This window comes from Pradoshia sp. Z6_59 (assembly GCF_058267515.1).
Genome location: NZ_JBZCPP010000018.1, coordinates 1 through 57,671 on the forward strand (window position 1 = coordinate 1; position 57,671 = coordinate 57,671).

60 protein-coding genes, 5 tRNA genes and 1 pseudogene (1 of these 66 running past the window's edge) are annotated in these 57,671 nt (G+C 38.0%); 17 read left to right on the forward strand and 49 right to left on the reverse strand.

The window, feature by feature from the left end:
• Window position 1 precedes the first annotated feature (1 nt).
• The 6 genes from AC4D4B_RS15605 to AC4D4B_RS15630 form a co-directional block, all read right to left on the reverse strand.
• A tRNA-Lys gene (locus tag AC4D4B_RS15605) sits at window positions 2-77 on the reverse strand.
• 4 nt (window positions 78-81) lie between these two features.
• Window positions 82-156 (reverse strand) — tRNA-Gln (locus AC4D4B_RS15610).
• A 68-nt stretch (window positions 157-224) separates the two neighbouring features.
• Window positions 225-301 (reverse strand) — tRNA-Asp (locus tag AC4D4B_RS15615).
• A 5-nt stretch (window positions 302-306) separates the two neighbouring features.
• Window positions 307-380: transfer RNA gene (locus tag AC4D4B_RS15620), tRNA-Met, on the reverse strand.
• Window positions 381-417: 37 nt separating this feature from the next.
• Window positions 418-492 (reverse strand) — tRNA-Glu (locus tag AC4D4B_RS15625).
• Between the two features lie 197 nt (window positions 493-689).
• Entirely contained in the window at window positions 690-1,154 is a 465-nt protein-coding gene (locus AC4D4B_RS15630; RefSeq protein WP_490996980.1) for a SprT family protein, read from the reverse strand.
• Window positions 1,155-1,268: 114 nt separating this feature from the next.
• On the opposite strand from AC4D4B_RS15630, the gene cmpA reads away from it, so the two are divergent.
• The gene (gene cmpA, locus AC4D4B_RS15635; protein WP_491000479.1) at window positions 1,269-1,388 is read left to right on the forward strand and encodes a cortex morphogenetic protein CmpA; all 120 of its coding nucleotides are present in this window, start codon (window positions 1,269-1,271) and stop codon (window positions 1,386-1,388) included.
• Window positions 1,389-1,408: 20 nt separating this feature from the next.
• Here the strand turns inward: cmpA and AC4D4B_RS15640 are convergent, their stop codons facing one another.
• The 14 genes from AC4D4B_RS15640 to acpS all read right to left on the reverse strand — a co-directional run bounded on the left by AC4D4B_RS15640 (window position 1,409) and on the right by acpS (window position 12,620).
• On the reverse strand, window positions 1,409-3,574 hold the full coding sequence (locus AC4D4B_RS15640; RefSeq protein WP_490996981.1) for a Tex family protein: 2,166 nt from the start codon (window positions 3,572-3,574) through the stop codon (window positions 1,409-1,411).
• A 104-nt stretch (window positions 3,575-3,678) separates the two neighbouring features.
• Entirely contained in the window at window positions 3,679-4,281 is a 603-nt protein-coding gene (locus tag AC4D4B_RS15645; RefSeq protein ID WP_490996982.1) for a PP2C family serine/threonine-protein phosphatase, read from the reverse strand.
• Window positions 4,278-5,078 (reverse strand): RNA polymerase sigma factor SigB, encoded by an 801-nt coding sequence (gene sigB, locus AC4D4B_RS15650; RefSeq protein ID WP_490996983.1) that lies wholly within the window; start codon window positions 5,076-5,078, stop codon window positions 4,278-4,280. Before sigB ends, AC4D4B_RS15645 begins: the two co-directional genes overlap by 4 nt.
• A complete protein-coding gene (rsbW, locus tag AC4D4B_RS15655) occupies window positions 5,056-5,529 on the reverse strand; it encodes an anti-sigma B factor RsbW (protein ID WP_066102448.1) in 474 nt (157 codons plus the stop codon). The genes sigB and rsbW overlap by 23 nt, the downstream gene beginning before the upstream one ends.
• Complete coding sequence (locus AC4D4B_RS15660; RefSeq protein WP_066102453.1) at window positions 5,526-5,858, reverse strand: anti-sigma factor antagonist; 333 nt, start codon at window positions 5,856-5,858, stop codon at window positions 5,526-5,528. Before AC4D4B_RS15660 ends, rsbW begins: the two co-directional genes overlap by 4 nt.
• Window positions 5,859-5,919: 61 nt before the next feature.
• Window positions 5,920-6,930: a PP2C family protein-serine/threonine phosphatase gene (locus AC4D4B_RS15665; protein WP_491000480.1), complete on the reverse strand. Its 1,011-nt coding sequence runs from the start codon at window positions 6,928-6,930 to the stop codon at window positions 5,920-5,922.
• Window positions 6,931-6,941: 11 nt separating this feature from the next.
• On the reverse strand, window positions 6,942-7,343 hold the full coding sequence (locus AC4D4B_RS15670) for an anti-sigma regulatory factor (protein WP_066102671.1): 402 nt from the start codon (window positions 7,341-7,343) through the stop codon (window positions 6,942-6,944).
• 4 nt (window positions 7,344-7,347) lie between these two features.
• A complete protein-coding gene (locus AC4D4B_RS15675) occupies window positions 7,348-7,704 on the reverse strand; it encodes an STAS domain-containing protein (protein WP_066102458.1) in 357 nt (118 codons plus the stop codon).
• The gene (locus AC4D4B_RS15680) at window positions 7,701-8,537 is read right to left on the reverse strand and encodes an RsbT co-antagonist protein RsbRA (RefSeq protein ID WP_491000481.1); all 837 of its coding nucleotides are present in this window, start codon (window positions 8,535-8,537) and stop codon (window positions 7,701-7,703) included. The genes AC4D4B_RS15675 and AC4D4B_RS15680 overlap by 4 nt, the downstream gene beginning before the upstream one ends.
• A gap of 337 nt (window positions 8,538-8,874) precedes the next feature.
• Complete coding sequence (locus AC4D4B_RS15685) at window positions 8,875-9,237, reverse strand: type II toxin-antitoxin system PemK/MazF family toxin (RefSeq protein WP_066102464.1); 363 nt, start codon at window positions 9,235-9,237, stop codon at window positions 8,875-8,877.
• A complete protein-coding gene (locus tag AC4D4B_RS15690) occupies window positions 9,230-9,511 on the reverse strand; it encodes a CopG family ribbon-helix-helix protein (RefSeq protein ID WP_049672447.1) in 282 nt (93 codons plus the stop codon). The genes AC4D4B_RS15685 and AC4D4B_RS15690 overlap by 8 nt, the downstream gene beginning before the upstream one ends.
• A gap of 160 nt (window positions 9,512-9,671) precedes the next feature.
• The gene (alr, locus tag AC4D4B_RS15695) at window positions 9,672-10,844 is read right to left on the reverse strand and encodes an alanine racemase (RefSeq protein WP_491000482.1); all 1,173 of its coding nucleotides are present in this window, start codon (window positions 10,842-10,844) and stop codon (window positions 9,672-9,674) included.
• Between the two features lie 123 nt (window positions 10,845-10,967).
• Window positions 10,968-11,963 (reverse strand): LolA family protein, encoded by a 996-nt coding sequence (locus AC4D4B_RS15700; RefSeq protein ID WP_491000483.1) that lies wholly within the window; start codon window positions 11,961-11,963, stop codon window positions 10,968-10,970.
• Window positions 11,964-12,266: 303 nt separating this feature from the next.
• Window positions 12,267-12,620 (reverse strand): holo-ACP synthase, encoded by a 354-nt coding sequence (gene acpS / locus AC4D4B_RS15705; RefSeq protein ID WP_490996988.1) that lies wholly within the window; start codon window positions 12,618-12,620, stop codon window positions 12,267-12,269.
• Between the two features lie 96 nt (window positions 12,621-12,716).
• Between acpS and AC4D4B_RS15710 the strand changes: the two genes are divergently transcribed.
• Together AC4D4B_RS15710 and AC4D4B_RS15715 are read left to right on the forward strand one after the other, a co-directional pair.
• Window positions 12,717-13,304 carry a rhomboid family intramembrane serine protease gene (locus AC4D4B_RS15710; RefSeq protein ID WP_491000484.1) on the forward strand — a complete coding sequence of 196 codons (588 nt, stop codon included), beginning with the start codon at window positions 12,717-12,719 and terminating at the stop codon, window positions 13,302-13,304.
• An 82-nt stretch (window positions 13,305-13,386) separates the two neighbouring features.
• Complete coding sequence (locus AC4D4B_RS15715) at window positions 13,387-14,526, forward strand: AimR family lysis-lysogeny pheromone receptor (protein WP_491000485.1); 1,140 nt, start codon at window positions 13,387-13,389, stop codon at window positions 14,524-14,526.
• On the opposite strand, the gene uvsE is transcribed toward AC4D4B_RS15715, so the two are convergent.
• From uvsE to AC4D4B_RS15760, 9 genes are all read right to left on the reverse strand, one after another.
• Window positions 14,486-15,472 (reverse strand): UV DNA damage repair endonuclease UvsE, encoded by a 987-nt coding sequence (gene uvsE / locus AC4D4B_RS15720; protein ID WP_491000486.1) that lies wholly within the window; start codon window positions 15,470-15,472, stop codon window positions 14,486-14,488. The genes AC4D4B_RS15715 and uvsE overlap by 41 nt on opposite strands.
• A 97-nt stretch (window positions 15,473-15,569) precedes the next feature.
• Entirely contained in the window at window positions 15,570-17,063 is a 1,494-nt protein-coding gene (gene cshA / locus AC4D4B_RS15725) for a degradosome RNA helicase CshA (RefSeq protein ID WP_066102485.1), read from the reverse strand.
• A gap of 765 nt (window positions 17,064-17,828) precedes the next feature.
• Entirely contained in the window at window positions 17,829-19,196 is a 1,368-nt protein-coding gene (locus tag AC4D4B_RS15730) for a UDP-N-acetylmuramoyl-tripeptide--D-alanyl-D-alanine ligase (protein ID WP_490996992.1), read from the reverse strand.
• Window positions 19,197-19,397: 201 nt separating this feature from the next.
• A complete protein-coding gene (locus AC4D4B_RS15735; RefSeq protein ID WP_490996993.1) occupies window positions 19,398-20,471 on the reverse strand; it encodes a D-alanine--D-alanine ligase in 1,074 nt (357 codons plus the stop codon).
• A gap of 193 nt (window positions 20,472-20,664) precedes the next feature.
• Window positions 20,665-21,432, reverse strand: a complete 768-nt coding sequence (locus AC4D4B_RS15740; RefSeq protein WP_490996994.1) for a hypothetical protein — start codon at window positions 21,430-21,432, stop codon at window positions 20,665-20,667.
• A 404-nt stretch (window positions 21,433-21,836) separates the two neighbouring features.
• Window positions 21,837-24,203: a penicillin acylase family protein gene (locus tag AC4D4B_RS15745; RefSeq protein WP_491000487.1), complete on the reverse strand. Its 2,367-nt coding sequence runs from the start codon at window positions 24,201-24,203 to the stop codon at window positions 21,837-21,839.
• A gap of 141 nt (window positions 24,204-24,344) precedes the next feature.
• The gene (locus tag AC4D4B_RS15750; protein ID WP_491000488.1) at window positions 24,345-26,756 is read right to left on the reverse strand and encodes a heavy metal translocating P-type ATPase; all 2,412 of its coding nucleotides are present in this window, start codon (window positions 26,754-26,756) and stop codon (window positions 24,345-24,347) included.
• Between the two features lie 75 nt (window positions 26,757-26,831).
• Complete coding sequence (gene copZ / locus AC4D4B_RS15755; RefSeq protein WP_491000489.1) at window positions 26,832-27,038, reverse strand: copper chaperone CopZ; 207 nt, start codon at window positions 27,036-27,038, stop codon at window positions 26,832-26,834.
• A 12-nt stretch (window positions 27,039-27,050) separates the two neighbouring features.
• Complete coding sequence (locus AC4D4B_RS15760; protein ID WP_490996998.1) at window positions 27,051-27,386, reverse strand: metal-sensitive transcriptional regulator; 336 nt, start codon at window positions 27,384-27,386, stop codon at window positions 27,051-27,053.
• A 180-nt stretch (window positions 27,387-27,566) separates the two neighbouring features.
• On the opposite strand from AC4D4B_RS15760, the gene AC4D4B_RS15765 reads away from it, so the two are divergent.
• Window positions 27,567-28,175 (forward strand): histidine phosphatase family protein, encoded by a 609-nt coding sequence (locus AC4D4B_RS15765; RefSeq protein WP_490996999.1) that lies wholly within the window; start codon window positions 27,567-27,569, stop codon window positions 28,173-28,175.
• 169 nt (window positions 28,176-28,344) lie between these two features.
• Here AC4D4B_RS15765 and AC4D4B_RS15770 read toward each other — a convergent pair whose 3' ends face one another.
• Window positions 28,345-29,154: an AAC(3) family N-acetyltransferase gene (locus AC4D4B_RS15770; RefSeq protein ID WP_490997000.1), complete on the reverse strand. Its 810-nt coding sequence runs from the start codon at window positions 29,152-29,154 to the stop codon at window positions 28,345-28,347.
• 68 nt (window positions 29,155-29,222) lie between these two features.
• Window positions 29,223-30,122 carry a diacylglycerol/lipid kinase family protein gene (locus tag AC4D4B_RS15775; protein WP_490997001.1) on the reverse strand — a complete coding sequence of 300 codons (900 nt, stop codon included), beginning with the start codon at window positions 30,120-30,122 and terminating at the stop codon, window positions 29,223-29,225.
• A gap of 148 nt (window positions 30,123-30,270) precedes the next feature.
• Here AC4D4B_RS15775 and rraA point away from each other — a divergent pair, with 148 nt between their 5' ends.
• Both rraA and AC4D4B_RS15785 read left to right on the forward strand, forming a co-directional pair.
• The gene (gene rraA, locus AC4D4B_RS15780) at window positions 30,271-30,756 is read left to right on the forward strand and encodes a ribonuclease E activity regulator RraA (protein WP_490997002.1); all 486 of its coding nucleotides are present in this window, start codon (window positions 30,271-30,273) and stop codon (window positions 30,754-30,756) included.
• A gap of 528 nt (window positions 30,757-31,284) precedes the next feature.
• The gene (locus AC4D4B_RS15785) at window positions 31,285-32,583 is read left to right on the forward strand and encodes a hemolysin family protein (protein ID WP_490997003.1); all 1,299 of its coding nucleotides are present in this window, start codon (window positions 31,285-31,287) and stop codon (window positions 32,581-32,583) included.
• Window positions 32,584-32,866: 283 nt separating this feature from the next.
• On the opposite strand, the gene AC4D4B_RS15790 is transcribed toward AC4D4B_RS15785, so the two are convergent.
• Together AC4D4B_RS15790 and AC4D4B_RS15795 are read right to left on the reverse strand one after the other, a co-directional pair.
• On the reverse strand, window positions 32,867-33,163 hold the full coding sequence (locus AC4D4B_RS15790) for a rhodanese-like domain-containing protein (RefSeq protein WP_491000490.1): 297 nt from the start codon (window positions 33,161-33,163) through the stop codon (window positions 32,867-32,869).
• An 87-nt stretch (window positions 33,164-33,250) separates the two neighbouring features.
• Entirely contained in the window at window positions 33,251-33,505 is a 255-nt protein-coding gene (locus AC4D4B_RS15795) for a metal-sensitive transcriptional regulator (RefSeq protein WP_490997005.1), read from the reverse strand.
• Window positions 33,506-33,768: 263 nt separating this feature from the next.
• On the opposite strand from AC4D4B_RS15795, the gene AC4D4B_RS15800 reads away from it, so the two are divergent.
• The 3 genes from AC4D4B_RS15800 to AC4D4B_RS15810 are packed head-to-tail and all read left to right on the forward strand — an operon-like array spanning window position 33,769 to window position 35,995.
• Complete coding sequence (locus AC4D4B_RS15800) at window positions 33,769-34,557, forward strand: transporter substrate-binding domain-containing protein (protein WP_491000491.1); 789 nt, start codon at window positions 33,769-33,771, stop codon at window positions 34,555-34,557.
• Window positions 34,558-34,573: 16 nt separating this feature from the next.
• Entirely contained in the window at window positions 34,574-35,236 is a 663-nt protein-coding gene (locus tag AC4D4B_RS15805) for an amino acid ABC transporter permease (protein WP_490997007.1), read from the forward strand.
• Between the two features lie 18 nt (window positions 35,237-35,254).
• Entirely contained in the window at window positions 35,255-35,995 is a 741-nt protein-coding gene (locus AC4D4B_RS15810) for an amino acid ABC transporter ATP-binding protein (protein WP_491000492.1), read from the forward strand.
• Window positions 35,996-36,630: 635 nt separating this feature from the next.
• Here AC4D4B_RS15810 and AC4D4B_RS15815 read toward each other — a convergent pair.
• The 9 genes from AC4D4B_RS15815 to AC4D4B_RS15855 all read right to left on the reverse strand — a co-directional run bounded on the left by AC4D4B_RS15815 (window position 36,631) and on the right by AC4D4B_RS15855 (window position 45,495).
• The gene (locus AC4D4B_RS15815) at window positions 36,631-37,155 is read right to left on the reverse strand and encodes an REP-associated tyrosine transposase (protein ID WP_491000493.1); all 525 of its coding nucleotides are present in this window, start codon (window positions 37,153-37,155) and stop codon (window positions 36,631-36,633) included.
• Window positions 37,156-37,425: 270 nt separating this feature from the next.
• Window positions 37,426-38,682: a CDP-glycerol glycerophosphotransferase family protein gene (locus tag AC4D4B_RS15820; RefSeq protein WP_491000494.1), complete on the reverse strand. Its 1,257-nt coding sequence runs from the start codon at window positions 38,680-38,682 to the stop codon at window positions 37,426-37,428.
• A gap of 160 nt (window positions 38,683-38,842) precedes the next feature.
• Window positions 38,843-39,982, reverse strand: a complete 1,140-nt coding sequence (locus AC4D4B_RS15825) for a CDP-glycerol glycerophosphotransferase family protein (protein ID WP_491000495.1) — start codon at window positions 39,980-39,982, stop codon at window positions 38,843-38,845.
• Between the two features lie 209 nt (window positions 39,983-40,191).
• Complete coding sequence (locus tag AC4D4B_RS15830) at window positions 40,192-41,265, reverse strand: ABC transporter substrate-binding protein (protein ID WP_490997012.1); 1,074 nt, start codon at window positions 41,263-41,265, stop codon at window positions 40,192-40,194.
• A complete protein-coding gene (locus tag AC4D4B_RS15835; protein ID WP_066102542.1) occupies window positions 41,262-42,062 on the reverse strand; it encodes an ABC transporter permease in 801 nt (266 codons plus the stop codon). Before AC4D4B_RS15835 ends, AC4D4B_RS15830 begins: the two co-directional genes overlap by 4 nt.
• Before the next feature lie 10 nt (window positions 42,063-42,072).
• Window positions 42,073-42,864, reverse strand: coding sequence for an ABC transporter permease (locus AC4D4B_RS15840; protein WP_490997013.1), 792 nt, complete (start codon window positions 42,862-42,864; stop codon window positions 42,073-42,075).
• A complete protein-coding gene (locus AC4D4B_RS15845; protein WP_490997014.1) occupies window positions 42,854-43,960 on the reverse strand; it encodes an ABC transporter ATP-binding protein in 1,107 nt (368 codons plus the stop codon). The genes AC4D4B_RS15840 and AC4D4B_RS15845 overlap by 11 nt, the downstream gene beginning before the upstream one ends.
• Window positions 43,961-43,988: 28 nt before the next feature.
• Window positions 43,989-44,531, reverse strand: coding sequence for a helix-turn-helix domain-containing protein (locus tag AC4D4B_RS15850; RefSeq protein WP_490997039.1), 543 nt, complete (start codon window positions 44,529-44,531; stop codon window positions 43,989-43,991).
• 211 nt (window positions 44,532-44,742) lie between these two features.
• Window positions 44,743-45,495, reverse strand: a complete 753-nt coding sequence (locus tag AC4D4B_RS15855; protein ID WP_491000496.1) for a MerR family transcriptional regulator — start codon at window positions 45,493-45,495, stop codon at window positions 44,743-44,745.
• 178 nt (window positions 45,496-45,673) lie between these two features.
• Here AC4D4B_RS15855 and AC4D4B_RS15860 point away from each other — a divergent pair, with 178 nt between their 5' ends.
• A complete protein-coding gene (locus AC4D4B_RS15860; protein ID WP_490997016.1) occupies window positions 45,674-46,003 on the forward strand; it encodes a four-helix bundle copper-binding protein in 330 nt (109 codons plus the stop codon).
• A 79-nt stretch (window positions 46,004-46,082) separates the two neighbouring features.
• Here the strand turns inward: AC4D4B_RS15860 and gshAB are convergent, their stop codons facing one another.
• Genes gshAB through AC4D4B_RS15875 form a run of 3 tightly spaced genes read right to left on the reverse strand, consistent with a single transcriptional unit; the run spans window position 46,083 to window position 50,061 of the window.
• Window positions 46,083-48,317, reverse strand: a complete 2,235-nt coding sequence (gshAB, locus tag AC4D4B_RS15865) for a bifunctional glutamate--cysteine ligase GshA/glutathione synthetase GshB (protein WP_491000497.1) — start codon at window positions 48,315-48,317, stop codon at window positions 46,083-46,085.
• Window positions 48,318-48,343: 26 nt separating this feature from the next.
• The gene (locus tag AC4D4B_RS15870) at window positions 48,344-49,693 is read right to left on the reverse strand and encodes an MATE family efflux transporter (protein WP_491000498.1); all 1,350 of its coding nucleotides are present in this window, start codon (window positions 49,691-49,693) and stop codon (window positions 48,344-48,346) included.
• A 20-nt stretch (window positions 49,694-49,713) separates the two neighbouring features.
• Window positions 49,714-50,061 carry an ArsR/SmtB family transcription factor gene (locus AC4D4B_RS15875; RefSeq protein WP_491000499.1) on the reverse strand — a complete coding sequence of 116 codons (348 nt, stop codon included), beginning with the start codon at window positions 50,059-50,061 and terminating at the stop codon, window positions 49,714-49,716.
• Window positions 50,062-50,186: 125 nt separating this feature from the next.
• On the opposite strand from AC4D4B_RS15875, the gene AC4D4B_RS15880 reads away from it, so the two are divergent.
• From AC4D4B_RS15880 to AC4D4B_RS15905, 6 genes are all read left to right on the forward strand, one after another.
• Window positions 50,187-50,492, forward strand: coding sequence for an iron-sulfur cluster assembly accessory protein (locus AC4D4B_RS15880; RefSeq protein ID WP_066102565.1), 306 nt, complete (start codon window positions 50,187-50,189; stop codon window positions 50,490-50,492).
• A 117-nt stretch (window positions 50,493-50,609) separates the two neighbouring features.
• On the forward strand, window positions 50,610-51,119 hold the full coding sequence (locus tag AC4D4B_RS15885) for a DUF3231 family protein (RefSeq protein WP_490997020.1): 510 nt from the start codon (window positions 50,610-50,612) through the stop codon (window positions 51,117-51,119).
• Between the two features lie 30 nt (window positions 51,120-51,149).
• Window positions 51,150-52,007: a manganese catalase family protein gene (locus AC4D4B_RS15890; RefSeq protein WP_490558952.1), complete on the forward strand. Its 858-nt coding sequence runs from the start codon at window positions 51,150-51,152 to the stop codon at window positions 52,005-52,007.
• A gap of 149 nt (window positions 52,008-52,156) precedes the next feature.
• Window positions 52,157-52,693, forward strand: a complete 537-nt coding sequence (locus AC4D4B_RS15895; RefSeq protein ID WP_490558953.1) for a hypothetical protein — start codon at window positions 52,157-52,159, stop codon at window positions 52,691-52,693.
• Between the two features lie 12 nt (window positions 52,694-52,705).
• Complete coding sequence (locus tag AC4D4B_RS15900) at window positions 52,706-53,608, forward strand: ABC transporter permease subunit (protein WP_490997021.1); 903 nt, start codon at window positions 52,706-52,708, stop codon at window positions 53,606-53,608.
• Window positions 53,605-54,588, forward strand: a complete 984-nt coding sequence (locus AC4D4B_RS15905) for an ABC transporter permease (RefSeq protein ID WP_490997022.1) — start codon at window positions 53,605-53,607, stop codon at window positions 54,586-54,588. The genes AC4D4B_RS15900 and AC4D4B_RS15905 overlap by 4 nt, the downstream gene beginning before the upstream one ends.
• 56 nt (window positions 54,589-54,644) lie before the next feature.
• On the opposite strand, the gene AC4D4B_RS15910 is transcribed toward AC4D4B_RS15905, so the two are convergent.
• The 3 genes and pseudogenes from AC4D4B_RS15910 to AC4D4B_RS15920 all read right to left on the reverse strand — a co-directional run bounded on the left by AC4D4B_RS15910 (window position 54,645) and on the right by AC4D4B_RS15920 (window position 56,196).
• Entirely contained in the window at window positions 54,645-55,550 is a 906-nt protein-coding gene (locus AC4D4B_RS15910) for an AEC family transporter (RefSeq protein WP_490997023.1), read from the reverse strand.
• A 237-nt stretch (window positions 55,551-55,787) separates the two neighbouring features.
• Window positions 55,788-56,012, reverse strand: a pseudogene (locus AC4D4B_RS15915) (GNAT family N-acetyltransferase); the annotation flags it as partial.
• 10 nt (window positions 56,013-56,022) lie between these two features.
• Window positions 56,023-56,196, reverse strand: coding sequence for a hypothetical protein (locus AC4D4B_RS15920; RefSeq protein ID WP_490997024.1), 174 nt, complete (start codon window positions 56,194-56,196; stop codon window positions 56,023-56,025).
• A 284-nt stretch (window positions 56,197-56,480) separates the two neighbouring features.
• On the opposite strand from AC4D4B_RS15920, the gene AC4D4B_RS15925 reads away from it, so the two are divergent.
• Window positions 56,481-57,161 carry an N-acetylmannosamine-6-phosphate 2-epimerase gene (locus AC4D4B_RS15925; RefSeq protein ID WP_490997025.1) on the forward strand — a complete coding sequence of 227 codons (681 nt, stop codon included), beginning with the start codon at window positions 56,481-56,483 and terminating at the stop codon, window positions 57,159-57,161.
• 25 nt (window positions 57,162-57,186) lie between these two features.
• Here AC4D4B_RS15925 and manA read toward each other — a convergent pair whose 3' ends face one another.
• Window positions 57,187-57,671, reverse strand: the 3' portion of a protein-coding gene (gene manA, locus AC4D4B_RS15930; protein ID WP_491000500.1) for a mannose-6-phosphate isomerase, class I. Its footprint extends 463 nt past the window's final position; 485 of the gene's 948 nt are visible here — the last part of the coding sequence; the start codon falls outside the window, past its right edge; the stop codon is at window positions 57,187-57,189.

Sequence of the window (57,671 nt, forward strand, 5' to 3'; positions counted from 1 at the left end):
ATGGTGAGCCATGAAGGACTCGAACCTTCGACCCTCTGATTAAAAGTCAGATGCTCTACCGACTGAGCTAATGGCTCTAAATGGCTGGGCTAGCAGGATTCGAACCTACGAATGACGGAGTCAAAGTCCGTTGCCTTACCGCTTGGCTATAGCCCAAAGGTGTTTTATAACACACTTTTTATTATAATCACTTTTCTCTTGTAAGATAAGTGTTATTTTATAAATGGCGGTCCGGACGGGACTCGAACCCGCGACCTCCTGCGTGACAGGCAGGCATTCTAACCAACTGAACTACCGGACCATTTATTGCGGGGACAGGATTTGAACCTGCGACCTTCGGGTTATGAGCCCGACGAGCTACCAGACTGCTCCACCCCGCGACGATATTAATCCCGCTCAAACAATCTGAGGTTTGATTGGTGACCCCTACGGGATTCGAACCCGTGTTACCGCCGTGAAAGGGCGGTGTCTTAACCGCTTGACCAAGGGGCCGTTCATTACTTTCAGTCTCTCAAGCACTTTCTCATCTCTCTAAAACTTCAAGTGCCCTTGTCGACTTTATCTATTATAATGAATCTCTTTTAACATGTCAACACTTTTTTTAAAAAGTTTTTTTGTTAAAGTTTCGATGTCATTTTTGTTTTCGGCTTTAATAAGGCCGCTCAAATAAGTTACCATGTTAGCAAGGTCTATGTCAACGATTTTTTTAAAATAATTTTTCCGCGACATTTTCCACATACATATTTCTTCGTATCAAGCTGTCTTTTTCGTCTATATTCCAGGCCGCAAGACCGGCATTCATAAATCCATTTCACAGGTCGTACAGCTCGGATATTACTTTCCAAAGTCGAGCAAAAACGAGGTGAGTTGGTCTTTGCCATCAATTGTTTAAAGTCCCGATCACCATGCCTGTATCCCTTCCCTTGGAGATGTAGGTGATAATGGCATAATTCATGTTTAATAATTCCCTTTATCTCTTCCATTCCTAGTTCATCTAAGTATCTTCGATTAATCTCAATATTATGGCTGACTAATAAATACCGTCCCCCTGTTGTTCTTAACCTGTTATTAAAAATCGCCTTATGAGTGAATGGCATTCCAAAATCCTCTATGGATATTTTTTCAACTAATTTCTGTAATTCCCGGTCCGTCATAAGTTAAACCTCCACACTTTTAAAGTAACAAACCCGACGGCTATTACATACAATAAACTAACCATGGGCTTATCACCTATTCATAGTACAACATTTATGAAAGGAGGTCTAAACATGCCTGCTTGGTTACAAAACCAAATTCAAAGAGCCTTTCTTGAAAAAAACAGCAAGCAAGTACAGCTATTGAATCAATGTTGGTTTTTTTATAAAAAAAGCATTACCCAATATGATTAAGGCAATGCTTCACGTTTATATTAGCCAGTCGGATTTATCATTGTAAGGGCAATTCGTTCTTTAGGTATATCTACTTGATCAACCCAGACAGTAACCACATCCCCAACTGATACAACATCCATTGGGTGCTTTACATATCGATTGCTCAATTTTGAGATATGGACTAAACCAGCCTGCTTTACGCCAATATCAATAAATGCACCAAAATCAACGACATTACGAACAACACCTTGAAGCTCCATCCCTTGCTTAAGATCTTCCATCTTGAGCACATCGGATTTTAATAGAGGTGCAGCCAATTCGTCACGCGGATCTCGTTCTGGTCTCATCAAGGCATCCAGAATATCTCCTAGTGTGATTTCGCCAATATTCAATTTCTCCGCTATCTCACTTTTCTTCACCGTGGTTAGCGCTTCTCTTAATCGTTCACTTCCTAAATCATCCGTTGTGAAACCGAGCATTTTCAACAAAGAACGAACGGACTGATAGTTTTCAGGATGTATTGATGTTCGATCAAGCGGCTCTTCCCCACCAATTACTCTTAAAAACCCAATGGCTTGTTCATAAGTTTTCGCACCAAGCCTTGGAATCTTTTTTAAAGAAGCCCGATTTCGGAATGCTCCTTCTTCCTCTCTCTTTTTTACGATATTTTGAGCTACAGACTTGGAAAGACCCGCCACATATTGCAATAGGGAAGGAGAAGCTGTGTTCACATTAACCCCCACTCGGTTTACTGCCGTTTCAACCACAAAACCAAGTGACTCATTCAGTTTTTTTTCTGAAACATCATGTTGATATTGGCCAACACCTACAGATTTAGGATCTATCTTCACCAATTCAGCCAGGGGATCCTGTAGTCTTCTTGCAATCGAGACCGCACTTCGCTGCTCGACCTGTAAATCTGGAAACTCTTCTCTTGCGATATCCGACGCCGAATAAACACTTGCCCCGGCCTCATTTACAATTACGTAATAGATTTTTTCACTTTGCTTCTTCAACGTATCTGCAATGAATTGTTCTGTCTCTCGAGATGCTGTTCCATTCCCGATTGTGATGATTTCTATATTATATCTTTTGAGTATAGTCAGAATAGTCTCCATTGATTCTTTCTTTTTAGCTACTGGAGGATGCGGATAAATCACTCCTACCTCAAGCATTTTTCCTGTAGGATCGACTACTGCATATTTACAGCCTGTACGATAAGCAGGATCTACACCCAATACCATTTTTCCCTTTAAAGGCGGCTGAAGCAGTAAATTTTTGAGATTCTCAGAAAAAATATAGATAGCTTGATCTTCAGCCTTTTCCGTCAATTCATTGCGAATTTCTCTTTCAATAGAGGGCTGAATCAATCGCTTATAGCTATCTTCTATTGCTTCCTTTATAATCCCTGCACTCGGGTTGGTTGGATTCAAATTCATTTTTCTGGCGAGATATTCCATTATTTTTTGTGTATCGTTTTTGATGGAAACTCGGAGCACTCCCTCTTTTTCACCACGATTAAGCGCCAAAATTCGATGAGGAACTATTTTTCCAATTGCTTCCTCATAGTCATAGTACATCTCAAATACCTTTTTCTCATCTTTTTCTTCATCTTTACTTACAGATTTAATCGAACCAAACTTAAATGTCTCATCCCGAATCCATTTTCTAAAAGAGGCATTATCAGATATATTCTCTGCTATAATATCTTTCGCACCATCTATAGCTTCTTCTGGCGTTGCCACTCCCAATTCCAGATCAACAAATTGAGCAGCTTTTTCAAGCGGATTTGCAGTTTGAGGAGCTTCCATAATCCATTTCGCCAACGGTTCTAATCCTTTTTCTTTTGCAACCGTTGCTTTTGTACGACGCTTTTGTTTAAAAGGACGATACAAATCTTCAACAGTTTGCAGTTTTACTGCCTTGATGATTTGACGCGATAACTCGTCTGTGAGTTTCCCTTGCTCCTCAATAATACGCAGGACTTCTTCCTTTCTTTTTTCCAAATTATCGAGATAGCTCCACCTTTCAGAAATCGTTCTAATTTCAACCTCATCCAATGAGCCAGTCATTTCTTTTCGATACCGAGCGATAAAAGGAATAGTATTACCATCCTCTAGAAGCGCCAATACATTAGATACTTGACTCCCCTTAACCGAAAGCTCTGCCGCTATATATTGAACCAATTCATTCTTTGACTTCATTAACAAACCTTCCCTCTGCAAATAATTACCTTTATAGTATCATAACCTTTTCTGCTTCAAATACTGGACTATCCCAAATAACACAAAAAAGAAGTCTCTTATAATTATAAAAGACTCCCAAAAATAAATGTAATATCGTCGTTCAAAGCACTATTTTGACTTTCTAATTTTTTCGCAGTTTCTTCAAGAGAACTAGCATTTCGCAAGAAATTTTTCGTTCCCTTCATTTCAAATCCATCGGAGTGAATGAAAAATTTAGTGGCCGGAGTATATGTAAACTGTTGAGTATGGAATTTCTGTTTTCTTCCAGATAAATATCCGGTTACAGGTAGGGGATAAATCATTTTATCATTTGGAGGATATAGATAGAAACGAATATTACCAACACAGCTATACTGGAATTCTTTCTTTTTGAAATCTACTTTTAAAATAGCGACAGCGGCGCCTCGCTTTCCTAACAAAGCCTGATTACATCGTTCCATAATAGCTCCAACATCCTCACTCTGATATTCCCGGACTACATTAGTAACCGCCCGAGAAGATTCATGAGCAAACTCCCCTGAACCCAATCCATCTGCGATGACACATACAAAGTAATCATCCGTCACTTCATAAAAATAGTCATCTCCACATAACAGCTTTCCTTGTTTAGGTGACTGAGACACAATTAATTGTACTCTACTATCCCTTAGCACTTCGTGATTCACCGTATATACTCCGAATTCTCAGCATTAATAGCTTCCTGCAATTTTTTTATCGCACGGCGTTGAAGACGGGATACGTGCATTTGAGATATACCTAATCGATCTCCAGCTTCCTTTTGACTTAGATTCTCTAAATAGGTGTATTGTATGATTTTCTTTTCGCGATCTGATAATACATGGAGAACTTTCTCCAAGACCAATCGCTGATTCACCTTTTCATACCCCTCGTCGACATTTCCGAAAATATCTAATAACGTGACTGTTCCACCGTCTGAATCTGCCTCGATTGAGTGATCCACTGATAGAGCTTGATAACTTTTACTCATTTCCATCGCTTCTAAAATCTCTTCCTCAGAAACTTCTAAGTACTGAGCAATTTCTTCAATCTTAGGGGAGCGATGTAACTCTGAGGTAAGTTCTTCAACAGTCGACTTGATTTTCGGGCCAAGTTCTTTAATTCTGCGAGGAACGTGGACACTCCATGTTTTATCCCGTAAAAAGCGTTTAATCTCCCCAATTATCGTCGGGACAGCAAAAGCTTCGAAGCTTTTTCCGAAGGAATCATCATACCTGCGAATCGCACCCAGCAATCCGATCATACCAACCTGAGCAATATCCTCATGATACGATTTTCCCTTTGAATACTTTCTCGCAATCGTTTCAACTAGCCCCGTATAGTGCTGAACAAGTTGAGCCTGTGCTTCTTCATCTCCATGGATTTGATAGGCTTTAATCCATTCCGTGACTTGGTCTCTCATTTGTGCCTTTTTCTCATCACTAGTTTGAGATTGTTTCTGCATCACTCTCCACCTGCTCTCCCTCAAGAAACTTCGTCATGAACACTGTAACACCTTCATTATGGTGTATTTTCACTTCATCCATGAGCGTTTCAATCAGATATAGACCTAATCCTCCTTCTCTTAAGAATTCCACTGATTGGTCTCTCTCATAAGGCCCCAAGCCTTGTCGCACCTCTTCAAAATCACAACTTTCTCCATTATCGACCACCATTACTTCAAGTCGGTCTTCATATAATCCAAAGCCAATGATAACTTCCCCATCACGCTCGCCCTTGTACGCATGCTGAACTGCATTTGTACAAGCCTCACTCGTAGCAATTTTCAAATCTTCTATACTATCATATGAAAAACCCATACGGCTGGCTATTCCCGATAAAGTTAGTCTCATTACCCCGATAAATTCAGGTTTTGCAGGTATCTTCATTTCAATATATTCGTATGTTTCACTCATTGCGTTCCACCCTCTGCATGGCTTTTTATATGGATTATATCCGCTAAACCAGTGATTTCAAAAAGACGATGTAATCTCTCTGATAGTCCGATGATTCTAAAATCTCCATTGTGCGCTCGAACATTTTTAAATAATCCTACAAATACTCCAAGACCCGTGCTGTCCATATAAGAAACATCGGTTAAATCAATAATCATGACTACTTTATCTTGATCCGACAAAGGAAATAATGTCTCCCTTAACTTCGGTGCCGTGTATGCATCTATCTCGCCTTTAACATTTACATGTATTTCAGAATTCACATTTTGTACATCAATAGAAATATTCATGAATTGTACCTCTCCTCAAAAAGTCATGTTCCGCTATCCTTCTTTACCCGAAATTATCCATTTAAAACTTCCGTCTCATAATTATCAAGGTAAAATCATCCCTCAATTGAAAATGTTGCATCTTTTCCAACTTTTTATAGAGATTGTTTACGATGGTTTGGGCATCTAAATGAATAGATTCCCGAATAAATTGAACCAACGTATCTCTTTCTATAAATCCCTCATTTGTCCTGCACTCTGTTACCCCATCAGATAGAAGGATAATCATATCGCCTATTTCAATCTTTCTTTCATATTGCCTGTATACTGTTTTTTTATCTACACCAAGCAACAGACCCTTAGCCGTTAACTCGGTAAATTCATTTTTTTCGTAGTTATAGAAAAATCCCGGTTCATGGCCTGCTGAAGCATATGTAAAAATATGATTCGAGGGATCATATAGACCATAGAACATCGTTATGAACATACTCGGTCCAACATTTTGCTCCACAACACGGTTAATGCTTTCCAGAACACTCGCTGGGGATGTGCGATGCTCTGGTAAGGAATCCATCGCGTACTTAATCATGGACATACATAATGCCGCCGGTATCCCTTTGCCAATAATATCAGCAATTGCTACAGCCACTCGATTATGCTCATCCTGAACAAAATGAAAATAATCTCCGCTCATGTGCTTAGCCGGAACACTTATGGCTCCAATTTCAAGATTTTTTAGTACAGGAACTCGCGTTTCCAATAAAGTCTGCTGAACATTAGCCGCTATCTCCATCTCACTCTTCAGTTCTCTTTGTTGATGGCGGAGGCTCTGCAATTCACGAAATGCCACACCATACTCCATCATAATTTCCAATAAAAAATCAAAAGAGTGGCTGACTTCCTCCGAAATATCAGGATGTATTTCTTTTAGCGTATTTTTATGCAAACTTATTATCTCTTCAGGTGATACCATCTGTTCTATAGCTTCTTTGCTGATTTTATGCCCGAGATATAACGCTTTTTCCGTATGCTCTTTCAAGTAATTCGAGAGAGCTTCACGGTATCTATCCTCCATGCACTCTCTATTTTCCACATATCTTCCCCCTATCGGAGCCATTTAGTAGACATTATTCGCGTACCCTTTCCAACATCAGAGTCAATATCAAAGTCATCCATCAATCTTTTGACTCCCGGCAAACCAGCTCCCAGACCTCCTGATGTTGTATATCCATCTTCCATTACTCTTCTTATATCACTTATTCCAGGACCATTATCCTCTGCTATGACTCTAAGACCTGTTCTCCCATTGTCATAGACCTTTTCAATGCATATTTGGCCCTGCCCTGCATAGAGATAGATATTCCTTGCTAATTCGCTTATGGTTGTGGTTATTCTTGCCTGATCCACGGTGCCAAACCCCAGCTCTTTGGCCACATTTCTGCCCACTTGTCGGGCTGCAACAATATCCCACTCATTAAGAATTTTTACGTAGGATTGGGTGCTCATCATGCTAGTCCCCCAGTTCCTTTTGTAATTTCTCCAAACCCTTTTCAAGATCCAACGCTGTCATAACATCGGATAATGTAATGCCTAATTCAATTAATGTGATGGCAACTGCAGGCTGTATTCCCGTAATCACTACTTTTGCTCCCATTAATTTTGACATGTCAATGACATCGCCAAGGACTTTTGCTATAAAAGAATCGATGATATCTACTGATGTTAGATCGATCACCACTCCATTTGCATTTGTTTCATGTATCTTATGCAGTAAATCCTCCTGAAATTGCAGCGCTGTTGCGTCATCCAATTCCCATTGAATAGAAATCAGGAGACAATCATGCAATTTTAATATTGGAATCCTCATACTAATTCCTCCGGTGTTACGATAATTTTTCTATTTGTAATTTCCAGGGCAGCCTCTACACCCTTTTTCAATGTATTTTTAGTGATGATTTCATCTAAATTAATGCCGAGGTTGACAATTGTTTGAGCAATCTCCGGACGTATTCCTACCAACATACAACGGGCACCAACCAAACGAACAGCTTCTGCTGCCTGAATAATATGATGAGCCACCATGGTGTCAACGACAGGCACTCCAGTAATATCAATCAAGACTACCTCTGAACGATGCTTCACTACACCATCTAAAAGGTTCTCCATAATTTGTCGCGCACGCTCTGTGTCTATAGTGCCTATAAGAGGCATTACAGTAATCCCTTCAAATACTGGAATAAGTGGTGCTGATAATTCCTGAAGTGCAATTTTTTGCAAAGAAACTGTTCGTTCCCACGTAGATGTATAAACATTCAGAATTTCATTATTTAAAGGGGTAATCCACTCGTCAAAATCCAGCACAATCTCAAGCTGGTTATCCCTTGTCATTACCCCTTCATTTACCATACCGTCTGTAACAACCACATTAAATGCTTTCAATCCTTCATTCACAAATGTTAACGGCCATCCTAAACGAATAATTTTAGCTGCAAAATCGCTAAGTTTCACTTTAAATTCTTCATCAGAATCTTTAATATTAGAAATCAACACTTCAATAAATTCATTGCTTGTGTGAATAAACATTTGATCTGAAACAATCTTAATGACTCGATCATCCGCTTTATCCTTTACACGATCAATCCATTGCTGCAAAATGACATCTTTATGACTCTGGATATAGTTTTGCACAAGTTTATTCATTAGTTCCTCCTCCATCAAGTTTTCTGTTTGATCATTTTATATGGATACATGTACTTTAATTTATTAAATAATTTCAAAAAAATCATATTCACAAACTATTATAAACACTTAAAAAGGAAATAGGAAATCTTAAATCCCTTCGTAATATTGCCTTAATAGCGCTACCACCTATTTGTAATTTCTATAACCTATACTTCATTCCCTTTTTGTTATTAACTTAAACTAAAAATAAGTCTTTCTAAGTTAAAAAGCACAAAAAAACTGCCAAGAATTCATGATTCTTGGCAGTCTAACCTTCAACACAGAAGTATATTTATTATTAATAATCTTTTTACTATTACAATTCCACGAGTCCCAGACTGATTTGGAGCGCATTATCAACCTTACGCATCATTTCATCATCCAGCTGTGTTATTTTATCTGTCAATCTCTGCTTATCAATTGTTCGAATTTGTTCAAGTAAAATAACAGAATCGCGCTCGAATCCATATTTTTGGGCGTCAATTTCTACATGGGTAGGCAGTTTCGCTTTTTGTATTTGAGCCGTAATTGCCGCAATAATTACGGTAGGGCTAAATCGATTACCGATATCATTCTGAATAACAAGTACAGGTCTTACCCCTCCTTGCTCAGATCCAACCACTGGAGACAAATCAGCGAAATACACATCACCACGTTTAACATTTAAACCCTTATTCACCGCTAACTAAACGCTCCACAGCATGTTCAGCTTCATATTCTGCCTGGAAAGCTTCTGCAGCCATAGTTAAATTAATATTGGCCATCTCCATATATCCACGGCGCATGGATTCGCGAAACTCTTTCTTTTTACGTTCTTGCAAGTACATTTTAGTTGCTTGATAAATAAATTCGCTTCGATTCACATTTTCTTCTCTCACGTATCCATCCAACTCACTTAGCAAATTTTGGGGCAAGCGTATTAGAATTTCCGTAGTTGCACTGGACTCAGACACAGGCAAACACCTCCACCATCACTACAAACCACATAGTTCTTTACTATTATATCTTACCATTATTACTTCTGCATGCAAAGGTGTCTAGTACATTTCTTTCTTATTATGAGACTAAATAGTTGCCCTTTATTCATTATTCATGCACATATGTGCTAAATAATTAATAATGAAATAACTGATTTACAGTTTCAACAATTAAACCATCCTGCTTATACACTCGAGGGACTCTGCTTGATAGTTGACAAATAACCTCGTAATTAATCGTTTCTAATTTCTCAGCTATCTCATCAACCGTAATTGTCTCATCACTATCGCTTCCGATGAGAGTAACCACTGTATCCTCAGGAACACCCTGATCTAATTTAACCATGCATTGATCCATACAGATGCGTCCAACAATAGGCGCCCTATGTCCATTAACCAGTACAGATTGCCCAGATAATTTTCTGATCCATCCATCCGCATATCCAATAGGCAAAGTGGCAATCCACTCAGGCTCACCCGCTGTATACGTCGCACCGTACCCTACTGTATCCCCCATTGCAATCTTCTTGATTTGCTTTATCTTTGTATAAAGAGATAAAGCAGGCTTCAACGTTACAGGGAGATCGTTTGTTATTTCCGGTGATGGGCTTAAGCCATACATAGAAATACCGAGTCTTACTGTATTGAAATAGGCATCAGGATATCTCATAGCTGCCGCACTATTACTAGTATGAATGTAAGGCGGCAAGTATTCCATATTATCAAGAATCTCCTTGAATTTCAACAATTGGTTTTGGGTTTTGTCCAAGTCCAACTCATCTGCACTGGAAAAATGAGTGAATATACCTTCAAGATGAATATAATCTTGATTCTTAAGCATATATTCAATTTCTTTCATTTCTTGTATATTTCTTATCCCAAGCCTGCCCATGCCTGTATCAATTTTCACGTGTATGTTTAGCGGTTTCTTTATATTTTCTTCCTGTAAATATGCTATAGCTTTCCCTATCCAATCAATGTCATGTACATTTAATGAAATATTGTACTGCACGGCTACCTTCGAGTCTTTCGCTCTAGTGGAACCAAGTACTAAAATCGGTACTTTTATACCTGCCTGACGCAGCCTGATCGCTTCATCCAAGAAAGCTACGGCCAAACTGGTTGCTCCGGCACTTAATGCCATTTCAGCTACTTGCCGATCTCCATGCCCATATGCATTTGCCTTTACAACCGCCATGATGTCAGTAGTTGGAGGCAAAAGATGTCTAAACTGTTCAACATTATGCTTTATATGATCTAAATTGATTTCTGCCCATGTATCTCTATACGATAATTGACTATTTTTCATAAGAGGTTTACCTACCTTTAGATGATTATAATTTGATTATTCCCCTTAATGAAAGGATAGTCAATTCATTCCTCAGAAACTAAAAAGAAATAGACCTGCCTTTATTAACAGGTCCATTCACTCCTATTTTTCTGCTGTTTCCTGCACTGATTTCGCAACCATGACCATCTCGTCTGCTGTGAGATTTTTTGCTGCCAGCATGAAATCGATCCCTTCATAAGACCAGGATATGGAGTTTTCGGTCATATTGCCAATCGTGAAACCTAAATCAACAGGCTCACCTTCTGCTATGGTGACCGCAGCTTCTTTGACAATCTTTGATTTAGTTTCTATTAACGTGTACTGTTTTTCATCACCCGCAAATGTCAGAACAGCTCGTTTCCCATCCTCTGTTTCAATCAGTTTCTCGCCTGCAGGCTCCACACCCTGTATCTCGGCTGTTGGATATTGAGTTACAAAATCAATCTCTTCCTCAGAAGACATGACCGGCACTTCCAATTGTGCTCCTGTCATATTCTTTTTCACATCAAAATCGCTATTGCTGTAATTCGGATTGAACTTCGTTTTTTCAAATTCAACTTGAACTAATGTATTACGATCAGAATCCATTACCTCTACACTTACCGGCTCCAGTGTTTTACGGTCAAATTTCACAACCTGCAGCGGGAGCATCTTATTGTTCTGATATCTTGTTTTTGTCTCAAACACATAATTATCCTCTGTTGCCTTAAAGGTTGCATCCTCATCAACAGTTACATCCGTAATTAAAGACTCATACAGATAAGCCTGAGAGCTATTTTTTGGCCACTCACTTTGAAACTTAAAACTTTTATTAAGCGCTGGTGTTAATACAAATACCCCTTCTTTATTCCGCAAGATGATTTGACTTTGATCTTTTTGAGCATTTTTCAAGTTTACCCGGTAATTGGATGGAGATTGATACCACACTTCAACATCATACACTTGTGGCTCCGTGCCCATTTTTAAGGTCATTTTCGCATCTGCTTTGTATCCCTTTAATTCATTCATCTTTTCCGTTAATGCGTCTACAACTTCAGTTTGCGATTTTTCCCCGCAGCCTGCTAAGACCAACATAAATCCCAATGTCAGCGTCAGCATCATTAACCTCCTCAAGATCTCATCCCCTTTTAACAGTAGTAAGTAAAAGGGAGAGGAAAGCCCGATCCGGTTCGTTCATTTACATTCCAGTACATTTTAAGATACATCTTTTCAAAACATTCTTTATTTCTGCTATTCTTATGTTAATTCATTATCGCTGTTGAATGCCCACAAAGAGTGTTATATCTTAAATACGCATGGGTAATAAATGTCCAAAACAAGGCCTTGTCTCTCCAATTCGTTAATTGAATATATGAGACAAACCTTCTGATTATGTGCTTGCAGGGGACAAACATTTTATTTTTATCTTTTTTCGAGTAGAACCTGAGCAGCCGCATATTGTTTAGTATGGGTAATACTTAAGTGTGCCTTTACCTCTAAAGGATGTTTGATCATTGGTTTACCATTCTTATCAGGAATAATACTAATATCATGGAACGATAATTTACCGCCGATACCTGTACCATTTGCTTTCGAAAATGCCTCTTTAGCAGAAAATCGTCCGGCAAACCACTCAATTTTCCGATTTTCGCCAAGTGACAGATAGTATTCCTTTTCATCTTCAGTTAGTATACGATCAACAAATTTAGGCTGCCGTTTAAGAATATCTCTCACTCTCTCAAGTTCAATAATATCGATACCAATTCCAACAATCATTGGTTCACACCCTCACAATTAATATAGCTATTTACGTTTAAACACTACCTCATTATAAATGATTTACCAAATCTTATTATGTAAGGATGATGTCTTTTGTTCACTCGTACCGAAAGTTTCGGGCAATTTATTCGTTTTTATCCAGGAGTCAGTCTTTTAACAGCTGTTTGTGTAGTCCTTTTTATTATCACTTCTTTGCCAATCTCTCTTGGAAGAGATCTTTACACCTTATTTAGTGGAGTTAACCTTTTCATTGCAGAGGGTGAATATTGGAGATTGGTCACACCAATCTTTCTTCACATTGGCTTTTCCCATCTATTATTCAATAGTTTCTCCTTAATTATCATTGGTCCTGGATTGGAAAATATATTAGGTACATTTCGATTCAGTCTACTTTTTATACTGTCTGGCACCCTTGCAAATGTTCTTACATTCTTTGCAGAACCTTTAATGTATGCTCATGTGGGGGCCAGTGGTTCCATTTATGGATTATTTGGATGTTTTGTTTATATTATCTTTTTTAGAAAAGATTTAATTTCACCACAAAATTCACAGGTGATACTAGCTTTAATTATAATCGGTGTAGTCATGTCTTTTTTTCAATCATCTATTAATATTACTGGGCATCTCGGCGGTCTTATAATGGGCTTCGCACTCTCCCGTCTTTTTTTAGTTAACCGATAATTGGATGAATCTATTTCCTCTCTAGGAAAAATTAACTATAATAGAAATAGTATCTTTAAATTAGAGAGAGAAGGTAGAAGCTATGGATTTATCATTCAGTAAATTTTTGATTCCTCAACCCATAAAAGGAAATGGCCAAGAATGCCTTACATTTTCTATCCCTGAATGGATAAATTTATCTGACACCTTCTCTATTCATACATATGAACAGTATCATCCAATCTATGTCATGCAGGCTATGGCTTCTTTATCACTGACAAATGAAAAGGAAGCCTTCAAAATTGTAAAATTATATTACTGCAAATGTACATCTGGAGTAGTTCAGAGACTCTTTGTCCTGGAATATTTATTCCGTTTAGGATGCATGGATTGGATTAAAACATTAATACTCGAAGATTCCTCCAACCCAGAAAATAATGAATTAAGAAAGGTATTTGCTATTTATATTGCTCAGGCAGAAGGTCAGATCGATAACTCAGAGCTTATTGATCAAGTATTTAATCTGTCATCGAGCTGTTTAGAAATTAATATTGCTTCTATCATTTCACATATGTATGGTATTAGTCAGTTAAGATTGCAAGAGCCACTCAATAAATTAATAAAAGCCGTCGAACCCATGCTTTTACTGTGTAAGGAGAAGGATTTACTGTCTATTTTTAAAATACAGCTTGGAGAAATGTATTTAGTCTCTATGTTATGCAGCAGCACAAATCCAGAGAACGTTCGAAACGCCTGCCAACAATACTTTAACAATAAAGATTTATTGCAACAATTCCCTACTCTGGAAATCAGCCTGTCTCACATCATAGCTCATTCTTATATGTTCGATAGTTTCCTTATAGCAAAAGAATGGGTTATGAAGGGATTGAATCTGTTGAAAAATGTCCATACGCAACGCAGACCTTATTTAGAGGCTTCACTTAATTGTTCTTTGGATATATTCAGGAGCTTATGGCGCAGAGAATTGGATATACAACCGACATCACCATCTGAAAAAGCCTATCGTTATATGGTAACTGGCCAAACGAATCAGGGAAGCAAGTTATTAGAGACATTGCAAACAGAAAAAGGATCTCTCACCCTTTTTGAACACTTTTATTTAGCTATTGGTAAAGGTCCTCAAGAATTACGAGAGGCACAGCACCTTTTCATACATAGCCGTAATTACTATTATGCCAAGCTTATTGACTTTCATTTGTCACAGGCTCATACGAAAATATAGCACCACCCATTATTTTAAAGCCATCCAGCAATTTTAATTGCTCGATTAACTTGAAAACAGCGAAATCTTTATGCTTTGCCTCCAGCATACAATCAATTTGGCTTGTCAAATGATTATTGCCCCGCACTAATTCAATCATTTCTTCTTTTTGCACATGATCAGCATGTGCTTTTTTATTTTTTTCATTCTTCGGAGATGAAAGATGTACTTTAACAGGCAAGCTTGAATTACCCCAGGTTTGTACAATCCTTGGCCAATGCTCTTTCCAATCTCCCTGACTATTTAGTTTATGATGGTGCAAATCAAATACCATGGGAATAGATAGTTTTTCACACAGGTAAAGGGTATCCTGTATGCCAAATAGCGTATCATCATTTTCCAATATAATCATTTCCTGAATATCCGCAGGCACATATCCCCAATTATGAATAAATTGTTCAAGAGCTTGTTCCTTATCTTGATATAAACCACCAATATGTAATACACAACGATGTTTTGGCGATAATCCAAAAGCTTTTAGTAATCGAAAATGCATCCTTAATGTCTTAATTGATGTTTTCAAGATATTCTTATCTTCACTATTTAAAACAACGAAGTGATCCGGATGAAAATCAATTCTCATATGAGAATGCTTTTTTAGATATTCTTTAATCGCACTTGTTTCCTCTTTTATACCGGCCATATAGTTCCAATCTTCTAAATCCGGATGGTTGGCAAGTGGTATTAATTTTGAGGAAAATCGAAAGAATTGGATACCATTTACTTCATTATGAATTAATAAACGAAGGCAGTTTTTAAGATTGGTTTTTGCAATTTTCTCCAGTCTTTTTATAGCGGCTTCTCTATTTGCCAGCTTGCTGAATTGCGCATATGTCATTGTTTTTGAGGGGGATGCATTTTTCAATTCCATACTCATAGCTACATAACCTAAGCGAATAATAGTCATAAGATTTACTCACCTCCTATGCTTATTATGAACAATAGAAGGTAATTCATTACAAAAAGGCCAATCCTAATGTGTAGGATTGGCCTTTATTTAAATCTTATTTACTTGTGTTTTTTGGTTTAGAGTTTGAGTAAGACTTTCTGCGTCCACCTTGATTGGTGCTGCTGCTGCGTCTTCTGTCTCCGCCACCACGGCTATCTCTGTCTCCGCCTCTGTTATATGGACGTTTGCTTCCGCCACCTTTTCCGCCTTTATAGCCATCTTTGCGGAATGGAAGTGGTCTCTCTTCTGAGATGGTTACAGGCTTTTCATCCGGCTCTCTAATGAACAATTTCAATGCTGCAGCAACTAATTCCTCTGCAGTATGATCTTCTATCATTTCTTTAGCCAACGGAAGATATGCCGTTAAGTCCTCAGAAGAAACAACATTGTACAATTTTTCTTTTACAGTTCTTTGCTGTCCTTCAAGCGCATCTGTAACAGTTGGAGCTTTTATACGCTCCATTTTCTTTTTAGTGGTGCGTTCAACCACTTCAAGATAAGACATTTCACGTGGAGTTACGAATGTAACTGCCATACCTTCTTTACCCGCTCTTCCTGTACGTCCAATACGGTGAACATAACTTTCAGGATCCTGAGGAATATCAAAGTTATAAACATGAGTAACACCGGAAATATCAAGACCACGTGCAGCCACATCCGTAGCTACCAATATATCGACTGCTCCCTCTTTAAACTTGCGTAAGACTGACATACGACGTGCTTGTGTCAAATCACCATGGATTCCTTCAGCTGTATAACCACGTACTGTTAATGCTTCTGCTAATTCATCAACACGACGTTTAGTACGGCCAAATATAATAGCTAATTCCGGCGTATGGATATCAATTAGACGAGTTAATGCATCGAATTTTTCTCTTTCCGGAACACGTACATAATATTGGCTGATTGCCGGTACAGTCATTTCTCTCGCTTTTACACGAACTGTTTTTGGTTCATGCATGAATCTTTCGGCTATACGACGAATTGGATCAGGCATAGTTGCAGAGAACAATAGAGTTTGGTGATTATCTGGAACAGAAGATAGAATAGATTCAATATCTTCAATGAATCCCATGTTCAACATTTCATCTGCTTCATCAAGAACTACAGTATGAACATTGTTCAAACGAATTGTTTTTCTGTTAATATGATCCAATAGTCTTCCTGGTGTACCCACGATGATATGCGGACGTTTTTTTAACGCACGGATTTGACGAGTTATATCCTGACCGCCATATACTGCCAGAACGCGGGAACGGTTGCCTGCTCCGATTTTGTAAAGCTCTTCAGAAACCTGAATAGCAAGTTCACGTGTCGGTGCAATGATTAATCCCTGAATTTCGTCTCTTTTTACATCGATTTTTTCAATCATCGGAATTCCAAACGCAGCAGTTTTACCAGTACCTGTTTGAGCTTGTCCGATTAAATCCCCACCCTGCAATGCAAGTGGAATCGTTTCAGATTGGATTGGAGTTGCTTCTTCAAACCCCATGCCTTCTACTGCTCTTAATGTGTCGCTGCTAATTCCTAATTCACTAAATAATGTCATTAATTTTTCTACCCCCAAGATAGGTGTTATTTTAACAATTGCTTCAATATATTTTTCATTCCTGTAAAACAGGATTACGGTCAATTTAATCATGCCTGTTGCACAGGGTTCGATCTCACAAAAAAAAGCGGCCGTCAGTATCCCGGCAGCATGAGTTCATAAGTCCAATTCATTTGGAAAATTTTCATGAAACGCATGTATTTAACTTATGTTAACAAAAACAGACCGGGATTGCAAATAATCGCACTTGCAATATTCTATTATGCTATTTTTCCTGCTTCAAATCTTCAAGCTATTAACAGATACCTTTGTGGTTCTAAATTAGCTAATTTAAGAACTGTATTCTCCCTTTTTAAAGCCGTTGATGGGTGAAGAATAGGCGCTGCACACTAATCTTGTACACGATAAGCCGTTATAGTCACGATTTGTTTTAAATAAAATAGAGGTTTATAAACATATTTACAGAATTTTGTTTGTAGTACACATAGATGATTTATGCCAGGACTCGATTTATACAAAGCAATCGGATCTTGGTATCAAAATTAAATAAAATATTACATTTACCTACTAATCAATCGATTGATTAACTAACCTAGTTTAGTGTGCAGCATAAAAACGCCAATTAACTAATAAATAACCTCTATTTACATACAGTTATATATTACCCAGATTTCATTCAAATCATGCAGATATGTATAAAATTTTTAAAAATGTCATTCATCCTTAAAGAATGAATGACATCGTGGGATAGTATATCTTTAAGGTTTAGTCTTGAAGGCTACGAACGACTTCTTCAAGTCTCATCCCTCTCGAAGCTTTGACCAACACAATAGAATGTTCATCAATGACTTCTTTTAACTTCAATGATAATTGATCCTTATCACTGAAATGATAAATGCGTTCTTTATTCAAATTTTCTGCAGCACCTTCGGCAATCTTTTCAGCCAATTTACCATACGTAAAGACATAATCAATCTCCTCTGTGATTAATTCACCCATTTTGGAGTGATACATCTCTTCCTCTGGTCCCAATTCAAGCATATCGCCTAGTACAAGAATCTTCTTGCCCGTACCTGTCATCCCTTTCACTAATTCAATAGCTGCTTTAACTGAAGTCGGGCTGGCATTATAAGCATCGTTTATGATTTTTTCGCCTCTCGCTCCAAAGGATACTTCCATCCGCATATTAGATAGTTTTACTTCAGCAAGACCTGTAGTGATTTGTTCCCAGGAGACTCCCATCGTTCTGCCGGCAGCTATCGCCGCCAATGCATTCAACACATTATGATTGCCTAAGAGCGGCAATACAAAAGAATGATTACCATCTACATCAATTGTAAATTCCATTTCATTCTCTCCTGCTTTGCTTTGAACAGGATAATAGTCATTTGTCATACTGCTGCCAAATGTAATCTGCTTATAAGCATGCTTGGATACCCTACTTAACAGAAGAGGTTCATCTCCATTAAAGATGAGTGTTCCATCCTTCTTTAAACCCTCGACAATTTCCATTTTGGCGTCTGCAATTCCCTCGCGAGAACCTAAGTCTAGTAAATGTGCCTCACCAATATTAGTAATAATCGCTACGTCAGGTTGTCCAATCTGTGAAAGGAGTGAAATCTCCCCACTGCTGCTCATTCCCATTTCTAGTATCAGGATTTCTGTATCTTCCGGAGCAGACAAAATCGTAAGTGGCAATCCAATGTGATTGTTGTAATTTCCACTTGTTTTATGTACCCGATATTTTGTTTTCATGATCGAGGCAGTCATATCTTTAGTAGTCGTTTTCCCATTACTTCCTGTAATCCCGATTACTTTCGTATCCAACTCATGTAAATATGCTCTGGATAACTGTTGTAATGCCTTTAAACTATCCTTAACAAAAATCAATGCTCTGCTTTCAGGAGGATTCGGTGCATCTGATTCCCAGAATGAAGCAGCTGCTCCCTGAGCGAAAGCTGCCTCTACATGATTATGCCCATTGCTATTTTCACCCTGCAAAGGAACAAATAGATTGCCTTCCTCGATTTTTCTTGTATCATTTGTTACTCCTGAAACAAGTATATCTTCGAAACCTTCATTTATACTCCCGTCTACCATAGCTGCAATTTCAGCCAATGTACGTTTGATCATATTAATCCTCCATTACCCTTTATCATCCCTGAAACAGATACAGCCAATTAAAGAAAAATCGGCTGTACAGCATTCCTCTGCCGTTTAATTGAGTATGCATAGTCCTATCATTAGTATTAAGCCGGATATGATGAAATCAACCCATCCAGCTTAATACGCTGACTCTTACATTTCTCATTTGTACAGCCAGGCTACAGTGTATTAAATAGTATATTTAATTTTTTGCTTTTCAGCATGTCTTTCAATAGCTAAATTAATCAGTTTTTCAATTAATTGCGGATACTCCACTCCAGTGTGGCTCCAAAGTAATGGGAACATACTAAATGGTGTAAATCCCGGCATTGTATTTACTTCATTAATATAAGCTTTTCCTTCATGTGTAAGGAAGAAATCTGCTCTCACAAGCCCGGAACAATCCAATGCTTTGTATGCCTTAATTGCCATGTCATGCAGCATTTGATATTCTTCCTGAGAAATCTCTGCAGGTATTACCAATGCTGTATCGCCATCTTCGTATTTAGCTTTATAGTCATAAAACGCTTTTTTCGGAATAATTTCCCCTGCAACAGAACACTCAGGATAATCATTTCCAATAACGCCAATCTCAACCTCTCTTGCAGTAACACCTTCTTCAATGATTACTTTTCGGTCGAATTGGAATGCCTCTTCAAATGCTTTATGCAGCTCTTCTGCATTTTCACATTTACTAATCCCAACACTGGAACCTAAGTTTGCCGGTTTAACAAAACATGGATATCCCAATGCTTTTTCTACCTCTTGGCATACCTTTTCTTCATTTCCGCTCCATTCTGAACGTAAATAAGAAACATAACCAACCTGCCCTAACCCAGCCTGGGCAAATATATTCTTCATGATTACTTTATCCATACCTGCTGAAGAAGCAAGAACACCATTTCCTACATATGGAATATTAAGCAACTCGAGCAACCCCTGTACTGTACCATCTTCACCATTAGGGCCATGTAATAATGGGAAAATAACATCGAATGCATCATCAGATCCGTGAGCGATAATACTGTTAAAACCAGTTGTTTGAACAGCCTGACTTCTGTGGTCAAATTCCAGCTCTTTAACAGATTCAACCGGCCCTTGTAATTGCGGTCCTTTAATCCATTCTCCCTCTTCATTTATGTAAATCGGATGTATCTCATATTTAGATGAATCCAATGCTTTGATGACTGCCATAGCAGTTTGCATGGACACTTTATGTTCAGCAGATTTTCCACCATATAATAATCCTAGTTTAATTTTCATTGAATTTACCCTCCGTTAATTGATACATAATATATTGTATCATTTCCTTTTCAGAACATTAAATTAATATGTGACAGGTTCCTCTTATAGGCAAAACTTATATTCTTCTTATTATATGCATATTCGAACATAATTTGTGAACCTGAATATCTGTATAATAAATTAGGAAAACCTCCTTAATTTTACAGGAGGTTTATTTTCCATCTATGACCCACTCTTTCATTTTCTTCTGATAAACGAGATTAACAGTTTGCTGCTTTTGATAAATCGTCCTTAACTCATCTCTCAGCTCATCTTCATGCCGATAATCTCCAACAACCCACACTGGAATCTCGATAGTTTGTCTTGTTTGAATTGACTTATGAAAGCTAATGATTACACCCTCATTAAACAAAGGGGACAACTGTTTCAGAATCTCTATAGGGATTATTGTATTCTCTGTTCTTTTTCTACCGCCAAGCCATAATCGATCCGGCTTATTTGTCTCCACATGCTCAGGAATTAGCTTGGAAATTAACTGGTAAAAATCATTCCAATACCGGTAATAAACTTTATTATAAAAACCATCCTCTAATGTTAAATAGACAAACCGATTATTTAATTTTGGATAAAAGGGAGATCTTAGATGGTTAAATGTATGTCTGATATACAATATTTCAGCAATTTCCCATGGAGCTAATTCTTCCAGCCCCTCAATATCCTCAAAATCAATCCAGCTTATATGCCCATACTCCTTCCCGCTCTCCTTATAATATTTTTTATATGAGGGAAAGGAAACATAATTAAACTGTGTATGCATATCATATTCAACATCCATAAAAGGATGATCCAATAATAAAACATTTGGCGGCGGCTCTTTCAATGATTGCATAAAACTAAAAAAGTCTATGCCAAATGAAGCTACAAAATGCTCAGCTTCTTGTTTATGAAGGTATATAAAATCTCTTTTACCATGTTTCAATACAAACCCCTCCGGCATGTCTTCATCAATACGATGTTAGGTGGCTATTAGACTATTTTGATTAGTCAAGCCTATATCTAATTACCTATTTCCCGCTTATCCTATCGGTATAGATTGTTTCTCCTTTATTCTAGACGATATTAAACCAAAAAAGATTCAAAAAACCGTAAAAAAATTATATTGTAAAGTTGTTGTAACATTGGTAATCCTTTAATCCAACCCTTAGCAAAAAGTGAGTAGGCACCAGCCTTATTTTATAAATACAGATTAAAATTATATAATCCCACTGTTTTAAAAAATTCAAACGTTCACGTAAACTTCTCGTATAAAATTATAAGACTTTTTTCCCAACATTACTAAACTTACGCATCTATTTTTTAATTATTTTACTTATTCGGAAAAAACTACCTTTTTCTTTTTGGTGTTAACAGCAGCTTGACTCCATTCTTTTCATTTAGTTTCGTTAAATGATATGTCCCTGTAACCCAATCTTCCATTTGGTTTTGGTACCATTCGCTTCCTAATTGCCCGGACTGTCCAGGTCCGACTATATGTGAGGCCCTGGATAAATCAGAGAGATCCGCAATAAACCTCCATGATCCTCCATGATTAATTGTTCCTTTCGTATCGTAACCAGCTGCCTGAACCGTAACCGCACTTCCCCCACTCTCTAGTCCCCCCTTATAATTAAACACATGTTGAAGAGGACTGACTGAGGATAGCGGATGCTTAAATTGAATTTGGTGATAATCCCCCCACCTCCAATTAGAAAGATCCCCTCCCTGCATCTCTTTCCCTTTTGCAATAGCTTTCTTCAAGCTGGTTTCCAGCACCGTCTTTAAACCACCCTTTTCTTCAATCCAAATACTCTTTTCACCATTTAACGATTTTCTAAGAAGCTGATCAACAGCTTGCTTTCTGCCTCTGAAAAGGGTGAGCATTTCTTCAGATATATCATCTGCGAATAAGGTGTCCGATATTTCTGCCATCCACAATTGGAAGAGTAACGGAGCTGCCTTTTCTTTGTCATCCATGTAATTCCAGTCCTCTAAAACACCAATGGCCTCTGTTTCTTTAGTCTCTGATATTTCTTCTATAAACTTCGGCAGGAATTCCTCAGCCTGCAGATTTTGCTGATCCATTTGTAATTTCTTCATCTCTTTAATCGTTAATTTATCATTACCTGAAAGAACTTTATCAATCCTCATCTGGCGATAGGGCTGGGCCCAATCATGGCTTATATGATACGGATAGTGTTGATCTGTTACTTTATTGTTAGCCGTTGATATGTAGCCTTTTTCAGCATTAATTGTACGCGGTAACTCGTTATAGGGAATATACCCAATCCACTCATTATCTCCTGTCCAGCCTTCTACCGGTAAAAGAGCATCCTGCTTATCTTTTCGAATAGGAATCTTCCCATTAGCCTTATAAGCAATTGTCCCTTCCTTTGAGGCAAAGACAAAATTTTGTGCCGGCGATTCAAAATCCCCCAGCGCCTTTTCAAATTCGGTCCAATCTTTTGATTTACCCATATTTAGCACGGCCTCCAACTCATTTGAAGGCTGCAAAGCAGTCCACTTTAAAGCTAAAACATGCTCCTTGCCAACACTTCCTAAAAATTCAGAGATGACAGGCCCATGACGTGTAATGGTTATTTTAAAATCCTCCGATTTCTGTCCTTTTATCTTTATCTTCTCATGAATAACTTGAGCTTTTTCCCATTCTTTCTTATAAAGAAATTCATCTTCCTGTTCAGGATTTCTCTTCTCAATATATAAATCCTGTACATCAGGTCCCACATTCGTAACTCCCCATGCAATAGTTTGATTATGACCTAAAATGATTCCTGGAATGCCCGCAAAAATGACACCACTAACATTATAGCCAGGCCCTTCCAAATGATTTTGATACCAGACAGAGGGGGTGGCCAATGATAAATGTGGATCATTTGCCAATAAAGGTTCTCCTGATTGGGTCTTCTCACCTGAGACTACCCAATTATTGCTTCCGTTATATTCATTCGGGACAACAGAAGAAGATAAACTGCCTTCTATGTCGAGTTCATCTTTCGTTATATTCACTGGTGCTCCTGCAGGGTAACTTGGAAATAATTCATATGCTTTTTCCTTCGGGAAACTTTGCAGCAAATAATGGCGAAAAGCCTGACTGTTCCAGTTTCCTCCTAAATCAAAGGCCATATACTTACCAATCGTCAGTGAATCAATCGGAGTCCACTCCTCTGGCTCATACCCAAGAAAGGTAAACTCTATCGGCCATTTCCCATTGGCCTTTTTTTCTTTTATGTAGGTATTTACACCCTCAGCAAATGAATGAAGTATTTCTTTTGCCTCCGGTGAATAGGCTTCATAAGAATCTTCAGCAGCTCTTCTCAAACCTAGAGTTCGGAAATATTTATCGTTTTTAAGCATGGCTTCTCCTATTACTTCACTTAATCTGCCTGATGCCTGCCTTCTTGATAAATCCATTTGAAACATCCTATCCTGAGCCTGTACATAACCTTGGGCAAAAAATAAATCCTGTGTATCATCGCCCTTTATATGCGGAACTCCTTCTTGATCACGTAAAACCTCCACCTCATTATGTAACCCCACCAGCTCAAGTTCACCTTCTATTTTCGGTAAAGACCGTTTAACAAAATAAACTGCTCCCAGCGAACCAATTAAAAGAATGACTACTAAAATAGCAAGGACCCATAAACTAATTTTCTTCCCCTTTGACATCCGTTTCCTCGGAATCTCTATTTCCATAATATCCCACCCCTCATACTTTTTACATTCTATAAAAGATGAGAGTTTCCTTTATTTGTTTTAAACCATTACCCAGCCGCTTATTGTTATAAAACGCAAAAAAATGCCGACACTTACCATGTCGGCACTTCCCTATTCTATTTACTTTAGCTTAATTCGTTGAAGACGCAGGGCATTTAAGACCACACTCACCGAACTGAATGCCATAGTACCACCTGCCAGCCAAGGGGCGAGCAGTCCCATAAACGCCACTGGAATTCCGAGCGTATTATAGCCAAAAGCCCAAAATAAATTTTGCTTAATATTACGCATCGTCTGCTTACTTAAATAAAATGCATCTGCTATTCCATTTAAGTCGCCCTTCATCAATGTAATATCAGCCGCTTCAATTGCAATATCTGTACCTGTGCCAATAGCAATACCGATATCGGCCAACGCCAGGGCCGGAGCATCATTAATGCCGTCACCGACCATCGCTACTTTTCTTCCTTCAGATTGCAATTTTTTAATTGCATTTGCCTTTCCTTCTGGAAGAACTTCAGCAATCACATGTTGAATACCAGCCTGCTTTGCGATGGTCTGCGCGGTGCTCTGATTGTCTCCTGTAATCATCCACACATCGATGCCCATCTCCCTTAGACGTTGCACCGCCTGTCGGGATGTCTCTTTAATCGTATCAGCCACAGCAATGATACCAGCAACATTTCCATTCACCGCAGCAATCATCGCTGTTTTCCCTTCTTTCTCAAGATCCTCCATAAACGGTTGAGTAGAGGTGATATCAAGCTGATTAGCCGTCATCCATTTTCTCGTTCCTACCAGGACTTCATCCTGCCCAACAGAAGCGCGAATTCCAAATCCCGGAGTACTTTGAAAATCGATTGCTTCTGTAAGCTCCAGATTATGCTCATGGGCCGCTTCGACTATAGCCTGAGCCAGAGGATGCTCGGATGGTTTCTCCGCTGCCGCTATGAGTTTTAACAGTTCTTCCTGATACCAATTTCCGATTGGTACAATATCCGTTAAAATCGGTTTACCATTTGTTATTGTCCCTGTCTTATCCAACAGTACGGTATTAATCTGATGAGCGGTCTCTAAATGCTCTCCGCCTTTAAATAAAATACCAAATTCAGCTGCCCGGCCAGACCCAGCCATTATGGATGTCGGTGTAGCCAACCCTAACGCACATGGACAGGCTATTACAAGAACAGCAATCATATTTTCTAGAGCCGTAGTGAAATTTCCCCGGTCCACGATAAAATACCATGCTATAAATGTCAAAACGGCTATTCCTACTACAATCGGAACAAAAACACCTGATATTTTATCCGCTAAACGCTGAATTGGAGCCTTCGAACCCTGGGCCTGTTCGACCACTCTAATAATTTGGGATAGGGCTGTATCCTTACCAACTTTAATAGCCCTCATCTTTAATGCACCATTTTTATTTATGGTAGCCCCGAAGACTTGGTCCCCTGGATTTTTATCAACTGGGACACTTTCACCCGTTAACATGGATTCATCTACAGCTGAACTTCCTTCGAGTACTTCACCATCCACAGGAATGCGCTCTCCAGGTTTCACTTGGATTAAATCTCCTACGATCACATCGGCAAGCGAAACTTTCACTTCCTTTTGATCACGAATGACAATTGCCGTCTTGGGCTGCAAGCCAATCATCTTCTTAATGGCATCTGATGTACGGCCTTTTGCCTTAGCCTCAAATAATTTACCCAGCAAAATTAAAGTAATTAAAATGGCACTTGTTTCAAAATAGAGATGCGGCATCTCAGCATAATGATGCCCGCTCTTTACTATAGATTCATATAAACTATAAAAATAGGCAGCAGATGTACCAAGCACCACTAATACATCCATATTGGCACTGCCATTTCGCAGAGCCTTATAGGCCCCTTTATAAAATTGCCAACCAATAACGAACTGAACGGGCGTCGCCAAAGCCAGCTGAACCCACGGGTTTAGTAAAATATCCGGTATATACATCCAGGAAGTGAAAGAAAAATGGGCTACCATCGTCCATAATAGTGGCAATGAAAGGAATGCAGCTGCTATAAACTTAAGCTGTTGTTTTTTGATAGCCGATTGCCTCGGGTCTTCACTTTCCTGTTTATGCTGTTCCTTTGGTGAAGCACCATAGCCTAATTTTTCTATTTTGGCAATGAGATCTTTCTCAGATAACTCACTGCTAGAATATTCAATCGTGCCTGATTCCAAGGCAAGATTTATATTGGCATTTAAGACACCCTCCGTCTTGTTCAGTACCTTTTTAATTCTGGCTGAACAGGCGGCACAGGTCATTCCGGTAATCATTAGTTCCGCTACTCTCGTTGTAACTCCGTACCCTATCTTTTCTATTTTTTCTCTTAAATCGTTCGCTGATACGAGATTAGGATCATAAAGAATAGTAGATGTTTCAGTGGCTAAATTCACATTCGCCTCTTTTACACCCTCCATTTTTCCAAGCACCTTTTCAATCCTTGCCGAGCAGGCGGCACAGGTCATTCCAGTAATCTGCAAATGGACATGCTTCATAAATTCACCACCTTGTTGTTGAACTTGCATCTATTTGAATAGGGCATGGCATAGCCCATTAATTCAATTCACATATTAATCGACATCATACCCTTGTTCATCAATAGAATCTTTAATGGTTTCTAGATTAACCATTGCCGGATTATATTGGACTTCCACTTTTCCCGTATCCAATGTAACCTTCACAGAACTCACTCCGTTCAACTCACTTACACTGCCTTCAACTGCTTTCACACAATGCCCGCAAGACATACCTTTTACATTTAAGATCGTTGTTTCCATTCTAAATTCCTCCTATTTTTTCATTAATTTTTGTATGGTAATTAATACTTCATCGAGTACTTCCATATCACCCTGTTGAATTCTTTCTGCTACACATGATTTCATATGTCCTTCTAGCATCAACTTTCCAACAGCATTCAGAGCTGATTGCGTAGCTGCAATCTGGGTTATAATATCATCGCAATATACATCCTTTTCAATCATTCCTTTAATCCCTCTAATCTGCCCTTCAACCCTATTTAAACGACTGATTAAATTTTTTTTCACGTTATCAGAATGATGGCTTTTTCGTTCTTGATCATGATGGCAATGATTACCCATCTCTTCAGTAATCTCTATCTCGCTCATAGTGACCTCCCTCCGATTATCTATTATTAAATATACTATACCCCCCTATAGTATATTCATCAATGTTTATCACTTATGATCGATCTATTCAAAGTTAGACTGGCAATCCATTGTTTTTCTATCCAACCATGATTGCGTTATACTTATGATTATTCACAAATTGCAAAGGAGACATGTACGTTGCTAACAATCTACTTAACTAGACACGGACTTACAGAATGGAATGTCAATCGTATTATGCAAGGCTGGGGAAATGGCGAACTGACCGAAAAAGGTATTAATGATGCAAAAGCTCTTGGAAAGAGGCTTGCTGATGTAAAACTTGATAAAGTGTACAGCAGTACATCAAAACGTGCCTATGAAACAGCTCAATATATTATCGGTGAACGTGAGATTAGCCTGATTAAGGATGATGACTTACGTGAAATGCATTTTGGAGATTGGGACGGGCGCATCAGAGATGAAATTGAGGCGGAATTTCCAGAGGAATTTAAAATTTTTTGGGAAACCCCACATTTATTTGAGACAGAGACAGGTGAAACCTTTAATCAGCTCAAGAAAAGAGCTGTCGATGTGTTCGAAAGAATTATAAACGAAAACCCTTCCGGTACCATCCTTATTGTGACCCATTCTATTTTCCTGCGTGTTCTGCTTACGCATATTAAAAACACACCACTTTCAGACGTCTTTAAAGCGACACCGCCAGGGAATACAAGTTTAACGAAGCTTGAATTTCATGATGGCAAATTGGAGCTTCTATTCGAAAATGATATGCAGCACGTAGAATAAATAATCCAACGAGGCTTTTCCAAACAAGTTTTCGGGAAAGCCTCTTTATGTACATAATCAATGTAAAGAACAGTGAGGATATTTGATCAAGTTGGAAACAGCCATCAAGAAAAGAACACATTACGGTAAATAAAAGAACGATCTCATTCTTCGATAATCTGCTATAAAGCTAAACCTTCGCCTTCGCTTCATTCTTAAAGTATTCCACTGCATAATCAACTGCCTCGCAAAAGGAAAATAACTTGGAATCAGCACTGCCAATTTTACCTTTAGTAACGGAGTACTGTTGTTCGAATGCAATTCCGATTGTATCAAATTCAGTATCATCATATTCAATATCCGTATACTCCACCCATTTCCGCTCTCCATCTACAAGGATTGGAGTACCTTTTTGAATTACTTCTCTGGTACCAGATCGATATTCTGCCAAATGAAAGCAGGTGTTCGTTTCATAGCTCGTTCCGATAAACAGGACATGAGCATCTAAATCATAGAGTTTTCTTAGTGGAGATCCTTCACCCAATCCATTTTCCAATTGATGATTGGCAAGGATTTCACCATTACGCTTACCCCATGCAGTAAACGAAACATTTGGATGGTTGCTTCTTAAAACACCTGGATATGTACGAAATAGCTCTGCAATTTTTCCCATGCCATATGTAGGTGTAACAGCAGGTTCAAAAGCTGGCATTGTATTTCTCACGGTTTCCCACCATTCCCAAGGGATTGGTGGGTTCAACCATTCAGCTGGGTCTGACAAATCCGCAGATTGAGCCGGCATGATAATGGTTCCTTCTTCTGTAACAGAATCCATCAATGCCTGAATAATGGCAACAGCTCCTCCATTCACCCATCCAACTGATGATAGCGAGGAATGAACAAGGACATTCATACCTCTTTTTAACCCCATTTTGCGCATATCAGTACGTAGCATCTCTCTTGTACGGGGGAATGGTGTATTTTCTATCAACTTAGACATAAATTCACTTCCGATTCTGGCTTTTCTACCATTTTAAAGGAAAAGGTATACTTTGTAACCCCAAGATACTAATAACCCTTGATCATGTGTATATGATGCTTTAGGATTTCCATAGTTGCGGGAGTTTCCAAATAAATTTCGCCATCTGTGTCCGCTTCCAGCACTTCTTCTGTTTCAATTGACAATGATTTCGTCTGCAAATGGAACAGCCTTGTTTCAGCATCATTTAGGTTTACATCAGGAGAATTAAGAGAATACAGATCAAGAAAAGCACCAAATGATGATTCTTTTACTACTAATACATCAAATAGTCCATCATCTATATTAATGGATGGCAGAGGTATTTGATTGGATCCAATGTATCTCCCATTCAGCACCATGATCATCACTGCCTCATCTTCATATTCACCTTGATCAGTCTTCATTTTATAACGAAAAGTCTCCGCCTCTTTCACCGTTCGTAATGCACTAATAAAGTAACTCATTTTCCCCATTAATCTCTTTTGGTTTTCATCAATATTACTTGATGTATGAGTGATTAGGCCAATTCCCCAGAAATTAAGAAAGTAGTGGTCAGCATTAACTTTCCCTACATCTACCGGAACTTGTTGACCATTCATGATTGTCTCTGCCGCTTTTTTTAGATTTTGCGGGATATTGAGCATTCTGCTGAAATCATTGCATGTACCTCCCGGCAAAATAGCTAAAACAGGCCTCTTATCCAGAGCAGCAAGCCCATTGACAGCTTCATGAACCGTTCCATCTCCACCCAGAATAATAACAAGGTCATACCCTTCACCAAGCTCAAAACAGATTTTTTTAGTTTCTCCTGCCTCTTCCGTTTGCACCACTTTTAATTCTTTCGTTTCAGTACTAATTACAGGAAGTACGGCAGCAAGTGCCCGATCTGTTTCCGTCTGACCAGCAGCGCCATTGTAAATAAATAGTACCTTATTAAACATACTCATTATTTTTTCTCCTTATCTTCGGAAAAACTTGTATCTCTTATATTCCCATGAAGCCGATATTTAGAAACATTCAACTCTTAATAAATGGAAAATTTACAGAAAATTCAATATAATAAACTTGCAACTAAATTTTGAAAGGATGTTTTCCATGAAAACGGCTGATTTATGTGATGAGTACGCTGACAGGTTAAGGCTATGTAAAACCCCCTTCTATTCTTATGGTAAGAAAAAGGAATTTCAGGGCGAAATACGAACCGTTGAGGTATATGAAGACAATTCATTGGTAAAAGAAAGCTTGGAAACAATTGAGCCTGGAACTATTTTAGTTGTAGATGGCGGAGGCTCTCTGAATTGCGCATTATTGGGTGACCAGTTGGCAGCCATTGCAGCTGAGAGAAAAATAAATGGAATCATTATTAATGGATGTGTCCGGGATTCAGCTGATTTGGCCCATATAGAAATTGGAATAAAAGCCATTGGGACATGCCCATTTAAAAGTAAAAAGAGAGGCGAAGGTACAAAAGGCGGAACCCTATCATTCGGAAACGTAGAATGGTCTCCTGGACAATTTGTGTATGCTGATGATGATGGGATTATTATTTCAGAAAAACCATTGGAATCCAAGCCGGGATAAAATATATCTCGGCTTTTTTGATGAGTCGAAAGTCATTATTTCCGCTTAAAACGAACACTTGTTCTTATTATTGCTAAATGTATGCTATAATGAACTAGCAAAAGTCACTTCCATTAAGCAGACACCAACCAACCGAAATGGAGTGATGTCCCATGTCAATCTTTGAGACATTTATGGTAACATTCAGCTTTGCCACCTTACTTCTGACAGTAATCACGATAAATAATAAAAAATAGACCTCACTGCTCTAAAAAGATAGTGAGGCCTAAAAAAAATCAATACTCGTCTCCGTTAAGGAGTGGCTTTTGCAGAATCATGAATGCCCACCATTCATGATTCTTTCTATTTAAAGAGTATCATAAAGATTGAGCAAAGTCACTCACAGGAGTATCCTGTATATACGTGTATTTTTTCCCACATGTCGCAAAAAAGTTTAAACCGGTTCCTGATGGTGAAGAAATATACAAAGGGATATTTGTCAGGAGGTGAATCTTTACTCCGGACGAGTAAAGAGATTGAATGGAGACGATGGACATAGTTAATATAGTCTTACTTTTATTTTTATTAGCAAGTACGATGTTCTTTGTGGCATCGGAATTTGCCATTGTTAAGGTCCGTGCGACCAGAATAGATCAGCTTGTTGCAGAAGGAAATCGAAAAGCAATAGCAGCCAAGAGGGTCGTAACACATTTAGATGAATATTTATCAGCAACACAACTTGGGATTACGATTACCTCATTAGGAATCGGTTGGCTAGGGGAGCCCACTGTTAAACATCTCATTGATCCCCTATTTGAAAAATTGCATATCCAGGAATCGGTAGCAAGCATCATTTCCTTTGTGATTGCGTTCTCTATTATTACCTTTTTACATGTGGTAGTGGGAGAATTGGCGCCTAAATCCGTTGCGATTCAAAAAGCCGAAACGATTACAATGAATTTCGCACGGCCGCTTATTATGTTTTATAGAGTGATGTTTCCGATTATATGGGCGCTGAACCATTCTGCCCGATTTATCACCAGCCTATTTGGCATAAAACCGGCTAGCGAAGGAGACATTGCCCATTCTGAAGAAGAGTTGCGGATGATTCTGACCGACAGTTATAAAAAGGGAGAAATCAATCAATCTGAGTTTAAATATGTAAACAATATCTTTGAGTTTGATGATCGGATTGCCAGAGAAATTATGGTGCCGCGGACAGAGATTCAAACGTTTCAAAAGGATGATATTTTAGAAGATATTGTTGCTTCCTTAAATAATGAACAATATACGCGCTATCCCGTTACGGATGGAGATAAAGATACGATTATTGGTTTTGTGAATGTTAAGGAATTACTAACAGCCAGTCTTAGAAGCGGTTTGAAAACAGATATGCCTATCCGTGATTATGTTAAACCACTTATCACGGTGATTGAAACGATTCCTATACATGATTTACTTGTGAAAATGCAGAAGGAACGCATACACATAGCCGTGTTACTTGATGAGTACGGCGGTACTTCCGGTATTGTCACAGTTGAAGATATTCTTGAGGAAATCGTTGGGGAAATCCGTGATGAGTTCGATACAGATGAGCTACCAGAGATTCGTAGAATAGGTGACTATCATTATATTCTAGATGCTAAAATGCTATTGTCTGAGATTGAGGATTTGCTTGGAATACACATGGACTATCCGGATGTAGACACATTAGGGGGTTGGTTTTTAACTCATAAAATCGATGCAGCCATTGGGGATACATTGGAAGAGAATGGATTTATCTTTACAGTAGAGGATGCAGAAGATCACCATCTTTTATATATTGAAGTGAAAAAAGCAACCGAATAAATACTAAAAGGAGCATGCACACTGAATGGTTGAAAGGTTGTATGCTTAATGCCAGAATAATAAGGTAGTATTATGAGCCCCTCATTATCGAGGCTTTGATGATTATATTTGGATTTTCCTATGATGTGGCAGCAAAGTATTTAATCGGATCCAGTAAATCGATATGAACATCAATAAAATATTAGGATTCTATAAATCCATCTGAATTTAATAAATTTCAAGAAATGGATTGCAAAAAAAGAAGACGAGAATGGGATAGACCCTGAATTCTCGTCTTTTCTTATTATTCAGTTTCCCCTTCCCACTCAAGCATGCCACCATTCATATTGGTTACATCATATCCTTCAGATTCAAGAAACTGAACAGCTCTGGTGCTTCTTCCTCCTGCATGGCAAACAACTATATATTCTTTTGATTTATCCAACTCATTCATCCGAAATTCAAGCAGGCCTAAAGGAATATTAACCGCGGTTGGAATTTTCCCGTTGCGTACTTCATCTACTTCTCGAACATCAATAATATTTAAAGACTGCCCTTCAGCCAGTTTCGCTTCCACTTCTTGTGGCTCAATTGTTTTCATTGTACTGATTCCGCCTCCTTTAAAATTCCCTATCCCATTACCCCTATAGGTATATCAAATTTTAATAAAAAAAGCCAACCGGAACTCTCAGCGACTTTTGACCAACAAATGCACTGCTTCATTCACTAACTTTTCCTTCTCTACATCCTCCGCATTTTTCACGCACTCTATAAGGTTATTGCTGACGATGACTCCAATTGTCTTGTCTACTGCAGAACGTACCGCAGACAGCTGAGTCACGACTTCTTTGCAATCCTTTCCATCCTCCATCATTTTAAGTATCCCGCGTAATTGACCTTCCATCCTCTTAATACGGTTTTTAACTTTATCATCATATTCCATCTTAAAATCACTCCTTAACTTACTCAAATCTATATCAATGAAAAATTCATTCTTCAGCCTCTTCTTTATACCATTTATCCCCCATTAATTAGTATCAGTATACCTGAAAATCTCAGCTTATTCTACGATGACATACAGGTCCTTCTTCTTACTGTTTACTATTCCAATAAAGTTGTTTTTTAGTATTTTGGTTAATTACTGGCATTTATGGGTATTTAGTTAGAAAGCAAGCTCTATTGACACTGAAAGGAGATTCAACTGGAATGAAAAAAAATATTCTTCCGTTTATCTTTCTACTCCTCCTGCTAGGTTCCTTGACTGCCTGCGCAGAAAAGGAGCAAATGGCCAGCGGGGCAGAATTGATTAATAAAGATCAATTCGTTTTCACCGCTTCCGGGGAATTTAAGCCCTTCAGCTATATGAACGATGATATGACAATGACTGGATTTGATATTGAAGTTGGGGAAGCCATCGCTAAACAATTGGGACTTGAACCTGTCCAAAAACAAATGAAATTTAAAGGAATTGTTGAAGGTGTAAAGACAGGGAGAGCTGATGCTGCAGTGGCCAGCCATACCATTAATGAGGCACGTTCAAAATTCGTCCTCTTTTCCACTCCCTACTACTATTCGGGTCCACAAATTTTTACCCGCCCAGACAGTAACATCAAAACAGTTAAAGATTTAAAAGGAAAAGAAGTTGCAGCCGCCAAAGGATCTACATACGCAGACACTGCGAGCAGATATACATCTAATATTAAAACATACGATAGTGATGTGACTGCACTCAAGGCATTAAGCAATGGCCGACATGATGCTGTCATCACTGATTTTGTCACAGGCAAAACTGCTGCCAAAGAAGGCTTCAAAATTGTTGGACAACAGCTGATTGAACGAAGTGAGCAGGCTATAGTGCTTCCACAGGATAATCCAAAACTTCTTGAAGAGGTCAATAAAGCACTTGAGGAACTACGTAAAAACGGTACTCTATCAAAAATTAGTATGAAGTATTTTGGTGAAGACATTACTCAAAAACCAGATAATAAAGAATGAAAGGGAGCTGTTACGATTGCAAGATTTATCGCATTTTTTTCAAACATTAGTTGATACCCGCGGGGTATTCTTCGATGCACTTCTGTTAACTCTTGAATTGACTGTCGTCTCCATCATAATCGGAATTATAATAGGACTATTTGTAGCTTTACTTAAAATCTCGAAAATTAAATTGCTCGGTTACATATCAGATGCTTATATATATCTTGTTCGCGGAACCCCATTAATTGTCCAAATCTTCATCCTTTATTTTGGGTTCAGCGGCATCTTTCTTATTCCGGATTTCTGGGCAGCATCATTGGCTCTTGCCTTTCATAATGGCGCCTATATTGCTGAGATTTTCCGTGGAACCATTCAATCTATTGATAAAGGACAAATGGAGGCTGGCCGCTCGCTTGGTATGACACGCGGACTCGCCATGCGCCGAATCATTTTCCCTCAAGCCTTACGAAGAGCCCTTCCACCACTAGGTAACCAATTTATTATCGGTCTCAAGGATTCTTCTCTCGCTGCCTTCATCTCATTGAATGAGCTGTTTAATGTGGCGACCACACTCGGATCCAATAATTTTGACGAGATGACCTACTTACTCATCGTTGCCGTCTACTATCTACTATTGGTTGCTGTGTTAACACTGGGTCTTCGAGCACTTGAAAAAAGAATGGCAATAAGCGATTAGTAAGAGGGGGAAACAAAAATGAATGAACTACGAGAAATGATTAAAGTAGAAAATCTGAATAAGTCCTTTGGAGATCTGCATGTATTAAAAGATATTAATTTGACCGTCTACGAAAGTGATGTTGTCTGTTTACTTGGTTCAAGCGGATCTGGTAAAAGTACATTGCTTCGCTGCTTAAACTACCTTGAAAAAAAGGATAGAGGCTCCATCATTATCGAAGGTGAACAAATCGAAACAACGACACATGATATTAATGAAGTACGTCAAAAAATCGGGATGGTCTTTCAGCACTTTAACCTCTTTCCTCACAAGACTGTTCTGGAAAATATAATTGAAGCACCTATTATGGTAAAGAAAATTGCCAAAGATACAGCTAAACAAGAAGCATTAGAGCTATTAACAAAGGTTGGCCTTGATGACAAGGCAGATGTTTACCCAAATAAACTATCCGGTGGACAAAAGCAACGTGTAGCCATCGCCCGTGCCCTGGCGATGAAACCTGATATCATGCTATTCGATGAACCAACCTCCGCCCTGGACCCAGAGCTGGTTGGTGAAGTATTGACCACCATGAAGGAACTCGCCCAGGAAGGAATGACAATGGTCATTGTCACCCACGAAATGGGCTTCGCCCGCGAAGTTGCTGACCAAATCCTCTTTATGCACGAAGGAAACATCCTGGAAAAAGGCACTCCTGAGCAAATATTTGAAAACCCTAAAGAAGAACGGACACGAGAGTTCTTTGGAAGTCAGTTATAAGATCCCTAACTATGTTGAACCCTCCATTAATGGGAGGGTTTTTTATGTATTCTAGCTTCGTCATGGACTTCATCCACCTTTGATACACCTATACTGGGGTATAGCCGGGGCATAGATGGGTCATAGGTCGGGAAGAGCTCCTTTCCACCGGACTTCACCCACCTTTCATCCACCTTTACCCCGGTATAGCCGGTCCATAGGTACCTCATAGGTCGGGAAGAGCTCCTTTTCTCCGGACTTCATCCACCTTTGATACACCTATACTGGGGTATAGCCGGGGCATAGATGGGTCATAGGTAGGGAAGAGCTCCTTTCCACCGGACTTCACCCACCTTTCATCCACCTTTACCCCGGTATAGCTGGACCATAGGTGCCTCATAGCTCGGGCATAGCTCCTTTCACCTGGACTTCATCCACCTTTCACCCACCTTTACCCCCGGTATAGCCAGTCCATAGGTGCCTCATAGCTCGGGCATAGCTCAGCTTCCCCCTACACTTCACCCACCTTTCACCGACCTTCCACATAATATAGGTAACTTTTTAAGACTGCACAAAGGTGGACCAGAAATGTCCATATGACTCTTCCATAAAAAAGGTGCCCAATGAATGAGGCACCTTTTAATATATGACAACCATTATGACTGTTTTTCAATGAATTTTTTATATAATTCTTTTGAATTATTTGGGTATAAAGAATAGGTAGTATCCGTTTCGATTAGTGGATGATTTCGAGGAGAGTGATTGGAGAATGTGGCATAGCTGCTCCACTGATAATCCTGTGGGTTTGTAACCAATCCTGCTGCAACAGGATTTATATGAATATATTTGCTAACATTTAAAAAATCATTTGAGCTATCAACGATTCTGAAATAGTAACTGGCTTGAAATACATGCCCTTGAGATTGATAGGTATAGTTATAATACATGGCATATCTTTGTTGAATGGTTTGCATGATTTTGCTTAAAGGAGAATTGAAGGTTTCTAAGAGAAGGTGAAAGTGATTGTTCATAAGGCAGTACGCATGGAGCTTAAAATCATATTTGCTATGGGCTTCAGCAAGAATAATCATGAATCTATGTTTATCGATCATATTATGAAATATCGGCTCCTTTCTAACCCCTCTATTAGTGATATGGTATATTGAATTTTTATCAAACATATTGTGATTGTCGAGCAATAATAATACCCCTTTTATTTAGTAATATATTAATATTTCGCATAAGAATAGTCTAATTCCTTTATGAATGTGAAATTTTAAACATATATTAATTCATTTATACTACAATCCAATCAAGCAGATGGTACATCCGGCTTGATCTTAGCTCAACCGTACATTGCTCTTTATACTGCAAATAAATCTATAACTGCAAAAAAAGGTGAAGAAAAACCAATCCGCTTTTCTCCACCTTTTTAAATATCGCCTCTATAATTATTTGAAAATCTTCTCCACTACTCTTTTACTTGCTTCTCCATCATCTAAATCATTAAACTTTTTATTAAATTGTGCATATCTGACTTTGTATTCTTTAAAGTCATCCTCCACAGATTTGATAGCTCTGATTATATCGTCTTCCTTTTTTATAATAGGCATTGGTAGCTCATCTAAGCTTATATAAAAGTCTCGTAAGTTATTTTGATAATTTTCTAAGTCATACATATAAAAGAGGATAGGCCTGTTTAAATTAGCATAATCGAAAAAGACACTGGAGTAATCAGTTATTAACAAATCACTTATCACATAGAGATGATTTATATCATCATAATTGGAAACATCATAAATGAAGCCTTGATATTTTTCAAAGTCAAACATATTAGACACAAAATAATGAGTTCTAAATAGAATAATGTAATCTGAACTAATCTCTTTTTGAAGTTTTTCGAAGTCCAACTCTAAATTATACGTATAACCTACCCCAGATTTATGTTGATCATCTCTAAATGTCGGAGCATAAAGAATTATTTTTTTGTCATCCGGTAAATTTAGTCTTTCCTTAATGTCTTTTATATCTTTTTCAGTATAGTTAAACAGATAGTCGTTACGTGGATAACCTTCTTCAATAATAATGCCTTCCTTATTTAACCCCTTCAAATTGAACGCTGAAATAAACTTTTCGGAAGCAAAAGGTGAAGGTGATATGAAGTAATCAAATCTGCTAGCATCCTGATCGTTTCGTTTTCTAATATCATCTATATCGTTCAGTACACTTCCACTGACTTCAATGTCATACCTCAGTTTTTTCAGTGGTGTTCCATGCCATGTTTGAACATACACTTGTCCAGGCCTTTTCTCAACATGGATGGGAACCATTGAATTAGATATCCAGTATTTTGATGTTGAGTAATATTTATAATATTCATCCGATCCCCATTTCACCAACTTCGTATTCGAGTTAGTGAAATAAGGTGCCTTATCTTCAGGTTTTTTAAATGCCCAAATAAATGTATAATCCTTGAATTGATCACTATTTATCATATATTCATAGATAGCTTTAGGGGTATCTGTGTAACTTCTGCCCATAAATGATTCAAATATAATATGCTTGTCATTTATCACCATCCTATTATATTTTTTGTATTTGATGGCACGATACTTATTTAATGCAAACCGGAAGATTTTTCGAAATGCACTATTTTTTTTAGATATATCAACCATAAGGGCTTTTACGTTTTTTTTAGTCTTTTTCATCGTAGTCCTCCGCTGTTCTTATATGCTAATAATCCTGACTATTCACCTTATTTTCAGATAGTCTATATTATACATCAGACTAATAGCCACCATTCTCATTATGGGTAATAAATAGCTACGGTGCTATTTTTCAATTTAAACTAAAAGTTTTTCATATAATCTAATTCGCAGATTTTTTCACCTGATTTTGAGCACACAAATCCAGTATATATTTAGCCAATGTGTTTGTCGCTGTTCCTTCCTGATGTGAAATATACTTATCTCTATAATCTCTCACCAGGTTAAGATTATATTCTGTATGTTTAATCGCACGCATTAATTCATTTATATCTCCATATACACAACCTGGCATTTCCTCATATAAATCCATGTTTAACCCATTTTTATCCTTATAGTTCTCATAATCATATACATAAAAATAAAGAGGTTTTACTAATATAGATGCTTCTATGGAAATAGCAGAATAATCGGTTATAACATAATCTGCAACCGTAAGTAACTCAAGTGAGCTAAACTCCGGACAGGTATACACTCGATCATCAAAATATTCACCACTTCTGACAGGGTGTCCCTTAATAATGAGCGAATACTCATCTAAATCCACATTTTTTATGACCGTATCATACGGGATATGCTCACCTTCTCTAAAAGTAGGAGCATACAAAATAACCTTTTTTTGCTTTAAGGATGGATAGGCTGTAATTATTTTCTTTTGAATCTCCGTTTCTTCTGTAATAAGATAATCAATTCTCGGCAGACTGATTACCTTTATTTTATCAGCAGTTGTTTGAAAGGCTTCGCAATATTTTGGAATCATTGCATTTGATCCACATATTACCACATCGTAATTTTTATGCATATCCATTGCTTTGGCCAAATCTCCACTTCTGCCAAATGATTTATTAAGGGTTTGGAAACCAAACTTCTTAATTGCACCTAAGGAGTGCCAAATCTGTACAATTTCCAAATTTTCTCTATGCTTCAGCACACTGACAGGAATGCAATATGAATCAATAATACCTATTTCAGAAGTAGCTAAATAATACATTTGTTTATATAAGTGAAAGTAATAATTCACTTTCGCTTTTAATCCTTTATCTAATTTTTGGCACAAAAATACAACCTGATAATCTGGATTTTCCTTACGTATCTCTTCCTTTAACATGAGAAAATCAATACCAGGTTGGTTTGATTGCCTGCTTATAAATACTATTCGGTTCTTCATATTAGTTGTTAATTTAATGAAAAAATAGATAATCCTTAGATGTACTTTAAATAACTTAATAATAAAGATTTTCATATGTCTCCCCTCAGATCAAGGTACTCCCTTAGAAAATAATAAGGACTTATTAGGTGAATTCTTTCATTCTATTTTCCTTTTCAATATATAAAAAGCTACCAAAGAACTTAATGGATTGTCAACATTGGACAAATTATCAATGGGCCCAGTGAATTTTAAACCTACAAAGAAAAACCGACCCACCCTCAGGTGAAATCGGTTTTCTGGTTTCATTTTTTATGCATTTTAAATTCAAGGAAGAGTTCATTATAATGCGCGAGCATCTTTTTGCCGAGATTATCGTAGACCTCAAGTCGGTCTGTTAGCTCAGCAGGTGGATAGAAGCGTTCATCCCCTGAAACTTCTTCTCCTAAAATTTCTAACGCTGCATTATTTGGTGTGGAATAGCCAACATAGTCTGCGTTTTGAGCAGCATTTTCAGGATCGAGCATGAAGTTAATGAATTGGTGTGCTCCGTCCACATTTTTGGATGTCTTCGGAATGACCATATTATCAAACCAGAGATTAGAGCCTTCTTCCGGTACTACATAATCAATGTTTTCATTATCCCACATAATATCAGCTGCATCACCGGACCAAACCAACCCGACTGCTGCCTCTTCCTGAGCGAGAAGCATTTTGATCTCATCACCCACGATTGCTTTAATATTCGGAGTTAATGTATCCAGTTTATCCTTAGCTTCCTGCAGATGCTCTTCATTTGTGTCATTTAATGAATAGTGAAGGCTATTCAATCCCATTCCAATGACTTCACGAGCACCATCAACAAGCAAGATTTTATTTTCTAATTCTTCATCCCATAAATCATTCCAGCTTTTGAATTCTTTATTCGGAAGGAGCTTTGTATTATATGCAATTCCGACTGTTCCCCAAAAATATGGAATAGAATACTTATTTCCCTTATCAAAGGAAAGGTCGAGGAAGCGAGAATCAATGTGCTTTAAATTTGGTATTTTATCGTGATCTATTTCAATCAACAGGTCTTCTTCCTTCATTTTGCTGATTGCATATTCTGAAGGAACAGCTACATCATAGGACGTACCGCCCTGTTCGATTTTTGTCATCATCGCTTCGTTTGAATCGAAGGTTTGGTATATGACTTTAATGCCTGTTTCCTCTTCAAATTTTTCAATTAAATCCGTATCGATATAATCTCCCCAGTTGTAAACCGTTAAGGTATTATCTCCGGCATATCCTTCATGTGCATTTAATCGATTGATCAAATATAAAAGGCCGAATGATACAACCAAAATCAGAATCAGGGTACGGGTTAGCTTGCTCATTCCTTAACCCCCATTCGCGGTTTGGTGCTTCTTTGTGTAATAAAGTAATATCCAATAACCAATAAAATTGTAAATAAGAATAGCAAGGTTGATAATGCATTAATCGTTAACGATATACCTTGACGAGCCATGGAGTAGATTTCTACGGATAGTGTGGAGAATCCATTCCCTGTCACGAAGAAGGTTACCGCAAAATCATCCAGTGAATAGGTCAATGCCATAAAGAACCCAGCAAAAATACCAGATGTGATGTAAGGCAGGATAACCTTTGTCAACACATTCCACTGGCTCGCCCCCAAGTCACGTGCCGCATCAATTAATGTCGGGCTCATTTCCTGAAGTTTAGGCAATACCATAATCACGACAATAGGAACACTGAAAGCGATATGGGATAAAAGGACAGACATAAAGCCAAGTTTAATCCCAATAATGGTGAACATAATTAAGAAGGAAGCACCAATAATGACATCAGGGCTTACAATCAAAACATTGTTCAAGGAAAGTAATGTATTTTTCGTCCTTCTCTTGCGTACCTCATGTATCGCCAGTGCTCCAAATACACCAATCACTGTAGAAATTGTAGCTGATAGCAGCGCAATAACCAATGTATTCAACACAATAATAAGCAATCGTGTATCGGCAAACACTTCTTTATACCATTGCAGCGTAAAACCATCAAAGCCATGCATTTTTCCGCCGCTGTTAAATGAATAGAACATCAGATAGAAAATTGGTGCATAAAGGATGGCAAACACTAAGATTAAATATAGATTTGATAACTTAAATTTCTTTTTCATTGTCCATCCCTCACTTTCTTCTGCCTGTCAGAATCATGATTAATGCCATTGCGATAATTAGGAATACCGCTATCGTAGCTCCCATTCCCCAATCTTGCGTAACGAGAAAATGCTGTTCAATTGCTGTTCCCAATGTAATCACTCGGTTTCCTGCAATCAAACGAGTAATCATAAACAGTGACAGGGCTGGGATAAAGACAGCCTGTGCACCGGATTTAACTCCGTCGAGCGTCAGAGGGAAAATGACACGGCGGAAAGTCATCCATTTGGATGCCCCGAGATCGCTGGCTGCATCTACATAGGATTGGTTCATTTCCTCTAGCGCATTGTAAATTGGCAATAGCATAAACGGTATAAATATATAAGTAGAAACAAAGATGAAACTAAAATCAGTAAATAGAATTTGCTTTGTTCCTATTCCAAGAACCTCTAAAAAGGCGTTGGCAGCACCATATGTGCCAAAAATACCAATAAAGGCATATGCTTTCAAAAGTAGATTAATCCAGGTTGGTAAGATAATTAATAAGAGCCATAATTGCTTATGCTTTGTTTTCGTTAATAAAAATGCCGTTGGGTATGCAATTAATAAAGAAATAACTGTAACTAAGAATGCATACCAAAACGAACTTAATGTCATTTTCAAATAGACTGGTGTAAAGAATTTGCTGTAATTATCCAACGTGAATTGGCCGTCAATCCCAATAAAGGAGTAATAGACAACCAGGATAATCGGGAATACAACAAATAATGCAATCCAAATAGAGTATGGGATCAGATAGAGAGTTTTCGCTTTATTCTTCATGGCCGGCCTCATTATATGCTTCTAAGCGTTTATCGAATTCTTCTTCCGTTTCCCCCGGCAGCATGACATGAATGGCTTCTTCATCAAAACTCAACCCAATTTCTTCCCCAACAACTGCTTTTTTCGTGGAGTGCACTAACCACTCATTACCCGCTTCATCAAAACAGCAAATTTCATAGTGAACGCCACGGAATAATTGGGAATCAACGCGTACCTGCATTTTTCCTTGTTCAAGTGTAGTAATCTCTAAATCCTCAGGGCGGATTACCACTTCTACAGTCTCATTTTCTCTGAAACCACCGTCTACGCAGTCAAAACGTTTATCCGCAAATTCTACTACATAGTCGGCAATCATTTTACCAGGTACTATATTAGATTCTCCGATAAAGTCTGCGACGAATCGGTTAACAGGCTCATCATAGATATCAGTTGGCGTACCGCTTTGCTGAATTCTGCCTTTGTTTAAAACAAAAATCTCATCACTCATCGCCAATGCTTCTTCTTGGTCATGTGTAACAAAGATGAAGGTAATACCAAGGCGGCGTTGAAGCTCACGCAATTCATATTGCATTTCAGTACGAAGCTTTAAATCGAGCGCTGATAAAGGTTCATCAAGTAAGATTACTTCCGGTTCGTTTACAATCGCACGGGCAATGGCTACACGTTGGCGCTGCCCACCGGACATTTCTTTAATTTCACGGTTTTCATACCCAGCCAGGTTAACAAAGCGTAATGCTTCTGTTACTTTCTTGGCAATGTCTGCATTTTTCATTTTCTTAATGCGTAAACCAAATGCAACATTTTCAAATACATTTAGATGTGGAAATAGGGCGTAATCCTGAAATACTGTATTTACCTGGCGCTCATTGGCCGGGACATTATTTATTAATTTACCGTTAAAGTAGATCTTTCCTTCAGAGGGCTGCATAAATCCGGCAATTAAGCGGAGAATCGTAGTTTTTCCACAACCTGATGGTCCTAAGAGTGTATAGAATTTCCCTCTTTCAATTTCAAAGCTAACATCATTTAATACTGCTGGATCGTCATCATATTGCTTCGTGACGTTCTCAAAACGAATAATTGTATGATCATTCATGTTCATTACTCCTTCTTGTGGATATTAATTATAGATAAGAATCCGTCGCTACAAGCAATAATTCTGAAATCCCGTCGAAATCATTAATGATCTGATGTTCTTCGGTTGCGTTAAAATAAATTGCTTCTCCTGCCTTGGCAAAGTATGTCCTTCTGCCGAGTGTTATCATGATTCTCCCTTTTAATACATAGCCAAATGTCTCTGAAAGTGAGGGCTCAAATTTTTTGAACTCTCCCTTTTCCTGCAATGTAAGCAGTATGGGTTCCATTTCTTTTTCATTTGATTCTGGAACAAGCCATTGGATTTGATAACCCCGATCTTCATCTATAAAATCTGTTGTATCATTTTTTCCGTATACTACTTTTTGTTCACGTTCTTCCTCATCAAAAAATTGCTTTGGGGTACAGCCGAGAACCTCGAGTATGTCGAAGAATGTTTCGATAGATGGTGAACTAAGACCTCTTTCAAGTTGTGAAATATACCCTTTACTTAAATCTGTTCTTTCACCAAGTTCTTCTTGAGTCAGACCTTTTTTTAATCTTAAATTTTTAATTTTGCTTCCAATCTCCATTAACATGGTATGACCTCAATTTCGTTTATTATAAGTAAACTCTAACTAGAGAAAGTTTATTATTATCAAACTTAATGTTTACTATCAAACTCAAATTATTATACAACATTTTGAGGAAACATCAACAAAAATATATAGCAAAGTAAGATTTTTAAATTTTATAAAAAATAGGTGCCTATCATTTCAGGCACCTATACGTCATTTTATTTAATTAGCAGCAATAGATTTGAATAGCATCGTGTAAATATCGGGCAAGCCCTGGCTTTGTTTTATCGATATTATCAGTAAAACGTTGGTCAGAAATATACATTTCGCCAAGCCCTTTAAATATTTCCGGTGTGCAGTCATAAAAATACTTAGAGATATGCATTCGCCATTCATGTATTATTTGTTGAACCTCACTATCAGCAGGGTCACGGTCCATTAATTCAGCTAAAGACTGATAAATTCGTTGTCTTTCTATTTCAATTGTCTTCCAATCATCTGCTTGATAGCCATTTGTTTTTTGCTGGGATTGGCGAAACGTCTCCGTGTCTGCATACTTTTCTTTAACTTCTTTTTCATACTTTAGCAGGTGCTCTTCAACTCTACTCATATCAAATGGCTCAAACATATCCTGCTTTGACATTTCCCTTCCTCCTTTAATTGCCTGGGCGGTCTGATCGATGGATTGAATAATCTTCTTCAGCCGCTTCTGCTTTTCCTCCAGAACCTTTTTATGTTTCATCAAGGAATCCAAGTGATCAAATTGGGGATCATCCAGAATAGCTTTGATCTTATTTAGCGGTAAATCCATTTCTTTAAAAAATAATATTTGCTGAAGGCGTGCTAAATTTTCCTCATTATATAAACGATATCCATTCTCCTCAATATGAGCTGGTTTTAATAGATCAATTTCATCATAATAATGTAAAGTTCGAACACTGACTCCAGCAAGCTCGGAGACTTCCTTTATCTTATACACCTCTCTCACCCTTCCTTTCCTATATCGTAAATGATGACGTAACGTTAGAGTCAAGGCATTTTAGATATTTTAATGAGATGAGCGATAGTCACTATTCATTCGTATTGAGTTTATTCCCTTCCAGCAAGGGAATGTGAATAGATAGGGATATAACCATTTTTAATGAGGAGGTTTTTTTATGAATAAAGACATGTACCAAGTCTGTATAGATGCCTGTATTGAATGTATAGATGCTTGTAATGTATGTTTCGATGCTTGCTTAGAAGAGGATCATATGAAGATGATGGCAGATTGTATCCGCCTGGATCGAGAATGCGCGGACATTTGTGCATTGGCAGTTAAATCAATGCAATCTAACAGTCCTTTTGCGAAGGAAATCTGTAATCTTTGTGCAGTAATTTGTAAAGCTTGCGGTGAGGAATGTCAAAAACACGATCATGACCATTGTCAAAAATGTGCCGCGGCTTGCTTTAAATGTGCTGATGCTTGTTTCAGCATGACTGCCTAAATCAATATGGCAGCAGTTTATTTTCTTATATTTAGCAAAAGGCCGCAACAGATATTACTAAACCTGTTGCGGTCCCTTTTTATTTTCCAAAAAGTAATTGAAGAATTCGTTCCCCGGCTCTTCTATTTTCTCCTTTGTAAGGATAACAATGAATATGAATCGCAGGATTAAAATTAAGTTCGATGATTCCATAATTTTGTTCACAAACATCTATAGTAGGATTATCAATCATCATATCAACTCCACAGATGGTAGCACCAGCAGCTTTTGCAGCGTGAATGGCCAATTCCTTATAGCTCTCTGAAGTAGAATCTGTAAAATCCAGACTATCCCCGCCAGTGCTGATATTGGAATTCTCTCTTAAATAAACAAGCTCTCCTTCCGCAGGGATATAATCGAAATCCTTTCCCTGGCCCTTTAGGAAAAGCGCTTCACTTTCCCCTAACTGAATCTTCTCCAAAGGTGTTTTATAGCCCTTTCCTCGTAAAGGATCTTTATTTTTCGCTGTAACCAATTCAGCAATACTGGATTGTCCATCACCTTTCACATTGGCTGGGACACGATGAAGGATCCCTGTCACTTCATCTCCCATTACAAGAAACCGATATTCCTTTCCACTGAGGAATTCCTCAACCAACACAGTACGATCATGAAGAAAAGCCATCCCTAATGCTTTTTCATAGTCCTCTTTTGAAAATGAATCTTTGAAAATCGTAATTCCCAAACCAAAATTTGTTGATTTCGGCTTGATTACAATTTGCTTGGCCTTATATTTCTCATAATCCATAACTGCTTCCTCTTTAGATTGATAGGCCCCTCCATTCGGAACTCTCATCCCAGCATTTCGAAGAATCTTCTTCGTAACAAGCTTATTCTCCATAACCAAAACAGTACTGTATGAATCGAGCGATGTTTTGGTCGCCTGCTTCACATACTCTGTTTTCTTCCCATCAGATAAAGCAATAAAGTTTTCATCTCGATCAACAATCTCGATTCCTATTCCTCTTTTAATAGCATCTTTAATTAAAATTTGCGTTGAAAGCTCCATATCCTCATATCCCAATAAAGTGAATGAATGTTTTTCACTTTCGTGTAAATAATCAAAAGAATGTTTCATATGAAACAATTCGTAGGATGACTGCTTTATACCTTCCTTTATTCTTGCTGCATAAGAGAGTTCCGGATCAATTAGCATATTTTCAACTTCGACCAGTATATGGATGTATTTATCAGCTAGAGATAATTCTCGTGCCATTTCCTTCATTCCAGCTATGATGGATAAATAATTCAAATCGGTCTTTTCCTCTTCTTCAAGCAGAAGCATATACAAAATAAATAAGTGAATGAAATAGAGATTCTCTTTACTTGTACCGATTTTAAACAGAGGGTTCAAATCTAACAACCGAATCTCAATATATTGAATCCCTTTATCTAAAAGACCTTGCAGGGGATCTTCACCAGCACCTGCCTTCAAGCGGAGCGTATGATAATATTCTTTTGCGCTCAACAATTCATGTTTCTGAATCAAATTGTGAATATCCTCAACATATTCTTCAACTGATTGATAGGAAACCTGGTAGTCCTTTCGATTTTTATAACCACATACGCTGTTTCTAAATGAATGAACTTGAGGGAGATAATAACTTCCTTGATTTAATTGCTCTGCCCTTAAGACGCAGTCTTGGTTATAAGTATCATGAAACACTGGACTGGCCCCAGTCACATCAACTAATAAATCTCGATAGCGGTTAAAATTACGGCTGATTTTTAAATAAATATCATTTTTAAACTCTTTATATGTTTTATGGCTGGATTGTTCATCATACAACATGTGCAATAGTTCATCAGAGAACGAGAAATTGTAATGGATACCGCTTATCAATTGCTTTTTTCTTCCGTATTTCTGTGCAAGTTTATATCGGTACTCTGTCTCCTGATCGTTTTCTAGCTTGGCAATTGGAATCTTCCATTCATCGGGTAGAATAGGAGGATTACTGCCTGGCCATAAGTATTCTCCTTGCTTAGATAATTCTAAACTCACAATATCATGTATATTTTCCAGAAAATCAAACGCCTCATCAATCGTCGGGAACACCGGAGTCACCATCTCTATCTGAGACTCAGAAAAGTCGGTTGTAATGTACGGGTGCTTTGCTCTGTCACCGAATGAAGACGGGTGCGGCGTTAAAGCTAATGTCCCATTTTTATGAACCCTATTATTTTCTTTTTCAAGGCCAAAATTCCCCCTAAACAATGTCTCCGATAGGTGTTTTTCTTTCATGAGCGTTAGAAGTCTATGGTCTATATTTGTCATATATGTACTCTCCTTACCAACCGTTCCTATGCGTGTATTCTTGCTGTATTATTTTTTATTTTTCGCAATGTAAACATAAACCAAATTACCAATACAACACCCTTCAAAAGACTGCTGATTGCGATACTCATCCATACTCCATTTAATCCAAATGGACCGGAAAGAAGGATGGCCATCGGGATTCTGAGCACTGTAAAGGTGATACTAAAAATAGGCGGAATATAGGTTTTCCCCAACCCATTAAATGCTCCGACTGTTAAAAGCTCCATACACATAAATACCTGCGAGTATCCAAGGATTCTCATATAGTCTGCTCCGAGTTTGATACTATCAGGCTCACTGATAAAAATAGAAAAAAGCTGCTCTGGCAACAGGATAAATAGTAGTGACGTAAGTAAACCAAACCCTATGGTCATAGCCAATGCTATTTTATACCCTGCATGGATCCGGTCCATTTTGTTTGCACCATAGTTTTGTCCGATAAAGGCAGCTATCGCACCTTGCAGCCCCCCAATAGTCATATAGGATATCGACTCAATTTGGATGCCAACTTTTTGAACAGCAATCGCCTCTGCTCCCCATTGCACAATAATCTTTGCAATAATGATGGATATACCGATGAATACAACTCTTTGGACTGTAATTGGAGTCCCCATTTTAATTACTTCTATCATCTTACGTCCATTCCAATTTGTATGGCTCCCTAATGATATGAATTGTTTAGAATTAAACCAGAAAAGAAGCGTAACAATAATGTTTGCTGTTAATGTTGCAAGTGCAGCCCCAACAACCCCCATTCCAGGTATAAATCCGATCCCAAAAATCAAAAAAGGATCCAAGATCATGTTAACGAGAAAACCAATAGTGTAGACACGAAATGGCGTTTTACTGTTTCCCATACTATTTAAAATCATACTGTACAGTAAATTTATAATAGAAAATATAACGCCAATCATTGAGATGACTAAAAATTGTACAGCCATTCTCTCTACCTGAGAATCGCCCAGCTCAAAAAAGCCAATAAATGAATCTTTATAGATAAATACAACAAGCGTATATAAAATAGCCAGGATCAGTGACATGATAAACCCGTTTTTTATGTATTCTGCCGCTTCCTCTTTTTGGTTCGCCCCCATACAATGAGCGATTTTGACTCCGCTCCCAATCGAAACCATTGTTGCAAGAGCCAGCGCCAAATTAACGAAGAAACTTGCCGTACCTATGGCAGCAACTGGACCGCTGCCAAGCTTGCCAACCCAAATCATATCGACCATTCCATAGGTGGTTTGAATAAAATTTGTTGCTATTATAGGAACGGAAAGCTTCAGAAGAGATGAGGAGATTGCATTTTCAGTTAAGTTATAAGCTCCCTTCATCTTGTTCCCCCCTATCTATTTTACTGCTTACGTAAAAAGCTGATAATTGACTCCAGCCTTTCTTCGCATAATCGATAAATTGTATATTTCCCCTCTCTTCTTCCTTTAATAACTCCGCCCTTTTCCATAATTTTAAGATGATGACTGACCGTGGAATTGGGAAGCGAAAGAGCTGTAACAATTTCACATTTACATAAATCTTCAATTAATAATAATGACAGAATCTCCAGGCGAGTAGAATCACCAAGTGCCTTAAACATTTCTGCTAGCTCCAGTAATGATTGTTCATTATGAACGGCTGGCAGCTGTTGTTTACCTTCTTCGCATATACAGCGCATTCGATGATCCGTTTTCATTTCCCAAGACAATCATATTCCCCTCCTCTTCACATAACTATAAAACTAGTTTTATAGTTATATTATACTTCATTATTTTAATAATAGAAATTTTTAAGTTACACTTGTTAAAGATCTGGTAGATTGGAGGAGATAGAATGAATTGTAAAATAAATCGGAATGCCGCCAAAGAATTAAAAAAATTATTGAGTACAGAGGAAGCCGACGGGAAAATGATTCGTGTAGTGATTTCCCATATGCATGGCGACCATGCTCACTATGATATTGAATTGAGTACACCAACTGAGCATGACGAAATTGTTAAGACTGATAAGGATATTGATGTCTTACTTGATAAGCGAGAAGAATTCCTGGATGGAGTGTGGATTAAGTACTTCCATCTCCCTGAACCAGGTTTTGAAATAACAAACCCTCATAAAGGCGGACATGGACACCATCATTAAAATATTTATTGTAGAGGCAGCCGTTCAATCGGTTGCCTTTTTACGTATAATTGGCAGTTAATTGGTTCATATTAACAGATGAGTTCTTCAAATTTAATATAAGGAGTCGACTGATTAATGGGTATTTTAAGTGGAAATCCGCAAAAAGAACCAATGCATTATGGTGAGGTATTTGCTGTATGGTCACAATTAATGGGTGCACAAGCCATGATACCGGGCTTTCAAACCCTCAAAAACCATACTGGTGATGATGATTTAAAAGATTTATTAGATGACATGATCGCCAATGCTAGGTCAGATGTAAAACAAATGCAGGAATTATTAAAGCATAATGGTATTGCACTGCCGCCTGCACCACCTGAAAAACCGGAAAGCCAAATCGAGGCTATTCCTCCTGGTGCACGGTTTACAGATCAAGAGGTTTCTGGACTTGTATCGGCTGATATTGCCGCTGGACTTGTTGCCTGTGCTCAGGCAATGGCTCAATGTATTCGTGAAGACATCGGCTTAATGTTTGGACAATTCCATATGAAAAAGGCACAATTCGGGGCCGCATTATTAAAAATAAACAAAGAAAAAGGCTGGTTAGTTCCGCCACCTCTTCATGTTGTAACAACAACTGACTAATAAATTCATTAAGAAAGAAGAGAAGCATACATGTATTATTACAAAGAAGAGCTAATCAATATTATTAAACCAGATAAACCAGACCCTGCTGCTGCTAAAGTCTTACAGGAGACCTTAGGCGGTCAATTTGGCGAAATGCGCACAATGATGCAATTTTTCTTTCAGAGCAACAATTTCAGGGGTAAAGACACTCAGTATAAGGATTTGCTTCGAGGGATCTTTTTAGAAGAAATCAGTCATGTCGAGCTTGTTCAGAACACAATTAATCAACTATTAAATGATTCTGGTCTTTCTTCACAGCCTGGTGATGGCGGCTCAGATCGAGCTCCTTTAGATGAAGCAATTAAACATGCCAATCCACACCATTATATTATGGGAGCTCAGTCATCTCTTCCAGTAGATGCAGGCGGCAATCCATGGAATGGCTCATGGGTTTATGACCATGGTAATTTAATTGCTAATCTGCTGAATAATTTGATGCTTGAATCAACTGGTGTACTTCAGAAAACAAGAATATATGAAATGAGCAATAATCAAACGTTTCGTGAGACTCTCGGGTTTTTAATTGTCCGGGATAATGCTCATCAAAATGCTTTTGCCAAAGCACTTGAAACCTTGGGTGTGGATTGGGGAAAAATTTTCCCTGTTCCAAATTATGATATAAATAAATATCCTGAATGCAAAAAGTTTGTGGATATGGGCTTCCATAATGCTCAGTTTAACTTCCGACTAGATCCAACTAGAATTGCCGAAGTTTTCCAGGGACAAACACCAAGCAGAAACGGTGGAACATTGTCAGTCACTCCTCCACCGCAAGGATTCCCTGTTCCACAATTACCGGAAATGCCAAACGAACACGCTCCAGGGATAAGCGATTTAAATAGATAAAAGGAATGCAGCTTCCAAATGGAAGCTGTATTTTTTTAATCAATTGATTAATTTAAAATTCTAAATATTTTGTTTACATATTGATTAATCTTTGGATAGAATGAACATTATAGTGCCAACATACCGGGATAAAAGGGGGATAGATTGACATGCTTAAGAAGTGGGTTATGGGAGTTTTCATAATTTCCCTATTCTGCAGTTTAATAGGATGCAGAGGCCAATTGAGACAGGATGTTTTAATTATGGGATCAATAAAGGAATATAGTGATAGAAGTGTTATTTTGTCACTTTCAAGTACACTTCATGAAAATTCTATTCTCCATGTGACCTTAAAAGAAAACGGCAGTGACCAAATCACATGGGAAGGTGAAACAAAAGTCAAAGAAGACGGCTACATAAAATATGAATTCAAACGCCCTAAGATTTCAGAGCAGTATAAACTTGAAGTCCTCTTTGTACCTGAAAAGCAACCCGCTTCTGTAAAAGAGATATATGGAGAATCTGGAGAGTATATCAGAGAAGACAGTCTGGGATACAGGTCTTATACATATGACGGAAAAAAAGTGGATGGGATCGTTATGTATGGAATTTTGACAACCTTTGATAAAGAAACAGATGGCAAAAGCCAACACAAGTCATGGGAGTTGGTCTCAGATTTTGCCAATATAGAAAGCATGTTGGAGTAGGTGAATATACATATGAAACAGTTTAAAAAAATTTCTGCCCATTTATTAGATTTTATATTAACCATTCTGGCTATAAACCTTATTATTCTTTTCTTTAGTTCTTTATGGGTATGGAATAATGCAGATCCATCCATTAGCTGGTGGAAGGCTTTCTCAAACCAGGCCAAAGATATTTATGAGGCATTTTTATTTATCGATCAAATTCAAATCATGGTAGACTATAGTTTCTCTCAAGGAATACCGAAATTTTCACTGTTCTGGGTCAGTCTCAAAGACCCGTTTATTTACTCACTTCTTATTTTAGGAGGCACTTTACTAGCAACATTTATTGCCGCTCTATTATTTGAAGTATTCCATTACTTTTCACCAAGAATCCTGCAGAATTTTTTTCGTGAAATTGCCTTCTTTATTCAGTCTATTCCAGATGTCATCATGATCTTCGCGATTCAATTATTTTCAATATGGATTTTCAAAAAAACAGGCTTGCTCATTCTGGATCCCGTTGCTTTAGGAGAGGATCATGTCTACCTTCTGCCTATTATCGCCCTATCTATCTTGCCGATTTTTATGCTATTCCAAATGATTGATTTATCTGTCAGTGAAGAGCAAGAAAAGATGTATGTGCAATATGCTTATGCAAAAGGATTATCCAAAAGAGAGGTATTTTTCAAACATATCCTTCGTAACACGACAATCACTATTTTTTCAAATCTGCAATATCTACTGTGGTTCATCATCTCAAGCCTGCTCATTCTGGAGCGCTTATTAAATATGGATGGACTATTCTCCTTTATAAACGGGCTGGACATCAAGTTTATAGCTGTAGGATTGACCTTCTTATTTATCCCCTTCTATTTATTGGATATATGGGGGAAAACGATTGTAAAACGAGTTATGGGCGGTGAACACGGATGATAAAAAAATTACTTAAAAATCCTTCTTTTATGATTGGTTTTCTATTTTTATTCATCCTTATTGTAACCAGCCTTCTCTATCCCGCTTGGATTAAACCGCATCTCGAGCCTCCGCCTGAGCTTATTTATGAACATGGAAAACTTGTTGATCAACCGGCTTATCCACCAAGCTTAACGCATCCCTTCGGTGTAGACAGACTTGGTCAGGATACATTTTGGAACGTAATTGAAGGAGCTAAATATACATTATTCATTGCTGTATTAATTGGACTTTTGCGGATGTTTTTAGGAATGGGAAGTGGAATCTTATATGGATTGTATCATCAGCGTTTCAACTGGGTAATAGAACCTTTGACTCGAGCATTTCGTTTTATTCCAACCATATTGATTGCCATGATGTTTTTTATATCTGAAAGTGGAATAGATGTGATTTTACAGCAATGCTTAATGCTTTCATTGATTACCTTTCTTCCTTTAACCTCCGTAATAGGAGATGAACTTCGGTATTACTTAAAAAATGAATTCATTGATGCATCCCGTCTGTTGGGAGGATCTAAATGGTGGATTGTAAAGGTCCATATTAGGCATCATTTAAGACCAAGGATGATTGTCATTTTTCTTCAGCAAATCGCCCAATCATTAGTACTGCTAGTTCAGCTAGGCGCTTTTATGTGCGTGATTGGGGGTTATGAAACAATAGACCTTAGTGCTCCCATGAGTGATCCTTATAATGTTGCCACCTCTCTTTCACATGAATGGTCCGGGATGATCGGTCTCTCCTATCATGAACTGCGTTACAATAAATGGATTGTCCTTGGCCCATCACTTGGTTTTATACTTAGCTTGTTTTCTCTGAACCTCATACTGAGAGGAATTCAAAGCGTGCTGGCAGACCGCTCTCTTATCCACAAAACAAAGGAGCAGGCTCATCCGGTAAAAATCGAGCAAGATGGCTTCCAACTGGTAAACCCCATCAATTAATATAGATGTAAAGGCCCCCTTTTTCATATAGCTGAAAAAGGGGTTTTCTATTATCTTTATAAAATAAAAAGGGAAAATAAATACATTAAGATCATGCTGATGAGGATACATAAATTTGAGACCGTACCTATCATCATTGTCGTTCGATATTTAAATTCATGGGCATACGGTATAACAGCGAGGCCAATTGGCAGGACTAAACCGAGTAGTATCGTGTATTTAAACATATCATCAACTGGAAGAACAAAATATAATGAAATACCGACCAGCAATGCAAAGCCATATCGGAATAATAAGTATTTTATAATTGGACGAATATACTGTTTTTCAAATGAAAATTTCAAATATATTCCGAGCAGCAATAAGGCCAGAGGCATATTCGCTTTAGATATGATTGTTGCTACTTCTAAAAGCACCGATGGAAGCTGGATATGACCAAAATTTAGAGCACTCATAACAATGTATGTCATTAAAGGAATGGACTTACCAAATTTCATAAGGATGGCGCGCCCCTCCAGCTTCATTCCATTTTCAGAAAAATAACTTCCTACTATATAGGCCAATCCAAATACAATAAAAGAATTACCAACATCAAACATACCAAAATACAGTAATCCCTCTGTGCCCCAAAAGGCTTCAACAAGCGGAAAGGCGAACAATCCAACATTATATCCTGAAGCAAGCATCATAAAAGTTCCTTTAATCTCACGTGTCTCATTCCTGAACACAAAAAGGGCCACTATTGTAGAAAGGATCCCGTAAAGAATAACAATAAGAGTGATTCCCAATAAAGATACCGTTATAGTGGAAGTTTGCAGGGATACAATGACCAGGGATGGCAAGGTGATGTTAAAGATGATTCTCGAAATTACCTCTCCATCAGATTCCTTTAGAATTCCAGTCCTTTTTAGAAGGTAACCGAGCGCAATAATGATGACAATATATAAAAATTCCTGATTCAACGAGTTCCCTCCTTTACACTATTATCTAATTCTATCACTGCTATTCTTACAAAAAAGAATGCCCCTCAATTCCACCCTTTTCCACGAAATAAAACTCTTTTCCATACAGCGGTTTCACTAAATAGTATGTACATTAGCTTATCTCGTAGGTATGAATAATTTATTCCAAGTACACTTATTGCAAGTGATATTCGAAAAAGATATTTATCATCTTTTTGAAACATTTTTTATCCATATCTAAAAGGGGCAGTCAACAGGACCGCTCCTTTTACATTGAAAATGAGAAAATACTAAATTCCAGCCCTCCTGATCCTCAGCGTTTCTGATGACCGGCTTAAACCCGAGTTTAAGATAAATATGGATAGCAATCAGACTCGTTGTCTGGGTTTTCAAATAGGCTTCATCATGGAAAGAGCTCAGAATTTCGAGTGCCTTTATTACAAGGGGTTTACCTAATTTCCGTCCCTGATATTCATAATTTCAACCCAATGTAGCCTGCCAGTTTGTTTACCGTTAAAATCGCCAAACCAGGCAGCAGCGGTTCCCACCGTTTTCCTTCGTCTGTCTCAAGAATGATTACCCTTTTTTTCGTCTCTATCCTATATGGCATAAATTCAGACTCAAAACGATTCAGAGCTGATTTCATATTGGTAAACTCCTTTGTAGCCGTATTGATTTCAGCCCAATATTATTCATCACCTTCTCTGAACAGCCGAAAATGAAAGCCGCTTGGTAAGATAGTTTCTGGTATATCTCTTAATGTAGCACTCATATAAAGTGGAATATTTTTCATGAAAAATCAACTCCTCTCTGCAACAGATTACAACCAGGATAATATTTAATTAATTATCCTAAACATGATTAGCTCAACTGTGTAAAATAGAATTGGATAGTAACTCGTATATTTATTACAGGAGGTTTTGATTACATATGTTACAGGCTATCAAAGGACGTTTAGTCGTTTCATGCCAAGCACTCGAAGATGAACCACTGCACAGCCCAATGATTATGGGGAAAATGGCGCTTGCTGCCATGCAGGGGGGTGCTGGCGGAATACGCGCCAACTCACATGATGACATCATTGCAATCAAACAGGAGGTCCCCTTACCTGTTATAGGAATTGTGAAGCGTGAATATCCTGATTCACCTGTCTATATCACTCCGACGCTTCGAGAGGTAAGCGAGATTGTATCTGCCGGGGCAGATATGATCGCGATGGATGCAACTTATCGTCCCAGACCATCTAATGTGGAACTTGAATTTTTTGTCCAATCTCTTCGCCTGCACTTCCCTAATCAATTACTTATGGCTGACATCTCCACTTTGGGCGAAGCCATTGAAGCAGAACGAATTGGATTTGATTGTATATCAACCACATTAGTTGGTTATACACCTTATTCAAAGGGAAAATTCATTTATAATGATGACTTCAAATTATTGCGTGATCTTGTATCAACCGTCAAAATCCCGGTCATTGCAGAAGGAAATATTCTAACTCCTGAAATGGCTAAGCGCTGTTTGGAGATTGGTGCCCATTCTGTTGTTGTAGGCGGTGCAATAACAAGACCTCAGCAAATCACAAAGCGATTCACAGAAAAAATGAAAGCGTAAGAGGATATTCCCCTTACGCTTATCTTTATGGATGTGACACAATCAAGGAAAGATTCCCCTCAAGTTCAAAATTACCAGTACCCGATGGAAGAATAAAGTGAGCACCTTTTTCTAACGGATAAGTCCCCTCATTCATTCTAAGAGTCCCTTCTCCATCAATCACACTAAAAAGCATAAAGGGCTGATTCTGGTCAAATGAAGATAATCCACTAATATCCCATTTATAAACTGAGAAAAACTCCGTTTCCACAAATGTAGTCAATTCTGCCCCTGGTAATACTGTCTTGGAAACCTGCACTTCTGCATCCTGATACGGCACCACGCTCACATCAATTGATTTTTCAATATGCAGCTCACGTTTTTGTCCGTTTTGGTCTGTGCGGTCATAGTCATAGACTCGGTAGGTTGTATCTGAGCTCTGCTGGGTTTCAAGTACAAGCGTCCCTTCACATAATGCATGGACCGTTCCACTTGGAACATAGAAGAAATCTCCTGGCTTTATGGAAACGC

Bases quoted from the DNA above. Each gene is read 5' to 3' on its own strand.
- AC4D4B_RS15630 (WP_490996980.1), bottom strand. From the start codon at position 1,154: ATGACGGACCGGGAATTACAGAAATTAGTTGAAAAAATATCCATAGAG.
- cmpA (WP_491000479.1), top strand. From the start codon at position 1,269: ATGCCTGCTTGGTTACAAAACCAAATTCAAAGAGCCTTTCTTGAAAAA.
- AC4D4B_RS15640 (WP_490996981.1), bottom strand. From the start codon at position 3,574: ATGAAGTCAAAGAATGAATTGGTTCAATATATAGCGGCAGAGCTTTCG.
- sigB (WP_490996983.1), bottom strand. From the start codon at position 5,078: ATGCAGAAACAATCTCAAACTAGTGATGAGAAAAAGGCACAAATGAGA.
- rsbW (WP_066102448.1), bottom strand. From the start codon at position 5,529: ATGAGTGAAACATACGAATATATTGAAATGAAGATACCTGCAAAACCT.
- AC4D4B_RS15660 (WP_066102453.1), bottom strand. From the start codon at position 5,858: ATGAATATTTCTATTGATGTACAAAATGTGAATTCTGAAATACATGTA.
- AC4D4B_RS15670 (WP_066102671.1), bottom strand. From the start codon at position 7,343: ATGAGCACCCAATCCTACGTAAAAATTCTTAATGAGTGGGATATTGTT.
- AC4D4B_RS15675 (WP_066102458.1), bottom strand. From the start codon at position 7,704: ATGAGGATTCCAATATTAAAATTGCATGATTGTCTCCTGATTTCTATT.
- AC4D4B_RS15680 (WP_491000481.1), bottom strand. From the start codon at position 8,537: ATGAATAAACTTGTGCAAAACTATATCCAGAGTCATAAAGATGTCATT.
- alr (WP_491000482.1), bottom strand. From the start codon at position 10,844: ATGAAAAATAGTCAATTATCGTATAGAGATACATGGGCAGAAATCAAT.
- AC4D4B_RS15700 (WP_491000483.1), bottom strand. From the start codon at position 11,963: ATGCTGACGCTGACATTGGGATTTATGTTGGTCTTAGCAGGCTGCGGG.
- acpS (WP_490996988.1), bottom strand. From the start codon at position 12,620: ATGATTGTTGGAATTGGTATCGATATTATTGAACTTGAGAGAGTGAGA.
- AC4D4B_RS15715 (WP_491000485.1), top strand. From the start codon at position 13,387: ATGGATTTATCATTCAGTAAATTTTTGATTCCTCAACCCATAAAAGGA.
- uvsE (WP_491000486.1), bottom strand. From the start codon at position 15,472: ATGACTATTATTCGCTTAGGTTATGTAGCTATGAGTATGGAATTGAAA.
- cshA (WP_066102485.1), bottom strand. From the start codon at position 17,063: ATGACATTATTTAGTGAATTAGGAATTAGCAGCGACACATTAAGAGCA.
- AC4D4B_RS15730 (WP_490996992.1), bottom strand. From the start codon at position 19,196: ATGATCAAACGTACATTGGCTGAAATTGCAGCTATGGTAGACGGGAGT.
- AC4D4B_RS15735 (WP_490996993.1), bottom strand. From the start codon at position 20,471: ATGAAAATTAAACTAGGATTATTATATGGTGGAAAATCTGCTGAACAT.
- AC4D4B_RS15745 (WP_491000487.1), bottom strand. From the start codon at position 24,203: ATGGAAATAGAGATTCCGAGGAAACGGATGTCAAAGGGGAAGAAAATT.
- AC4D4B_RS15750 (WP_491000488.1), bottom strand. From the start codon at position 26,756: ATGAAGCATGTCCATTTGCAGATTACTGGAATGACCTGTGCCGCCTGC.
- copZ (WP_491000489.1), bottom strand. From the start codon at position 27,038: ATGGAAACAACGATCTTAAATGTAAAAGGTATGTCTTGCGGGCATTGT.
- AC4D4B_RS15760 (WP_490996998.1), bottom strand. From the start codon at position 27,386: ATGAGCGAGATAGAGATTACTGAAGAGATGGGTAATCATTGCCATCAT.
- AC4D4B_RS15770 (WP_490997000.1), bottom strand. From the start codon at position 29,154: ATGTCTAAGTTGATAGAAAATACACCATTCCCCCGTACAAGAGAGATG.
- AC4D4B_RS15775 (WP_490997001.1), bottom strand. From the start codon at position 30,122: ATGAGTATGTTTAATAAGGTACTATTTATTTACAATGGCGCTGCTGGT.
- rraA (WP_490997002.1), top strand. From the start codon at position 30,271: ATGAAAACGGCTGATTTATGTGATGAGTACGCTGACAGGTTAAGGCTA.
- AC4D4B_RS15785 (WP_490997003.1), top strand. From the start codon at position 31,285: ATGGACATAGTTAATATAGTCTTACTTTTATTTTTATTAGCAAGTACG.
- AC4D4B_RS15790 (WP_491000490.1), bottom strand. From the start codon at position 33,163: ATGAAAACAATTGAGCCACAAGAAGTGGAAGCGAAACTGGCTGAAGGG.
- AC4D4B_RS15795 (WP_490997005.1), bottom strand. From the start codon at position 33,505: ATGGAATATGATGATAAAGTTAAAAACCGTATTAAGAGGATGGAAGGT.
- AC4D4B_RS15800 (WP_491000491.1), top strand. From the start codon at position 33,769: ATGAAAAAAAATATTCTTCCGTTTATCTTTCTACTCCTCCTGCTAGGT.
- AC4D4B_RS15810 (WP_491000492.1), top strand. From the start codon at position 35,255: ATGAATGAACTACGAGAAATGATTAAAGTAGAAAATCTGAATAAGTCC.
- AC4D4B_RS15815 (WP_491000493.1), bottom strand. From the start codon at position 37,155: ATGTTTGATAAAAATTCAATATACCATATCACTAATAGAGGGGTTAGA.
- AC4D4B_RS15820 (WP_491000494.1), bottom strand. From the start codon at position 38,682: ATGAAAAAGACTAAAAAAAACGTAAAAGCCCTTATGGTTGATATATCT.
- AC4D4B_RS15825 (WP_491000495.1), bottom strand. From the start codon at position 39,982: ATGAAAATCTTTATTATTAAGTTATTTAAAGTACATCTAAGGATTATC.
- AC4D4B_RS15830 (WP_490997012.1), bottom strand. From the start codon at position 41,265: ATGAGCAAGCTAACCCGTACCCTGATTCTGATTTTGGTTGTATCATTC.
- AC4D4B_RS15835 (WP_066102542.1), bottom strand. From the start codon at position 42,062: ATGAAAAAGAAATTTAAGTTATCAAATCTATATTTAATCTTAGTGTTT.
- AC4D4B_RS15840 (WP_490997013.1), bottom strand. From the start codon at position 42,864: ATGAAGAATAAAGCGAAAACTCTCTATCTGATCCCATACTCTATTTGG.
- AC4D4B_RS15845 (WP_490997014.1), bottom strand. From the start codon at position 43,960: ATGAATGATCATACAATTATTCGTTTTGAGAACGTCACGAAGCAATAT.
- AC4D4B_RS15850 (WP_490997039.1), bottom strand. From the start codon at position 44,531: ATGGAGATTGGAAGCAAAATTAAAAATTTAAGATTAAAAAAAGGTCTG.
- AC4D4B_RS15860 (WP_490997016.1), top strand. From the start codon at position 45,674: ATGAATAAAGACATGTACCAAGTCTGTATAGATGCCTGTATTGAATGT.
- gshAB (WP_491000497.1), bottom strand. From the start codon at position 48,317: ATGACAAATATAGACCATAGACTTCTAACGCTCATGAAAGAAAAACAC.
- AC4D4B_RS15870 (WP_491000498.1), bottom strand. From the start codon at position 49,693: ATGAAGGGAGCTTATAACTTAACTGAAAATGCAATCTCCTCATCTCTT.
- AC4D4B_RS15880 (WP_066102565.1), top strand. From the start codon at position 50,187: ATGAATTGTAAAATAAATCGGAATGCCGCCAAAGAATTAAAAAAATTA.
- AC4D4B_RS15885 (WP_490997020.1), top strand. From the start codon at position 50,610: ATGGGTATTTTAAGTGGAAATCCGCAAAAAGAACCAATGCATTATGGT.
- AC4D4B_RS15890 (WP_490558952.1), top strand. From the start codon at position 51,150: ATGTATTATTACAAAGAAGAGCTAATCAATATTATTAAACCAGATAAA.
- AC4D4B_RS15895 (WP_490558953.1), top strand. From the start codon at position 52,157: ATGCTTAAGAAGTGGGTTATGGGAGTTTTCATAATTTCCCTATTCTGC.
- AC4D4B_RS15900 (WP_490997021.1), top strand. From the start codon at position 52,706: ATGAAACAGTTTAAAAAAATTTCTGCCCATTTATTAGATTTTATATTA.
- AC4D4B_RS15905 (WP_490997022.1), top strand. From the start codon at position 53,605: ATGATAAAAAAATTACTTAAAAATCCTTCTTTTATGATTGGTTTTCTA.
- AC4D4B_RS15920 (WP_490997024.1), bottom strand. From the start codon at position 56,196: ATGAAATCAGCTCTGAATCGTTTTGAGTCTGAATTTATGCCATATAGG.
- AC4D4B_RS15925 (WP_490997025.1), top strand. From the start codon at position 56,481: ATGTTACAGGCTATCAAAGGACGTTTAGTCGTTTCATGCCAAGCACTC.